Source organism: Diaphorobacter sp., from assembly GCF_050251835.1.
GTDB lineage: Bacteria > Pseudomonadota > Gammaproteobacteria > Burkholderiales > Burkholderiaceae_C > JBFXIE01.
The window spans coordinates 1-56035 of sequence record NZ_JBFWLZ010000015.1 but is presented as its reverse complement, the minus strand read 5'-3'; the positions used below and the strand labels follow the sequence as shown (position 1 = coordinate 56035).

The 56035-nt window shown below is 66.3% G+C and carries 51 protein-coding genes, 1 tRNA gene and 1 pseudogene (1 of these 53 cut by a window edge); 19 read left to right on the top strand and 34 right to left on the bottom strand.

Annotated elements, in window-relative coordinates; genetic code table 11:
• From AB7E35_RS07445 to AB7E35_RS07400, 10 genes are all read right to left on the bottom strand, one after another.
• Nucleotides 1-842: the 5' portion of an NAD(P)-dependent oxidoreductase gene (locus AB7E35_RS07445; protein ID WP_428163316.1), read on the bottom strand. Its footprint begins 28 nt before the window's first position; only the first 842 of its 870 coding nucleotides appear in the window; it begins with the start codon at nt 840-842; its stop codon lies beyond the left edge, outside the window.
• A complete protein-coding gene (locus AB7E35_RS07440; protein ID WP_428163317.1) occupies nt 839-2278 on the bottom strand; it encodes an NAD-dependent succinate-semialdehyde dehydrogenase in 1440 nt (479 codons plus the stop codon). The genes AB7E35_RS07445 and AB7E35_RS07440 overlap by 4 nt, the downstream gene beginning before the upstream one ends.
• A gap of 5 nt (nt 2279-2283) precedes the next feature.
• On the bottom strand, nt 2284-3273 hold the full coding sequence (locus AB7E35_RS07435) for a Bug family tripartite tricarboxylate transporter substrate binding protein (RefSeq protein WP_428167334.1): 990 nt from the start codon (nt 3271-3273) through the stop codon (nt 2284-2286).
• 32 nt (nt 3274-3305) lie between these two features.
• Entirely contained in the window at nt 3306-4091 is a 786-nt protein-coding gene (locus AB7E35_RS07430; protein WP_428167333.1) for an N-acyl homoserine lactonase family protein, read from the bottom strand.
• A 10-nt stretch (nt 4092-4101) separates the two neighbouring features.
• Complete coding sequence (locus tag AB7E35_RS07425) at nt 4102-5328, bottom strand: ABC transporter substrate-binding protein (protein ID WP_428167332.1); 1227 nt, start codon at nt 5326-5328, stop codon at nt 4102-4104.
• Nucleotides 5329-5384: 56 nt separating this feature from the next.
• A complete protein-coding gene (locus AB7E35_RS07420; RefSeq protein ID WP_428163321.1) occupies nt 5385-6275 on the bottom strand; it encodes an NAD(P)-dependent oxidoreductase in 891 nt (296 codons plus the stop codon).
• 8 nt (nt 6276-6283) lie between these two features.
• Nucleotides 6284-7132 (bottom strand): alpha/beta fold hydrolase, encoded by an 849-nt coding sequence (locus AB7E35_RS07415; protein ID WP_428163322.1) that lies wholly within the window; start codon nt 7130-7132, stop codon nt 6284-6286.
• Entirely contained in the window at nt 7122-7493 is a 372-nt protein-coding gene (locus AB7E35_RS07410) for a hypothetical protein (RefSeq protein WP_428167331.1), read from the bottom strand. The genes AB7E35_RS07415 and AB7E35_RS07410 overlap by 11 nt, the downstream gene beginning before the upstream one ends.
• Before the next feature lie 82 nt (nt 7494-7575).
• Entirely contained in the window at nt 7576-8673 is a 1098-nt protein-coding gene (locus tag AB7E35_RS07405; RefSeq protein ID WP_428167330.1) for an AbrB family transcriptional regulator, read from the bottom strand.
• A 6-nt stretch (nt 8674-8679) separates the two neighbouring features.
• A complete protein-coding gene (locus AB7E35_RS07400; RefSeq protein ID WP_428163325.1) occupies nt 8680-10011 on the bottom strand; it encodes an MmgE/PrpD family protein in 1332 nt (443 codons plus the stop codon).
• Nucleotides 10012-10189: 178 nt separating this feature from the next.
• Here AB7E35_RS07400 and AB7E35_RS07395 point away from each other — a divergent pair, with 178 nt between their 5' ends.
• From AB7E35_RS07395 to AB7E35_RS07385, 3 genes are read left to right on the top strand one after another with little or no spacing between them, the layout of a single operon-like run.
• Nucleotides 10190-11344, top strand: a complete 1155-nt coding sequence (locus tag AB7E35_RS07395) for an acyl-CoA dehydrogenase family protein (protein ID WP_428163326.1) — start codon at nt 10190-10192, stop codon at nt 11342-11344.
• Between the two features lie 24 nt (nt 11345-11368).
• On the top strand, nt 11369-12343 hold the full coding sequence (locus tag AB7E35_RS07390) for a Bug family tripartite tricarboxylate transporter substrate binding protein (RefSeq protein WP_428167329.1): 975 nt from the start codon (nt 11369-11371) through the stop codon (nt 12341-12343).
• Nucleotides 12340-14415: an acetate--CoA ligase family protein gene (locus AB7E35_RS07385; protein ID WP_428163328.1), complete on the top strand. Its 2076-nt coding sequence runs from the start codon at nt 12340-12342 to the stop codon at nt 14413-14415. The genes AB7E35_RS07390 and AB7E35_RS07385 overlap by 4 nt, the downstream gene beginning before the upstream one ends.
• Nucleotides 14416-14493: 78 nt before the next feature.
• Here the strand turns inward: AB7E35_RS07385 and AB7E35_RS07380 are convergent.
• From AB7E35_RS07380 to rpsB, 17 genes and pseudogenes are all read right to left on the bottom strand, one after another.
• Nucleotides 14494-14670: pseudogene (locus AB7E35_RS07380) on the bottom strand (DDE-type integrase/transposase/recombinase); the annotation flags it as partial.
• A gap of 94 nt (nt 14671-14764) precedes the next feature.
• Nucleotides 14765-15538: a TrmH family RNA methyltransferase gene (locus AB7E35_RS07375; RefSeq protein ID WP_428163329.1), complete on the bottom strand. Its 774-nt coding sequence runs from the start codon at nt 15536-15538 to the stop codon at nt 14765-14767.
• Between the two features lie 30 nt (nt 15539-15568).
• Complete coding sequence (gene rnhB, locus AB7E35_RS07370; RefSeq protein WP_428163330.1) at nt 15569-16204, bottom strand: ribonuclease HII; 636 nt, start codon at nt 16202-16204, stop codon at nt 15569-15571.
• On the bottom strand, nt 16179-17336 hold the full coding sequence (gene lpxB / locus AB7E35_RS07365) for a lipid-A-disaccharide synthase (RefSeq protein WP_428163331.1): 1158 nt from the start codon (nt 17334-17336) through the stop codon (nt 16179-16181). The genes rnhB and lpxB overlap by 26 nt, the downstream gene beginning before the upstream one ends.
• Before the next feature lie 15 nt (nt 17337-17351).
• Nucleotides 17352-18140, bottom strand: a complete 789-nt coding sequence (lpxA, locus tag AB7E35_RS07360; protein ID WP_428163332.1) for an acyl-ACP--UDP-N-acetylglucosamine O-acyltransferase — start codon at nt 18138-18140, stop codon at nt 17352-17354.
• Between the two features lie 26 nt (nt 18141-18166).
• A complete protein-coding gene (gene fabZ / locus AB7E35_RS07355) occupies nt 18167-18607 on the bottom strand; it encodes a 3-hydroxyacyl-ACP dehydratase FabZ (protein ID WP_428163333.1) in 441 nt (146 codons plus the stop codon).
• 13 nt (nt 18608-18620) lie between these two features.
• A complete protein-coding gene (gene lpxD, locus AB7E35_RS07350; RefSeq protein WP_428163334.1) occupies nt 18621-19604 on the bottom strand; it encodes a UDP-3-O-(3-hydroxymyristoyl)glucosamine N-acyltransferase in 984 nt (327 codons plus the stop codon).
• A gap of 25 nt (nt 19605-19629) precedes the next feature.
• Nucleotides 19630-20151 (bottom strand): OmpH family outer membrane protein, encoded by a 522-nt coding sequence (locus AB7E35_RS07345; protein WP_428163335.1) that lies wholly within the window; start codon nt 20149-20151, stop codon nt 19630-19632.
• Nucleotides 20151-22448 carry an outer membrane protein assembly factor BamA gene (gene bamA / locus AB7E35_RS07340; protein WP_428163336.1) on the bottom strand — a complete coding sequence of 766 codons (2298 nt, stop codon included), beginning with the start codon at nt 22446-22448 and terminating at the stop codon, nt 20151-20153. The genes AB7E35_RS07345 and bamA overlap by 1 nt, the downstream gene beginning before the upstream one ends.
• Nucleotides 22449-22493: 45 nt before the next feature.
• A complete protein-coding gene (rseP, locus tag AB7E35_RS07335; RefSeq protein ID WP_428167328.1) occupies nt 22494-23858 on the bottom strand; it encodes an RIP metalloprotease RseP in 1365 nt (454 codons plus the stop codon).
• A 120-nt stretch (nt 23859-23978) separates the two neighbouring features.
• Complete coding sequence (gene ispC, locus AB7E35_RS07330) at nt 23979-25157, bottom strand: 1-deoxy-D-xylulose-5-phosphate reductoisomerase (protein ID WP_428167327.1); 1179 nt, start codon at nt 25155-25157, stop codon at nt 23979-23981.
• Nucleotides 25154-26008: a phosphatidate cytidylyltransferase gene (locus AB7E35_RS07325; protein WP_428163339.1), complete on the bottom strand. Its 855-nt coding sequence runs from the start codon at nt 26006-26008 to the stop codon at nt 25154-25156. Before AB7E35_RS07325 ends, ispC begins: the two co-directional genes overlap by 4 nt.
• A 34-nt stretch (nt 26009-26042) precedes the next feature.
• The gene (gene uppS / locus AB7E35_RS07320) at nt 26043-26777 is read right to left on the bottom strand and encodes a polyprenyl diphosphate synthase (protein WP_428163340.1); all 735 of its coding nucleotides are present in this window, start codon (nt 26775-26777) and stop codon (nt 26043-26045) included.
• A gap of 27 nt (nt 26778-26804) precedes the next feature.
• A complete protein-coding gene (gene frr, locus AB7E35_RS07315; protein ID WP_428163341.1) occupies nt 26805-27365 on the bottom strand; it encodes a ribosome recycling factor in 561 nt (186 codons plus the stop codon).
• 57 nt (nt 27366-27422) lie between these two features.
• Nucleotides 27423-28145, bottom strand: a complete 723-nt coding sequence (pyrH, locus tag AB7E35_RS07310; RefSeq protein WP_047351149.1) for a UMP kinase — start codon at nt 28143-28145, stop codon at nt 27423-27425.
• Between the two features lie 58 nt (nt 28146-28203).
• Entirely contained in the window at nt 28204-29130 is a 927-nt protein-coding gene (gene tsf / locus AB7E35_RS07305; protein WP_047351148.1) for a translation elongation factor Ts, read from the bottom strand.
• Nucleotides 29131-29235: 105 nt separating this feature from the next.
• Nucleotides 29236-29988, bottom strand: a complete 753-nt coding sequence (gene rpsB, locus AB7E35_RS07300; RefSeq protein ID WP_047351147.1) for a 30S ribosomal protein S2 — start codon at nt 29986-29988, stop codon at nt 29236-29238.
• 249 nt (nt 29989-30237) lie between these two features.
• Here rpsB and AB7E35_RS07295 point away from each other — a divergent pair, with 249 nt between their 5' ends.
• The 4 genes from AB7E35_RS07295 to AB7E35_RS07280 all read left to right on the top strand — a co-directional run bounded on the left by AB7E35_RS07295 (nt 30238) and on the right by AB7E35_RS07280 (nt 34864).
• Entirely contained in the window at nt 30238-31581 is a 1344-nt protein-coding gene (locus tag AB7E35_RS07295) for an amidase (RefSeq protein WP_428167338.1), read from the top strand.
• Between the two features lie 52 nt (nt 31582-31633).
• Complete coding sequence (locus AB7E35_RS07290; RefSeq protein ID WP_428167326.1) at nt 31634-32890, top strand: FAD-dependent oxidoreductase; 1257 nt, start codon at nt 31634-31636, stop codon at nt 32888-32890.
• Between the two features lie 30 nt (nt 32891-32920).
• Nucleotides 32921-34501, top strand: coding sequence for an NAD(P)H-hydrate dehydratase (locus tag AB7E35_RS07285; protein WP_428167325.1), 1581 nt, complete (start codon nt 32921-32923; stop codon nt 34499-34501).
• 189 nt (nt 34502-34690) lie between these two features.
• The gene (locus AB7E35_RS07280; RefSeq protein ID WP_199856255.1) at nt 34691-34864 is read left to right on the top strand and encodes a hypothetical protein; all 174 of its coding nucleotides are present in this window, start codon (nt 34691-34693) and stop codon (nt 34862-34864) included.
• A 73-nt stretch (nt 34865-34937) separates the two neighbouring features.
• Here the strand turns inward: AB7E35_RS07280 and AB7E35_RS07275 are convergent, their stop codons facing one another.
• The 4 genes from AB7E35_RS07275 to AB7E35_RS07260 form a co-directional block, all read right to left on the bottom strand.
• A complete protein-coding gene (locus tag AB7E35_RS07275; protein ID WP_369799296.1) occupies nt 34938-35519 on the bottom strand; it encodes a hypothetical protein in 582 nt (193 codons plus the stop codon).
• Nucleotides 35520-35653: 134 nt separating this feature from the next.
• Nucleotides 35654-36655, bottom strand: a complete 1002-nt coding sequence (locus AB7E35_RS07270; RefSeq protein WP_428163344.1) for an MlaD family protein — start codon at nt 36653-36655, stop codon at nt 35654-35656.
• A gap of 64 nt (nt 36656-36719) precedes the next feature.
• Complete coding sequence (locus AB7E35_RS07265; RefSeq protein ID WP_428167324.1) at nt 36720-37529, bottom strand: MlaE family ABC transporter permease; 810 nt, start codon at nt 37527-37529, stop codon at nt 36720-36722.
• Between the two features lie 109 nt (nt 37530-37638).
• On the bottom strand, nt 37639-38097 hold the full coding sequence (locus AB7E35_RS07260; RefSeq protein WP_428163346.1) for a MerR family transcriptional regulator: 459 nt from the start codon (nt 38095-38097) through the stop codon (nt 37639-37641).
• Between the two features lie 40 nt (nt 38098-38137).
• Between AB7E35_RS07260 and AB7E35_RS07255 the strand changes: the two genes are divergently transcribed.
• The 8 genes from AB7E35_RS07255 (at nt 38138) to AB7E35_RS07220 (ending at nt 45358) form a co-directional block, all read left to right on the top strand.
• On the top strand, nt 38138-40135 hold the full coding sequence (locus AB7E35_RS07255) for a heavy metal translocating P-type ATPase (protein ID WP_428167323.1): 1998 nt from the start codon (nt 38138-38140) through the stop codon (nt 40133-40135).
• A gap of 44 nt (nt 40136-40179) precedes the next feature.
• Nucleotides 40180-40587 (top strand): hypothetical protein, encoded by a 408-nt coding sequence (locus tag AB7E35_RS07250; protein WP_428163348.1) that lies wholly within the window; start codon nt 40180-40182, stop codon nt 40585-40587.
• A gap of 101 nt (nt 40588-40688) precedes the next feature.
• The gene (locus AB7E35_RS07245) at nt 40689-41045 is read left to right on the top strand and encodes a hypothetical protein (protein WP_428167322.1); all 357 of its coding nucleotides are present in this window, start codon (nt 40689-40691) and stop codon (nt 41043-41045) included.
• Nucleotides 41042-42475 carry a TolC family protein gene (locus tag AB7E35_RS07240; protein WP_428167321.1) on the top strand — a complete coding sequence of 478 codons (1434 nt, stop codon included), beginning with the start codon at nt 41042-41044 and terminating at the stop codon, nt 42473-42475. Before AB7E35_RS07245 ends, AB7E35_RS07240 begins: the two co-directional genes overlap by 4 nt.
• Nucleotide 42476: 1 nt before the next feature.
• Nucleotides 42477-43865: a multicopper oxidase family protein gene (locus AB7E35_RS07235; RefSeq protein WP_428167320.1), complete on the top strand. Its 1389-nt coding sequence runs from the start codon at nt 42477-42479 to the stop codon at nt 43863-43865.
• A gap of 18 nt (nt 43866-43883) precedes the next feature.
• Entirely contained in the window at nt 43884-44369 is a 486-nt protein-coding gene (locus AB7E35_RS07230; protein WP_428164076.1) for a cupredoxin domain-containing protein, read from the top strand.
• An 82-nt stretch (nt 44370-44451) separates the two neighbouring features.
• The gene (locus AB7E35_RS07225) at nt 44452-44949 is read left to right on the top strand and encodes a DUF411 domain-containing protein (RefSeq protein ID WP_428164077.1); all 498 of its coding nucleotides are present in this window, start codon (nt 44452-44454) and stop codon (nt 44947-44949) included.
• 22 nt (nt 44950-44971) lie between these two features.
• A complete protein-coding gene (locus tag AB7E35_RS07220; RefSeq protein WP_428164078.1) occupies nt 44972-45358 on the top strand; it encodes a copper-binding protein in 387 nt (128 codons plus the stop codon).
• Nucleotides 45359-45464: 106 nt separating this feature from the next.
• On the opposite strand, the gene AB7E35_RS07215 is transcribed toward AB7E35_RS07220, so the two are convergent.
• Nucleotides 45465-46307: a MetQ/NlpA family ABC transporter substrate-binding protein gene (locus AB7E35_RS07215; protein ID WP_428164079.1), complete on the bottom strand. Its 843-nt coding sequence runs from the start codon at nt 46305-46307 to the stop codon at nt 45465-45467.
• A gap of 280 nt (nt 46308-46587) precedes the next feature.
• Here AB7E35_RS07215 and AB7E35_RS07210 point away from each other — a divergent pair, with 280 nt between their 5' ends.
• Entirely contained in the window at nt 46588-47607 is a 1020-nt protein-coding gene (locus AB7E35_RS07210) for a P1 family peptidase (protein ID WP_428164080.1), read from the top strand.
• A 64-nt stretch (nt 47608-47671) separates the two neighbouring features.
• Here the strand turns inward: AB7E35_RS07210 and AB7E35_RS07205 are convergent, their stop codons facing one another.
• Both AB7E35_RS07205 and ettA read right to left on the bottom strand, forming a co-directional pair.
• Complete coding sequence (locus AB7E35_RS07205) at nt 47672-49894, bottom strand: DUF1631 family protein (protein ID WP_428164081.1); 2223 nt, start codon at nt 49892-49894, stop codon at nt 47672-47674.
• A 57-nt stretch (nt 49895-49951) separates the two neighbouring features.
• Complete coding sequence (ettA, locus tag AB7E35_RS07200) at nt 49952-51613, bottom strand: energy-dependent translational throttle protein EttA (protein ID WP_428164082.1); 1662 nt, start codon at nt 51611-51613, stop codon at nt 49952-49954.
• A gap of 257 nt (nt 51614-51870) precedes the next feature.
• Between ettA and AB7E35_RS07195 the strand changes: the two genes are divergently transcribed.
• The 3 genes from AB7E35_RS07195 (at nt 51871) to AB7E35_RS07185 (ending at nt 55913) form a co-directional block, all read left to right on the top strand.
• Nucleotides 51871-53583, top strand: a complete 1713-nt coding sequence (locus AB7E35_RS07195) for a DEAD/DEAH box helicase (protein ID WP_428164083.1) — start codon at nt 51871-51873, stop codon at nt 53581-53583.
• A gap of 203 nt (nt 53584-53786) precedes the next feature.
• Nucleotides 53787-55619, top strand: a complete 1833-nt coding sequence (locus tag AB7E35_RS07190; RefSeq protein WP_428164096.1) for a M14 family zinc carboxypeptidase — start codon at nt 53787-53789, stop codon at nt 55617-55619.
• A 217-nt stretch (nt 55620-55836) separates the two neighbouring features.
• Nucleotides 55837-55913, top strand: a tRNA-Arg gene (locus AB7E35_RS07185).
• Nucleotides 55914-56035 lie beyond the last annotated feature (122 nt).

Below are 56035 nucleotides of genomic sequence, written 5' to 3'. Positions count from 1 at the left end.
GGGTAGTAGTTCATCGCATAGCCGCGGGTGCATGCCGCATCCAGCAGCGCTGCCGTGGCCTGGGCCACGGCCGGTGTGATGCCCGAGGCCTGCGCCAGGCTGAGCGCGAGCCGCAGGTCTTTGAGCGCGTAGGCGGTGGGAAAGAGTTTTTCGGGAAACTCGTTTGTGGCCAGCTTCTCGCCCGTGAGCCGTAGCGCGAACGAATCGGCGGAACCCTGTCGCAACACGCTGGCGAGCAACGCCTTGTCCACGCCAGCGGCCTCGGCAATCGCCATGGCTTCGGCCAGTGCGTTGACGGTGGACAGCAACACCATGTTGTTCATGATCTTGACCACTTGCCCGGCGCCAACGTCGCCGCAGAGCACCACGTCTGATCCCATGCAGCGCAGCCATGGCGCCACGGCCTCGAACAAGTCAGCCGGCCCGCCTACGGTAATGAGCAGCGTGCCGTTGTTCGCGGCCTCGCGGCTGCGGGCCACAGGGGCATCGAGAAAACGTACGCCATGCGCGGCCAGCCGCTCGGCCAGCGCGCGGATGCGCTGCACGTCGCTGGTGCTCATGTCCACCACGGTCTTGACTGTGCCTCCGGGAACGATGAGCGGCTCAGCGCCGAAGCACACGTCTTCCACCTGATCGATCGAAGGCAGCGAAAGGAACACCGTGTGCGCTGTCTGACGCAGCCTCGGCACGCTTGACGCCACCGCGCCCAGCGCTGTCAGGCGCGCCACGTTTTCGGCCTGAACGTCGGCTACGTGCACCGGCAACCCGCATTTGTGCAGCAGGTTGCGACACATGCCCTCGCCCATCACGCCCACACCGACGAAACCGAGCACCGGGCTCATGCCGACACCCCCAGGCGCACGCACTTGACGCGCAGGAATTCCTGCAGACCCTCAATGCCGCCTTCCGAGCCCAGGCCGCTGTCCTTGTGGCCACCGAAAGGCGTTTCGGGCAGTGAAGCCTGCCACTCATTGATGCAGACCACGCCGCTGTCGATTTCGCTGGCCAGGCGGTGGGCACGCCCCAGGTGGTTGGTGAAGGCATAGGACGCCAGGCCGAAAGGCAGGCGGTTGGCCTCGACGATGGCCTCTTCCAGCTCCACGAACGGGCTGATCAGCGCCACCGGGCCAAAGGGCTCGACGTTGGCGGCATCGCAATCGACCGAAGGTTGCACGATCACTGTGGGCCGATAGAAGAAGCCTTCAGTGCCGATGCGCTCGCCGCCCGTAGCGATGGTCAGGCCGCGGCTGCGCGCATCCTGAACCAGCTGATCGATGGCCTGCATGCGGCGCTGGTTCTTCAGCGGCCCCATGTGCGTGGCCGCATCAAACGGGTCACCCACCTTCAATGCTTCGGCAGCCTGCACGAAGTGCGAGCAAAAGGTGTCAAACACGCCCGCCTGCACCAGAAAGCGCGTGGGCGAGGTGCAGACCTGGCCCGCGTTGCGGTACTTGGTCGCCACGGCCATGCGGGCCACGCGGGCTACGTCGGCCGCATCAAGGTCATCGCAGACGATCACCGGCGCGTGGCCGCCCAGCTCCAGCGTGGCACGCTTCATGGTGCGCGCGGCCTGGGCACCAATCTGCTTGCCCACCGAGGTGGCGCCCGTGAAGGTGACCATGGCCACCTGCGGCGAGGAGCAGAGCTGGTCGGCAATGGCGCCGGGATCGCCAAACACCATGTTGACCACGCCGTCGGGCACGCCCGCGTCCTGCACCGCGTGGGCGATGTGCAACGCCACGCCGGCCGTTTCCTCCGAGGGTTTGATGACGATGGTGCATCCCGCCGCCAGCGCGCCGCTGATCTTGCGCGCAGGCGTGATGGCCGGCGCGTTCCAGCCCGCGAATGCGGCCACTACGCCGACGGGCTCCAGCACCACGGTCTGCGTGACGCCCCCGGTGCGGGCAGGAATGGTGCGGCCGTAGAGGCGCCGCGCCTCTTCGGCCGCCCATTCGAACATTTCGGCGGCGGTGACCACCTCCTTCTGCGCCTCGCCCAAGGGCTTGCCCAGTTCGAGCGCAATTTGCGTGCCGATAGCGTCGCCACGTTCGCGCATCAGGGCGGCCACCCGGCGCAGCATCGTCGATCGTTCCAGGGCAGAGGTCTTGCGCCAGGTTCGCAGCGCTTCACCTGCCGCATCGATGGCAGCCTGCACATCTGCTTGCGTTGCATGTGCGTAATCGCCTAGCGGATGGCCGGTGCTGGGGTTGATGACGATGAAATGCTGGGCGCAAGAGCCCTGGCGAAACTCGCCAGCGATCCATTGGGAGTACGACATGTTCATTAGTCCACCTTGATGTTGGCCGACTGGATCACTGCGGCCCAGCGCTCCGTCTGTGCCTTGATGTGGTCAGTGAACTGCTGGGGCGTTCCGGTGAGCGGGTATTGCTCCATGGCAGCCAGGCGGGCCACCACGTCCGGGCGGTTCATGATTTGATTCACGGCCGCGTTGAGCCTGGCCACGATGGGTTGGGGGATGCCTTTGGGTCCCATTAGCCCGTTCCACGGCTCGGCGGCGTAACCTTTGAAGCGCTGCTCGCCCAGCGTGGGCAGGCCTTCGCCGCCGCGCCCAGGCACGGCGCTGGCGGAGGCTAGCAGCCGCATCTTGCCTGCCTTGGCCTGCGGCAGTGCCACGGCACCCGCGAGGAAGGCGAAGTCCAGCCGACCCGCCACCAGGTCGGTGACTGCAGCTGAATCACCCTTGTAGGGGATGTGCACTGCATTGATCTTTGCCTCGTGCTTGAACCACTCGCCCGCGAGATGGTTGACCGCTCCGTTACCGGCAGAGCCGTAGCTCAATTGCGACGCAGGGTTGCGGCCTTGCTTGAGCAACTCGTCGAGCGAGGTGATGTTCGACGAGACGGGCGCTACCAGGAAGTAAGGGTAGCTGGCGACCAGGCCGATGGCCGTGAAGTCTCGAAGCGGGTCGTAGCCAGTCTTTTGCAGCGTGGGGATGATGGACAGTGTGCTGCTGCTGCCAAACATCAGCGTGTAGCCGTCGGGCGCAGCCTGCTTGACCTGCATGGCCGCCACGCCGCCAGAGGCTCCAGCCTTGTTGTCCACCACAAAGCTTTGCTTGAACTGGGTAGCAAGGTTGTCGGCCAATATGCGCGCCACCACGTCGGTGGGGCCGCCTGCGCTGAAGCCTACGACGATGGTGACAGGCCGAGTGGGCCAGTCGCTGCCAGCCGTCTGGGCGAAGGTCGCACTGCCGAGGGCCAGGGCCGCGCAGCCAAGAAGGAAGGAGCGCTTGCGTTGGTGGGGTGTATTCATGTCAATGTGTCTCCATAGAAAGAAAGAAGGTGTCAGGCGATACGCCAGGCGTAGACGCCTGGCACGCCTACGCTCGCGAAACGGGCGCAGACCGCGGGGTCGTGGCCGGGGACGATGAGGTCTTCGCCATCCGCCAGCTCGCGGATGCGTGCGTAGCCCGTCAGCATGTCGTCCAGGCTGAAGATGGCGGGGAATGGGTTCTGCAGCGCCAGGTTTTCGTAGTAGTGCGCCGCATCGGAGGCGAGAACCACCCAGCCACGCGCGGTGCGCACGCGCACCACCTGCAGGCCGTCGGTATGGCCGCCCACGCGGTGCAATTCAATGCCGTCACGTAGCAGGTGGAAGCCATCGACAAGCCTCACGTTGCCCTGGTACAGACGCTTGATGAGCACGGCCACGTCGTCGGTCGAGAAGAAGTGGTTCTGCTTTGGGTCGCACATGCAGTCGCCCGTGGCGTAGCGCACCTCGCGGTCCTGCACCCAGACAGTGGCGGCTGGGAATTCGCCAACATTGCCCGCGTGGTCATAGTGCAGGTGCGTGAGTACCACGTCGCCAATGGCATCGGGCGCGTAGCCCAGGCGGCGCAGTGACTCCAGCGGCGAGACCAGGTAGCGCCGCCCGCGCGCCAGCGCCGAGGCAGCGCTGAACCCGGTGTCCACCAGCACTGCGCCGCCGGGTCCAGTGATCAGCCAGACAAAGAAGTCCAGCGCCATGGGCGCCTCGGGGTCACCGGGGGCTGGGCGCAGAAAGTTGCTGCCCCGCGCCCGATCCACCGTGGCGTATTTCACCGCGAGGATCTGGTAACAGGCTTGGCTCATGGCGCGGTCATCACGGCTTGAGCAGAGAGCATTTGCTTTCGGCTGCGGAATGGAAAGCCTGCACGCCAGGAACCGTCTCCAGCACGGTGTAGTAGTCCCACGCGGCTTTCGACTCCTGCGGCGTCTTCACGCGCACGAGGTACATGTCGTGGATCATCTTGCCGTCGGCGCGAACCTTGCCGTTCTTGGCAAAGGCGTCCTGGATGGGCATGCTTTTGATCGCTTTCATCACGTCGGCAACGTTGTCGGACTTGGCCTTCTCCACCGCTTTCAGGTAGTTCAGCGTGGCGGAGTACTGCCCCGCCTGAAGTGCTGTAGGCATGCGTTTGGTGCGTTCGAAGAACTTGCGCGCAAACGCGCGCGAGGCGTCGTCCAGATCCCAATAGAACGACTCGGCAAACAGCATGCCGCCCGCGTCCTTCAAGCCCACGCCGTGCACGTCCATGATGCTCATGAGCATGGCCACGGTCTTCTGTCCGCCACTGGCCAGGCCAAACTCCTTGCCCTGCTTGATGGCGTTTTGCAGGTCGAGTCCTGCCGTGGCGATGGCCACCGCATTAGCTTTGCTGCCTTGCGCCTTGACGATGTAAGACGCGAAGTCATTACCTGGGAACGGGTAGCGCGACGAGCCCACAAATTTCCCGCCGGCCGCTTCAATGAATTGCTTGCCGTCGTTCTCCAGCGAGTGTCCAAAGGCGTAGTCCGCTGTGAGGTAGTACCAGGACTTGGCGCCTGCCTTCACCAAAGACTGAGTGCCCACTTTGGCCAGGGAGTAGGTGTCGTACACCCAGTGCAGGTTGTTGGGCGTGCAATCCTCGTTGGAGATGCGCACCGCACCGGCGCCGGTGACGATGGACATGCGCCCCTTGTCCTGCGCAAGCTTCATCGCTGCCAGTGCGACGGCGCTGTTGCCCAGTTCGGTCACGGCGTCCACCTGGTCGCGGTCGAACCATTCGCGCACGCGGGCAGATCCCACGTCGGCCTTGTTCTGGTGGTCGGCAGTAACCAACTGAATCGGATGGCCGAGCACCTTGCCGCCAAACTCCGCGATGGCAATTTCGGTGGCGACGATGGATCCTTTTCCAACGTTGTCCATAAAGGGGCCGTTGAGGTCGGTCAGCACGCCGATCTTGACAATGCCGTCCGAGATGCTTGCGCTCTTGTCCTGCGCGGGTGCGAACGCTGCGGTGGTGAGCAGCGCGGTGGCGAGAGCCACCTTGGTGTAAGTGGATTGCATGCTTGTCTCCTGTTGATTTATTGATTGGTTGAGGGTGTTGGTGGAACAGCGGGGCGTTACATCCGCAGCGGCGGCAGACCGTTGGATTCGGCCCAGAAATCCGTCATGCAAGAGGTGTCCTGCCCATCTTTGCCAGCATGGCGGGCAAGCTGGAACATGCTGCGCGCCAGGTTGCCCATGGGCAACGAAATGCCGGCAGACTGCGCTGCCTGGCAGGCCAGCGTGAGGTCCTTGAAGCCCAGGGCGATGTCGAAACCCGGCGTCAGGTCGCCGCGCAGTACCTTCACGGGCCACTTTTCCTTGAGTTGGCCGTTCGACGCCGTGGTGCCCGTGAGCACCTCAAAAGTCTTGCGCGTATCCAGTCCCAGCGCGTTGGCCAGCACCAGGGCCTCGGAGTTGAGCTGGCAGTAGCACAGCACCATCAGGTTGTTGATGAGCTTCATGCGCGTGCCGCTGCCTGGATTGCCGCAGTGCAGCACGGTGGTTCCCATTTGCAGCAGCAGTGGCTCCAGCGTGAGGCGGTCGTCCTCGGCGGCACCCAGCATGAAAAGTGATTCGCCGCGATCGGCATGTGCGGCCAGGCGGCCTACGGGGGCGTCAGCGAAATGCACGCTGCGCTCGCGCGATGCGCGGGCCAGTTCATCCACTGTGTCCGTGTCGATGGTGCTCAGTTCCACCAGAAAGCTGCCGCTGCGCAGACCGTCCAGCACGCCGCCCTCACCCAGGATCACGGCGCGCGATTGCTTGGGGCCGGGCAGCATGGTGAACACCACGTCTGCGCCGGCGGCCAGTTCCCTGACGTTGGCCGCGCGCGAGGCACCTTGCGCCACAAGCGCGTCCACAGGGGCGCTCTGAAGGTCGTGCACCGTGAGATGAACGCCCTTGCGCAACAGGTGAGAGGCCAAGGCAAAGCCCATTCGGCCAAGGCCGATGAATCCGACTTTCATGATGTTCCTTAGGAGGTTTGAATACGTTGCAACACAGGAAGCAGGTGGCGCAGGAATTCCTGCGGCGCCTCGCTCATCGGGAAGTGCCCCAGACCCGGCATGATCTGAAGCTGTGCACCGGGAATCAGGCGCGCCAGTTCCTCACTGTCTTCGGGCGTGCACGAGTAGTCGTATTCGCCTGTGAGCAGGTAGAGCGGGCAGCGCGCGGTGTCGATCCGCTGCACGCGTCCACGCAGGTCACCCTCGCCCGTGTAGAAGTGCAGGTCGCCTTTGAACACGCCAGGGCCGCTTTGCATGTAGTGCCATAGCGTCTCCCAGCGGTCGCGCAGCGGCGCACCCGGCCCGATCAGACCAGAGACGATGCCGGCGCAGACCTCACCGCCGTGCACGTCGGGCCGGTGCAGCCAGTTCAGGTCGTAGTAAGGATGGACATGCGCGCCAGATTGCAGACCTATCAGTGCCTTGAAACGCTCCGGCTGCTGCAACGCCAGGTGCAGCACCACCCGCCCGCCGATCGAGCAGCCCATGGCAATGGGTCGATCGATCTGCATCGCATCCATGAACGCCAGAATGGTCTGAACATAGAGCGTACTGGTCAGCTGGTATTCATGTGTCTGCCAGCCCTCGGGTGGAGAGGATTTTCCGTGCCAGGGCAAATCGAAGCAGATCACCTGGTGGCTTGCCGTCAGTTCAGGCGAGTTGAGCAGCGCGCGGTACTGGCGTGTGTCGCTGCCGGCCGTGTGCAGGCACAACAGGGGTTGCCCGCGGCCAGCCGTCTCGTAATACACGCGGCACATGCGGCCCGCGATCTCGAAGTTCACGTAGCCGCCGGTCACGGCCTCTTTTTCAACGCGCATGGAGTTGCCCTCCGAGCCGCTGGATCAGCTCCTTGAAGTACAGCAGATTGCTCATGAAGATGGTGGGGTCACCCTCGACCCGCAGGGTCTTGAACTTGACCATGGCCATCAGGTCGTGAAAGCGCGGTTGCGGCTTATCCGCCCAGAAGCGCTGCCAGGCGTCTTCACCAGCGACCAGCGCAAAAGTCCAGCAGGGCATGACGTGGGGGCCGCGCTGAACGTGCGTCACATGCCCATCGCGAAGGGTGACGAGGTATTCCTCCTCGCCTTTCTTGATCATGAAGGTCACGTTGACCCAGCGGCCGCGGTAAGTCAGCCAGTCGTCAGCACGGCCTTGGGTGTAGCCATCAGTGGTTTGCATGAATATTTGTCTCCTGGGGGGAATGTTCCATACCGCCGTCTGAGTCACAACCGACAATTTGTTGTGGAGGAATGAGCTTTGGTCATGGCTGCCGCGAGTGCGCGCCATCGCGACGGTGAATCCCCCATAGGTGGTATGCCGGTCGCACCAGAATCAGCACCGCGACCAGGCGCGTCACCTGCAGGGCAGTGACGACGGGTACGCCCAGCTGCAGCGCCTTGGCGGTGATGGACATCTCCGTCATACCGCCAGGTGCCGTGCCCAAAATGGCAGTGGCCGGATGCAGCCCTGTGACCCATGCCAGAAACGCGGCAAAAGCAGCGCAGGCAGCGATCAAGCCCAAGGTGCCAAGCGCAACGTGCGCAAGCCAGCGTGGTGCGGTGTGCAGAAATTGTGGACTGAAGCGCACCCCCAGGCTGACGCCGATGACCAGCTGGGCAGTGTTGGACAGCAGCGTAGGCACGGTCGCAGGGGCCGTTTCGCTGGCGGCCAGTCCGATAGCCACCAGCAACGAACCGAGGAACCAGGGGTTGGGCAGGCGAAGCAGCTTCAGGGTCAGGCCGCCTGCCACCGTGAACAGCGCCAGCCATGCTCCGCCAGCCACCGTGAAGGACATCGCGCTGGCCTGTGGGGCAACATCCACCGCCTCCAGGCTCCACCAGGACTTCGCCAGCAGCATGCCAAACGGCATGACCAGCACCACGATCAACATGCGCAGGCTGTGTGAGGCGGCCACGAGGTCGGTACGCGCGCCCTCCTTCTCGGCGAGCAGCGTCATCTCGGATGCCGCGCCGATGGCGCCCGCGAAGTAGGCCGAGGGTCGCAGCGACTCATCGGGCACGCCGCGCAACCGGCCTGCGCAGGAGCGGTACAGCCAGTCTGCATACACCATGCCAAGCGCCAGCGACCAGGCAACCGCCGCCAGCACCGCCCACCACAGATTGACCAGCTGGGTCACGATGGCGGGCGTGAAATACAAGCCCAGCGACGCTCCCATCACCCATTGACCACCGTTGCGCAACCGCAGGCTGCTGCAGGTCGGCAGGCCAGCCAGCGTGGCCAGCGCCGTCGCGAGCAGCGGGCCGAGCATCCATGGCACAGGCATGTGCATGCGGCGGCAAATTTCGGCGGCCGCCCACGCCAGCAGCAGTGTGAGAAGTTTGGCTTTGGCGCTGTGCATCGGCCGTCACAGGTCCAGCAGGTTCACGCGCGCGTCCAGCGCCCAAAGACCGTCCAGCAAGCTGCGCGCGCGCACGTCGCCCACCACCGGCGCGGCCAGTTCCATGAACTTGCCGGAAAGTTCTTCGTCCGTCAGCGGTTGCTCAGGGTCGCCTTTGCGCGTAGGTTGCAGGTATTCGCCCTGCCGACCGTCCGTGGCAATCAAGCGCAGGCGCGCGGCCCGTTGGCCTGGAAAACGGGCGTCCAGTGCCGGATCGACGCTGAGCCGGATGCGCGTCATCAGGGCGCGGATGTCCGCATTGGCCAGCCGCTCGGGCGTGAAGGCCGACAGGCGCACGCTGCCGTGGATCAGGGCCGTTGCCACCACAAAAGGGATGGAGAAACGTGCCTCGGCAGCGGTGCGGGGATTGAAGTTGCCCGCCACTGCCAGCGCCGGGCCGTAGGTGGCCACCTCGATGGCATCCAGCTCTTGCCAGCGCACGCCCATGCGCGTTTGCAACGCTAGCGCACCGTCGATGGGTGCAAAGGTATGGCCGCAGCAGGCGTGGTTTTTGAAAGTCATGCGGGTGATGTGGAAGTCCTGCCCCAGCGTGGCGGTGGCCAGTTTCCAGTCGGGCCCGTCGCCCATGGCGCGGCCCATGCCGGCGTCGCCGTCGAGCACATCCAGCGAGCCGGTCACGCCGCGCTCGGCGGCCAGGGCGGCCAGCACCCCTGCTTCGGCGGCATGGCCCGCGTGCAGCGGCTTGGACATGGAATCCATGCGAAACGCCTGCTGTAACCCCGCTGCAAAGGTGGCGCCCGTGCACAGCGCGTGCGCGTGGCGCTCGGCGTCCAGCCCCAGCAGCGTGGCGGCGGCCGATGCCGCGCCAAAGGTGCCCACCGTGCCCGTGTTGTGCCAGTAGCGGTAGTGCGTGCGCCCCAGCGCGGCGCCGATGCGCGTCGAGACTTCGTAGCCCGCCACCACAGCGCGGATCAATTGCAGCCCGGTGGCCTGGCGCGCCTGGGCCAGCGCCAGCGCAGCGGCAATCGTGGGTGCGCCGGGGTGGTAGATGGCCTCGCGGTAAATGTCGTCCACCTCTACGGTGTGGGCGGCGGTGCCGTTGATGAGCGCCGCCGTGCGCACGGTGGCAGCGCGGCCCAGGGCCAGCCGGGCGTCGCCCCGATCCAGGTCTTCGGCCAGCGCCTGCTCCAGCAATGTGGGGGGCGACTCAATAGCGCCGGGCAGCAGCGCCGCATACCAATCCACGATGGTGCGCTTGGCATGGTGGATGACTTCTGGCGCGAGGGGGGACTGGTTCAGGGACGAGGCGAATTCGGCAAAGCGTTGGGCAGCGGTCATGGGGTGCAGCAAAGGTGTTGGCATGGGGGCGATGGTCGTGCCTGTCAGCGCGGTTGTGAACTTCGCAGAAGTGGTGGTGGTATGAGTATTTGTAGGGGCTCCTGACAAAACACGAAGTTCTCAAAACCGGGGAGCGTCGGCACCATGCAGACCACTTTCATCCCATACAGGAACGCACATGGATTTCAAACTCAGCGAAGAGCACCAGGCATTTGCCGATTCGGTGGCCCGTTTTGCCCAGGACAAGCTCAAGGACGGCGCACTGGCGCGCGCGCACTCACCCCATTACCCCTGGGAAACGGCTGCACTGCTGGCCGAACAGGGTCTTTTGGGCATTGCCTTTCCCGAGGCTGATGGCGGCCAGGGTGGCACATTGATGCACGCGGTGCTGGCCATCGAGCAGATTGCGCTGGCCTGCCCCAAGAGCGCAGACATCGTGCAGGCGGGCAACTTTGGCCCCATCCGCACCTTTGTCGAGTACGCCACGCCCGAGCAAAAGCAGCGCTTTCTGCCCGACCTGCTGGCGGGCCGCAAATTGATCTCGCTGGGGATGAGCGAGCCCGATGCGGGCTCTGCCGTCACGGAGTTGAAAACCAGCGCCCGCCAAGACGGTGACCACTACGTCATCAACGGCAGCAAGGTGTTCTCCACCCACAGCCCGGAGGCGGAGCTGTTCCTGATCTACGTGCGCTTTGGCCCTGGCGTGGGCGGCATCGGATCGGTGCTGGTCGAGCGCGGCACCCCCGGGTTCCAGGTGGGCACGCCTTCCAACTTCATGAACGGCGAGCAATGGTCCCAACTCTATTTCGATGAGTGCCGCATCCCGGCCGCCAATGTGCTGCTGGGTCCTGGCGGCTTCAAGAAGCAAATTTCCGGCTTCAACGTGGAGCGCCTGGGCAACTCCTCGCGCGCATTGGCTCTGGGCCGCTATGCCTTCAACGCGGCGCGTGAGCATGCCCTGACGCGCAAGCAGTTCGGGCGCGAGCTGTGCGAGTTCCAGGGCCTGCAGTGGAAGTTTGCCGACATGGCCATGAAGCTGGAACAGGCGCAATTGATGCTGTACCGCGCGGCCATGGAGGGCGAGCATGGCCTGCCCAGCGCCCAAAGCACGGCCATGGCCAAGCTGGCTTGCAACATGGCCGGCTGGGAGGTATCCAACGACGCGCTGCAGGTGATGGGCGGCATGGGCTTCAGCCAGGAGTCGCTGGTGGAGTACTGCGTGCGCCGCACGCGCGGCTGGATGATCGCCGGGGGCTCTATCGAAATCCTGAAGAACCGCATCGCCGAAGGCGTGTTTGGCCGCACGTTCTCGCAGCGTCCCAGCAAAGACTGAAAACTACAAATCAAGGAGACAAATATGAATCGTCGCAACTTTTCGGTGGCCGCCTGCGCTGCGCTGACTATGGGTATGGCCAGTGGCGCCATGGCCGATGCCGCCTACCCTTCTAAGCCGGTACGTGTCATCGTGGGCTATTCCGCGGGTGGGCCTACCGATCTGGTTGCGCGCATGATCGCAGCGCATCTACAGACACGGCTAGGTCAGCCGTTTGTTGTGGACAACCGCCCCGGCGCAGGCTCAAACATCGCATCCGAAGCTGTGGCCGCTGCCCCTGCCGACGGCTACACCTTGCTGGTGGCGGCGGCACCGCTCACGATGAACAGCTATGTCTATAAGAAGCTGAAGTTCGATGCCGTCAAGAGCTTTACGCCGATTTCCAAGCTGTCCTCCTCGCCCGGCGTGCTGGCAGTGCGACCCGATCTCAATGTGGGCAATGTCCAGGATCTCATCGCGCTGGCAAAAAAGGAGCCCGGAAAGCTCACTTACGGCACCACCGGCCTGGGTGGGTCGCAACACATGGCGACTGAATTGCTCCAACGCCTGGCGGGCGTGCAGCTCACGCACATTCCCTACAAAGGGGCCAGCAATGTGATGACGGATTTGATTGCCGGGCATGTGGATCTGGCTTTTGTGTCCGCCAGCGGTGCCATGCCGCACCTGCAGGCGGGCAAGGTCAAGTCCCTGGCGGTGGCTGGACCGCTGCGTCTGTCGGGACTGCCCGACGTGCCCACCTTCACGCAGGCCGGCTTTCCGGCCATGGTCTCAGATTCCTGGAACGGCCTGCTGGCCCCAGCGGGCACGCCCCCCGCCATCATCAAGAAACTACATGCAGCGGCCGTGGAGGCCCTGCAGACTCCTGAAATCAAGGTCAAGCTTGAGTCCCTGGGCGCTGTCATGATCGGCAACAGCCCGGAGGAGTTTCGCAACGACATCCAGCGCGAGGTTGCGCAGTGGGGCGAGCAGTTCAAAACCATCAAGATCGACGCGCAATGACACTACACAAAGATTCCACAGCAGCACTGGCACAGGCGCTGCTCCATCCGGCCAGCATCGCCCTTTATGGCGCGTCTGACGACGTCAGCAAAATGGGAGGCAGGCCTGTGCAGTTCCTGAAGCGTTCGGGCTTCTCCGGTCGCATCTATCCCATCAATCCCAAGCGTTCGGAAATCCAGGGCCTCAAGGCTTGGCCCAGCCTGCAAAGCCTGCCCGAGGTGCCTGACCAGGTTTTTGTACTCACGCCCACAGATACCGTGATTCCTGCTGTGCGCGAATGCGCGGCCCTCGGCGTGAAGGTGGTCACCATCTTGGCAAGCGGCTTTTCCGAATCCGGCACTGAGGGCGTGCAGCGTGAGGAAGAACTGCGCCAGATCGCCCGCGAGACGGGCATTCGCATCCTCGGCCCGAGCAGCCTGGGCGTGGTCAACCCGCGCACAGGCCTGGTGCTCACGGCCAACGCAGCCTTTGCCGAACCGGATATCCCACCCGGCAAGGTGTTCGTCGCATCGCACAGCGGCAGCATGATCGGTGCGCTGGTGTCACGCGGTAAAGCGCGGGGCGTGGGGTTTGCCGGTCTGGTGTCGGTAGGCAGCGAGGTGGACTTGAACGTAGGCGACATCTGCGCCGCCACGCTGGACGACCCGGCCATCGAGGGCTACCTGCTGTTTCTGGAGAGCCTGCGCCACGGCCCAGAATTGCGCGCCTTCGCGCGCGCTGCGCACCTGGCGGGCAAGCCAGTAATCGCCTACAAGCTCGGGCGCAGCGCTGCTGCTGCCGAGATGGCCACCACCCACACTGGCGCCATTGCGGGCGAAGACGACATCGCCGACGCCTTCTTCAAAGACCTGGGTATTGCCCGCGTGGGGGTGCTGGACGCGCTGCTGGAAACCTTCCCGCTGGCGCGGCGAATTCCGCTGGAGAGCGCACCCAAGCGCGTGGGCGTGGTCACCACCACCGGCGGCGGTGCAGCCATGGCAGTGGATCAGCTGGGCATCCGGGGCGTGGTGGTGGAGCCGCCCTCAGCCGCGACACTCAAGCGCCTGGAGCAGGCTGGCCTGCCCTGCACACCGGGCCGCGTGCTCGATATGACGCTGGCGGGCACCAAGTACGAAACCATGAAGGGCACGCTGGACATTTTGCTCACCGCGCCTGAATTTGATCTGGTGCTGGCCGTGGTGGGCTCGTCGGCGCGCTTTCAGCCGCAGCTGGCGGTCAAGCCCATCGTGGAATGCGCCGGGCAGCCCAAGCCGCTGGCCGCCATGCTGGTACCCGACGCACCCGAGGCGCTGGCCGCGCTCACCGCAGCGGGCGTACCGTGCTTTCGCTCGCCCGAGGCCTGTGGCGACGCTATTGCCGCCGTGCTGGCGCGTCGCCAGCCGGGCCAAGAGCCGCAGTTGCCCGCCCCAGGTGCAGCGCGCACCCTGAGCGAGGCCGACGCCTACGGCATCCTCGACGCCCTGGGCGTGCCGCACGCGCCCGCCGTGCTGCGCCGCTTTGGCAGCGAAGCCGCACCGCTGCCCTTTGCCTACCCCGTGGTGGCCAAGGTGTGCTCGGCGGACATCCCGCACAAAACCGAGGTCGGCGGCGTGCTGCTGAACATTGCCAGCGATGCGGAGCTGGCCGCTGCCATGGCCACGCTGCGGCGCAACCTGGACGAGAAAGCCCCACAAGCTGCCTGCGACGAAGTGCTGGTGCAGCCCATGCAAAAAGGCTTGGGTGAGGTGCTGGTGGGCTACCGCGTGGACGCGGACGCTGGCCCCATCATCATGCTGGCCGCAGGCGGCATCTGGGCCGAGGTGGCCAAAGACCGCAGCATCCGCCTGGCGCCGGTGACGGTGGAAACGGCGCGCGAGATGATCGCCGAGGTCAATGCCCTGAAACCGCTGACCGGCCTGCGTGGCAAGGCGCGGGGCGATCTGGAATCTCTGGCGCATACCGTGAGCGCGCTGTCGCAACTGGCCTTGAAACCGGAAATGCGTGTTGCGGAAGCTGAAGTCAATCCGCTCCTGATACTGCCCGAGGGGCAAGGGGTGACTGCCGTGGATGCGTTGGTATTTCAGCATGTTTGAAAGCTGCTAGCTGCACGTGGGTGCAATTGCACTCACGTCCAGGGACAGCGGTCGCTGGAAACCTTCCTCCTGCTGGAGCATGCTGCTGACCAGGTTGTGCTCGCGCAGCAATGTCTGCCGCTCATGGCCTGTGAACTGACTCCCCTGATCGGAATGCGCCGTGAGGGCCCGCTTGGGCTGGCGACGCCACTAGGCCATCAACCGCGCATCAAAAGTGAGGCCGGTGTCGATCCGGCTCCCCATCGACCAGCCCACTGACGCGATGACAGACGGTAGTTTTACCGCGCAAACAAGGTTGCGTGATTGGCCCCTTGCCCGATGACACGCATCGCAGTGCTCACCACCCCGACTACCCACGCCCCGCTGCGCTGGCATGCAGACAGATGGCGGCGGCTGCGCCAACATTGAGGGACTCTTCCCCGCCGGGCTGGGCGATACGGATATGGCGACTGGCGCGTTGCTGCAGTGCAGCCGATACGCCCTGCCCTTCGTGCCCCATGATCCAGCCGCAGGGCCAGGGCAGCGCTGCGCGGTGCAGGTAGTCGCCCTCGTGCGAACTGGTGGCAAGCAAGGGTATGCGAAGACCGTCGATGTCCTGCACGTCCAGGCCCTCCACCAGCCGCAGCGCAAAATGCGCACCCATGCCGGCGCGCAGCACCTTGGGCGCCCACAGGGCTGCCGTGCCCTTGACAGCAGCGATCTGCGTGAAGCCGAAGGCCGAGGCGCTGCGCAAAATGGAGCCCACGTTGCCCGCATCCTGCAAGCGGTCAAGCACCACGGTGGGAGCGTGCAGGTCCAACCCGCATGCGGCCGGCATATCCAACACGAAGCCCATGTGCGCGGGCGACTCCAGGGCGCTGATGTCGGCCCAGAGCGTGTCAGCGATTACTACGTTTTTTGTAGCTGCCTGCGCATATTCCGCGGGCGCTACAGGCCAAAAAGACTCAGAAAAAACAGCAATGGCGGGGCTTTGGCCCCGCGCAAGAGCCGCGCTGCACAGGTGGTCGCCCTCCAGCCAGACGCGGGCCTGCTTGCGGTAGGCCGTGCTGTCTTGCGCCAGGCGGCGCAGGTCTTTGAGCAGCGCGTTGTCGCGCGAATGGATGACAGTCGGGGGGGTACGCATGAAGGCGAAAAAAACAGGGACAGGCGCAGTTCAGGGCTGGGCGTGAGGCTGCATCAACAGAGCCCGCGCCACCGGTGAAAAGCTGCGCCGATGCTGCGGGCAGGCGCCGTGGGCCTGTAGCGCAGCCAGATGTTCAGCCGTGGGATAGCCCTTGTGACCAGCAAAACCGTACATCGGATATTGGGTGTGCAGCTCGACGCACATGTGGTCGCGCGTGACTTTGGCAAGGATGGAGGCCGCCGCGATGGACGCCACGCGCCCGTCACCCTTGACGATGGCTTCTGCGGGCATGTCGAGTTGCGGCAGGCGGTTGCCGTCCACCAGTGCCAGCGTCGGCCTGAGGCGCAGGCCCTGCACGGCACGTCGCATGGCCAGCATAGTGGCCTGCAGGATGTTGAGCCGGTCAATCTCTTCCACGCTGGCCTGGGCGATGCTGCAGCACAGGGCCTTGGCGCGGATTTGGTCGTACAGCGCCTCGCGCCGCGCGGCGGTGAGTGTCTTGGAGTCCGCCAGACCGGCAATCGGCTGCAGGTCGTCCAGGATGACCGCTGCCGCAACCACCGGGCCGGCCAACGGGCCGCGGCCGGCTTCGTCCACCCCGGCCACCAGGCCTGTGGCATGCCAGTTGAAGGCTTTTTGTTCAGGCAAGGATTTTCTGGATGGCATCTGCGGCAAGGCGTGGAGTGTCGCGCAGCAACTGCTGGTGCAGGGCCGTGAAGCGCTGCTCGAGCTGCGCGATGCGCTCGGGATTGCGGGTGCGTGCATCCAGCCATTGCGTGACGGCTTCAGCCAATGCCTGCGGACTGGCGGCGTCCTGCAGCAGTTCGGGCACGACGAAGTCTCCGCACAGGATGTTGGGCAGGCCCACCCAGGGCTGCAGCTGCTTGCGACGCATCAGGCGCCAGCTGATGGGGTGCATGTGGTAAGCGATGACCATGGGGCGCTTGAAAAGCGCCGCCTCCAGTGTCGCGGTGCCGCTGGCAATCAGCGTGACGTCACAGGCGGCCAGCACCTGGTGCGACTGGCCGGTGACGATGGTCAGCGACTGCAGCACGCCGCATTCGCGTGCAATCTGCTCGATGCGCGAACGCAGCGCGGGCACGGCGGGCACTACTATTTTTATAGCTGGTCGCGCTTGTTTTATAAGGGCTGCAGCCTTAAAAAAGGGCTGTGCTATGTAGGCCACTTCGGCCGATCGGCTGCCCGGCAGGATGGCCAGCACCTCATCGTGCGCCGCCAGGCCCAGCTGCGCGCGCGCAGCCAGGCGGTCGGGCTGCATGGGGATGACGCCCGCCAGCGGGTGGCCCACGTAGGTGGCAGCGATGCCGTGGCGCGCCAGCAATTCGGGCTCGAAGGGAAAGATGCACAGTACATGGTCGGCGCTGGCGCGTATTTTTTCGACGCGGTTGGCGCGCCACGCCCAGATGGACGGGCAGACGAAATGCACCGTCTTGACACCGGCGGCGCGCAGGTCCGCCTCCAGCCCCAGGTTGAAATCGGGCGCATCGACGCCGATGAACACGTCAGGCTTGTCCGCCAGCAGCCTGGCGCGCAACTGCCTGCGTATCTTCAGGATGCCCAGCAGGCGCCGCACCAGTTCGGTGCTGTAGCCATGCACCGCCAGGCGCTCGCTGGGCCACCAGGCATCAAAGCCGCGCTCTTGCATGCGTGGGCCGCCAATGCCCGCGCTGGTCACGTCAGGCCACTGCGCCTGCAGACCATCCAGCAGCAAGCCTGCCAGCAAGTCGCCGGACGTCTCGCCGGCCACCATCGCAACGCGCGGGGAATGCACATTCATGGCGCCGAGCGACCCTCAGCGCGCAATGCCGCGCTGCGACGCCACGATGAAGTCGCGCAGCAATGCAATGTCGCCTTCGGCCTCGGGGTGCGAATGCGGCACTTCGTCCATGGCCGACAGCGCAGCTTCCAGCGTCAGACCCTGGCGATACAGAAGGCGGTGGGCCTGCTTGATGCCGGCGATGCGCTGCGCAGAAAAGCCGCGCCGGCGCAGTCCTTCAAGATTGAGCCCGCGCACGGTCAGAGGGTTGCCGTCCACCATCATGAACGGCGGCACGTCCTGCGCGATGCGGCTGGCAAAGCCCGCCATGACATGCGCGCCAATGCGGCAAAACTGGTGCACACCCGTCAAGCCGCCGATGATGGCCTGGTCGCCCACGTGCACATGCCCCGCCAGCGTGGCGTTGTTGGCCAGGATGGTCTGGTTGCCCACCACGCAGTCGTGCGCAATGTGCACATAGGCCATGATCCAGTTGTCGTCGCCAATACGGGTCACGGCACTGTCTTGCACCGTGCCGGTGTTGAAGGTGCAGAACTCGCGAATGGTGTTGCGATGCCCGATCTCCAGTCGCGTGGGCTCGCCCGCGTACTTCTTGTCTTGCGGTGCGGCGCCCAGGGAGCTGAACTGAAAAATGCGGTTGTCTTCACCGATGCGCGTATGCCCCTCGATCACGCAGTGCGCGCCCACCGAGGTGCGCGCGCCTATGCTGACATGGGGGCCGATGATCGCGTACGGGCCAATGACGACGGATGGGCCGAGCTGCGCCGCAGGATCGACGATTGCGGTGGTATGAATGGTGGTCACTGAACCGCCCCAGGGTGGTGCCGACGTCAGACCACTGAACGCATGGTGCACATGATCTCGGCTTCGCAGGCAACGCTGTCGCCTACGCGAGCCACGGCCTTGAACTTGTAGATGCCGCCCTTGATGCGGTCGAGCGCGACATCCAAAATGAGCTGGTCGCCAGGCTCCACAGGGCGCTTGAATCGCGCGCCATCAATGCCGACAAAATAAAACACCTTGTCGTCGCCAGGCGCCTCGCCCATCATGTCGAAAGACAGCAAGCCTGCCGCCTGGGCCAGCGCTTCGAGGATCAGCACCCCCGGCATCACCGGACGCGCCGGAAAATGCCCCGTAAAGAACGGCTCGTTGATGGTGACGTTCTTGATCGCCTGGATGTGCTTGCCGCGTTCAAGCTCGATGACCCGATCTACCAGCAAAAACGGATAGCGGTGGGGCAGGAGTTTGAGAATTTGGTGGATATCCATCATTTTTTGTAGCGGTCTAGCCGTCTTTTCGTGTTTGCTCGAGTGCCTTGATGCGCTCACGCAGCCGGTAAAGCTGCTTGAGCGTGGCAGCGTTTTTTTCCCAACTGGCATTTTCATCCATGGGAAAAACACCGGTGTACTGCCCCGGCCGTGAAATGGAATGCGTCACCACCGTGTTGGTGGAGATATGCACATTGTCTGCCAGCTGCAGGTGCCCGATGATGGACGCAGCGCCGGCAATGGTGCAATGCGCCCCGATGCGGGTGCTGCCCGCCACCGCAGCGCACCCGGCCATTGCCGTGTGCCGGCCAATGTGCACGTTATGCGCAATCTGGATCAGGTTGTCGAGCTTGACGCCGTCCTCGATCACCGTGTCTTGCAGCGCACCGCGGTCAATGCAGGTGTTGGCGCCAATCTCCACGTCGTTGCCGACAAGCACAGCGCCGAGCTGCTCAATCTTGACCCACTCGCCCTGCTGCTGCCGCGCAAAGCCAAAGCCATCGGCCCCGATCACCACCCCCGGGTGCAACAGACAGCGCTCGCCAATCGTGCAGCGCTCCCCCACCGTGACGCGCGACTTGAGCACCGTGTGCGCTCCAATCACGGCACCCCGTTCGACCACACACAGCGGGCCCACCGAAGCTGTCGGGTGCACCTGCGCCTGCGGATCGACAACGGCACTGGGGTGGATGCCCGCCGCCGGCCCCTGTCCATGCGCACGCACCCACAATTGAGTGACGCGGGCAAAGTACACGTAAGGATCATCGGTAACGATGCAGGCACCGCGGGCCAGCGCCGCAGCCCGCATGCCGGGCGCCACAATGACACAGGCCGCCTGGGAGGCGGCCAGCTGGGACTGGTAGCGCGGATTGTTCAGAAAGGCAAGATCACCGCTACCGGCTGACTCCAGCGGTGCGATGCGGAAAATCTCGCTATTTCTGTCTGCCCCTTCAAGGCTGCCCCCAAGTGCATCGACGATCTGCCCAAGTCGCAAGCTCACGCGCTACCTATCCTGTAGAAACGCTTTACTTGCCGCCGTTGGCAGCGTTCATCGCCTTGATCACCTTGTCGGTGATGTCGTGCTTGGGATTGATATAGACGGCCTCCTGCAGGATCACGTCGTACTTCTCGGCCTCGGCCACCTGCTTGACCACGCGGTTGGCGCGCTCGAGCACCTGACCCAGCTCTTCGTTCTTGCGCGCACTGAGGTCTTCCTGGAACTCGCGGCGCTTGCGTTGGAAATCGCGATCCTGATCGACCAGCTGACGCTGACGTGCGGCACGCTGGCTTTCGGCCATGGTAGGGGCTTCGCGTTCGAACTTCTCTGTGGCATTTTTCAGGGAATTACCCATGTCCACGAGTTCCTTTTCGCGCCTGGAAAACTCTTGCTCCAGCTTCGCCTGCGCCGCCTTGGCGGTGCCAGCTTCGCGGAAGATGCGGTCGGTATTCACGAAGCCGGCCTTGAATTCCTGCGCCTGTACAGGCAAGGCAGTCACCAGCGAGCCCAGTAGAACAACCAGGGGGATATGGCGGGAGAGGGATTTCATTAGAAAGACGTTCCGATCTGGAATTGGATTTTTTGGATTCTATCGCCGGCGAACTTGCGCACCGGCTGGGCAAAGGCAATACGCAGCGGGCCCAGCGGGGAGATCCAGCTGAGGCCAAGACCAGCCGAGGCACGCATGTCGCCAAACTCCCAGCTTTCATCCTCGCCGTACACATTGCCTGCGTCCACAAAGACAAACCATCGCAGCGTGCGGTCGTTACCGGCACCTGGAATCGGCGCGATGAGCTCGGCATTCAGCGTGACTTTCTTGGGCCCGCCCAGCGATGCACCAGTCACATCCCTGGGCCCCAGCGTGCCCTGGTCAAAGCCACGCACCGAGCCCAGGCCGCCGGAATAAAAGTTCTTGAACACCGGGAAGGGGCGGCCCCCCATGCCCTTGCCGTAGCCCAGTTCGCCATTGAAGGCGATGGTGTACTGCTTGTTCAGCGGAATGTACTGCTGATACTGGTAGTTGGCCCGCACGTAGCGCGCGTCGCCCGCCACGGACCATTCCGAATTGAGGCGCTGATAGCGGCCCGAATTGGGCGCCAGCGCGCTGTCGCGGTCGTCGCGCGACCAGCCAATCGTCAGGGGCACAGACGAGCTGGTTTCGCCAAAATTACGCGCATAGGCCAGGTAAGCGGCCGGGATATTGGTGCCGGACTTGATGCGGGTCTGCTCCAGACCGCCGCCGAAGAACACCGTATCCGTCTCGCTGAAAGGCACGCCGAAACGCAGGCTGGTGCCCGCGGTGACCAGTTCGTAGTTGCCGCCCTGCTCTTCGTAGGGCTTGGCCGTGCGGTAGTACAGGTCAAAGGTGCGCGATATGCCGTCGCGCGTGAAATAAGGGTCGGTGGTGGAGAACACCAGCGTGCGGCGGTACTTGCTGGTGTTCACGTCCACACCCAGGTAGTTGCCGGAGCCGAAGACGTTTTCCTGCTTGATGCCAAACGACACCGACACCTTTTCGGCGCTGGAGAAACCCGCCCCCAATTGCAGCGAGCCTGTGGGCTTTTCGGTCACGTTCACCACCAGATCCACCTGATCGGGCGCACCGGGCACTTCCTGCGTCTCCACGTTCACATCGGTGAAATAGCCCAGACGATCCACGCGATCACGCGACAGCTTGATCTTGTCACCGTCGTACCAGGAGGACTCGTACTGGCGAAACTCCCGGCGGATGACTTCGTCGCGCGTGCGGTTGTTGCCGCTCACGTTGATGCGGCGCACATAGGCACGGCGCGAGGGCTCGGCCCGCAGCACCAGGGCCACACGGTTGTTTTGGCGGTCAACCTCGGGCACGGCCTCGACACGAGCGAAGGCGAAGCCGAAGTTGCCAAAGTGGTCGGTGAAGGCCTTGGTGGTCTCGGCGACACGGTCGGCGTTGTAGGGCTCACCGGGGCGGATGGTGATCAGCGACTTGAACTCATCGTCACGATCGAGGTAGTTGCCCTCCAGCTTCACGCCGGAAACCACATAACTCTGCCCCTCGTTCACGTTGACGGTGATCGAAATATCCTGCTTGTCGGGTGAGATCGCCACCTGCGTGGACTCGATGCGAAATTCCAGGAAGCCGCGCGCCAGGTAGTAAGAACGCAGGGTTTCCAGATCGGCGTTGAGCTTGGCGCGCGAATACCTGTCGGACTTGGTGTACCAGCTCAGCCAGCCGCCCGTATCCTGGTCGAACAACCCCTTCAAGGTAGATTCGCTGAAGGCCTTGTTGCCAACGATGCGGATGTCCTTGATCTTGGCGGGCTCGCCCTCGGTGACGGTGAAGGTCAGGTTGACGCGGTTGCGTTCAATGGGCGTAACGGTGGTGACCACCTCGGCGCCATACAAGCTGCGATTGATGTACTGGCGCTTGAGCTCTTGTTCGGCACGGTCAGCCAGCGCCTTGTCGAAAGGACGCCCCTCGGCCAGGCCCACGTCGCGCATGGCTTTCTTGAGGGTGTCGCCGTCAAACTCCCTGGTGCCCGCGAAGTCCACGTCGGCAATGGTGGGCCGCTCTTCCACCACGACCACCAGCACGTTGCCCGATGCCTCCAGGCGCACATCCTTGAACAGACCCAGAGCAAACAGCGCGCGGATGGCAGCGGCGCCCTTCTCGTCGTTGTACTCGTCGCCCACACGCAGTGGTATCGATGCGAAGATGGTGCCGGGCTCCACGCGCTGCAGGCCTTCAACGCGGATGTCTTGCACTTTGAACGGCGCCAGCGCCCATGCGGCGTTGCTGGCAAAGACCATGGCCACGATGGCCGTTGCTGTGCGCACGCCCAGGCGATTGATATGTTTTCTCATGGATGAAGCTGGAGCCGCCATCGCAGCGCAAAGGCGGCAAAAAGATTAGCCAAAAAGCCGGGTGAGGTCATTAAACAGAGCGATGGACATCATGAAAAGGAGCACCGCGACGCCTGTGCGCTGCAGCCTCTCCATCCAGGCCTCGGATACACCACGCCCGGTCACGGCCTCCCAAAGATAATACATCAGGTGTCCGCCATCCAGGACGGGCAGCGGCAGCAGGTTCAGCACACCCAGACTGACACTGATGAGCGCCATGAAAGCCAGGTATTGGGTCAGTCCCATGCTAGCCGAGCGGCCCGCGTAGTCTGCAATCGTCAAGGGCCCGCTGAGGTTTTTGAGCGACGCCTCGCCAATCAGCATGCGCCCCATCATGCGCAGCGTGAGCACCGACACCTCCCAGGTGCGCTCCACGCCCTTCCACAGTCCTTCGACGGGGCCATAGTTCACATGGATCATGTCCGGCAGCGCACCTACGTAAGCACCAATGCGTCCCACGGAGCCGGAGGCATCCCGCACCACGTCAGGCCTGACGGCGACGTCAATCAAACTTCCGGCACGCTCCACGCGCCAGACCTGCTCAAGTGGCTCATGCCCCCGCACGGACGCGCGGATGAGCTCCCGCAGCCGGGATCCATCCACCACATCGACCCCCCCCACGCGCAGCACTTCATCACCCTCGCGCAGACCCGCGCGCTCGGCGGCGCTGCCGGGCATCACCTCTCCCAGGACAGGGCGGGTCCAGGGACCAGCGATGCCGATCTTGCGAAACAGCTGTGCGTCAGCTTCGCGCACGTCCATCTGATCCAGGCGCAGCAGCACCTCGCGCGGCGAAGATCCTCGCTCGGGCTGCAGCAACAGACGCACGTTCAGCGCGTCCAGCGCGCCGCGCGTGAGCACCCAGCGCAGGTCCTCAAAGGAGCGCACGGGCTCGCTGGCCTGATCGCCCACCACGGCCTCCACCACCAATTCCCCGCCCTTCAGGCCCGCCTGTTCGGCAATGGAGCCAGCCACCGGACTGGCCAAGTACGCCTTAGGCTCCTGAACGCCGATCCAGTTGACGGCGGCATACAGCAGCACCGCCAGCAGCAAATTGGCCAGCGGCCCGGCGGCGACGATGGCCGCACGCGAGCGCAGCGGCTGGGTGTTGAAGGCCAGGTGGCGCTCTTCAGGGGCCACAGGCGCCTCGCGCTCGTCGAGCATGCGCACATAGCCACCCAGGGGGAAGGCGCCAATCACGAACTCGGTGGGCGAGCCCTTGGGCTGCCAGCGCAGCAGCGGCTGGCCAAACCCCACTGAAAAGCGCAGCACCTTGACGCCGCAGGCCACAGCCACGCGGTAGTGGCCGTACTCATGCACTGCGATCAGCACACCCAGCGCAACAATGAAGGCAACAACGGTCAGCAGCATGCTTGGGGGTTCCTAAAAACAACAAGGCGCTTGGCGCCTGCCGGTCAGTGCCTGGAGCATAAAAGCGGTTCGCACGCTTTGCATGACAGGCGCGACAAGCTCACTTTTTTGCAGCGCATATCAATTGACAAAACCGTGCATCAGCTGCGTGGCGACCGCACGCGTGCGGGCATCCAGCTCCAGCAAAGCGCCGAGCGAGTCCGGGTTGGAGGGCTCCACGGCCGCCAAAGTTGCACAGTTGAGCGCATGGATCTGGTCAAAGCGTATGCGCTGGCCGAGAAAGGCCTCCACGGCCACCTCATTGGCCGCATTGAGCACAGCCGTGGTGCCCGGCGCCGCCCGCAGCGCCTGCCACGACAGGTGCAGCCCCGGAAAGCGCGCGGCATCGGCCTCTTCGAAGGTCAGCGCGGCCAGCTGCGCGAAGTCCAGGGGCGCGGCGCCGCTTTCCACCCGCTCCGGCCAAGCCAGACCACAGGCAATGGGCACGCGCATGTCAGGCGTGCCCAGTTGCGCGATGATGGACGCATCCACAAACTGCACCATCGAATGGATGATCTGCTGCGGGTGGATGACCACCTTGATCTGGTCAGGCGCCAGATCGAACAGCCAACGCGCCTCGATCACCTCCAACGCCTTGTTCATCATGGTGGCCGAGTCGATCGAGATCTTGCGGCCCATCGAAAAGTTGGGATGGGCGCAGGCCTGCTCGGGCGTCACGTCGCGCAGCGTGGCGGGGTCGCGCATACGAAACGGCCCGCCCGAGGCGGTCAGCAGCACATGCTGCACGCGCCGCGCCCAGGTGGCGGGGTCTTCGGGCAGACTCTGGAAGATGGCGGAATGCTCGCTGTCGATGGGCAGCAGCGTGGCGCCACCTTCACGCACGGCGGACATGAACACCTCGCCACCCACCACCAGCGCCTCTTTGTTAGCCAGCAGCAGACGCTTGCCCGCGCGTGCGGCCGCCAGACACGGTGCCAAGCCGGCAGCTCCCACGATGGCGGCCATCACGGCATCCACCTGTTCGTGCGACGCTATCACATCAAGAGCATCTGGCGCTTTTAGCACCTGGGTTGGAAGGCTGTTTTGCTTGATTTTTTCGGCTAGCAGTTCCGCGTGCGGCGCGCTGGCCATCACCGCGTAGTGCGGGCGAAACTGCGCGCACTGGGCCAGCATCAGATCCACCTGCGTGGCGGCGCTCAGGGCGAAGACCTCATAGCGGTCGGGGTGGCGGGCCACCACGTCGAGCGTGTTGGTGCCGATGGAGCCGGTGGAGCCCAGAATCGTGAGACGTTGTTTCATGCAGTTGCAAAGTGAGAGAGCATCATGGCCAGCGGCAGTGTGGGTAGCAACGCGTCGATGCGGTCGAGCACGCCGCCGTGGCCGGGTAGCAGGCCGCTGCTATCCTTGACGCCCGCGCTGCGCTTGACCAGCGACTCGACCAGATCACCCACCACACTCATGGTGGCCATAAACACCGCGCCGACGATGAGCAACCCCCACCCTTGCTGCGCCAGGCGGGTGTAGAAACTGGGCACATCGGCCTGCCAGATGGCGTCGCCCGCCACCCATGCAAGCGCCAGCACCAACACGCCCGCCATGCCGCCCCACACCCCCTCCCAGCTTTTGCCGGGACTGATGGACGGCGCCAGCTTGTTGCGGGTGAAGCGCAACCCGAAAGCCCGCCCCGCAAAGTAGGCAAAGATGTCTGCTGCCCAGACCAGGGTCAGCACGGACATCAGAAAGTTGATGCCCTGCACGCGCGCCTGCACCACGGCCAGCCACGCCAACCACAGCGCCAGCACGCCACCCACAACCCGCAGAGCGCGCGGCACGCGGGGCCATCCCTCCACGCCTGCGCGCAGCAGCCAGGCACCGCACAAGACCCAGGCTGCGCCACCAAACGTCCACAACCAGGGCAGCGGTTGCTGCAGCCAGCCGCCCGCCCAGCTGAGGCCGCACAGCAGCACGCACAGCGCACCCAGCGCCACGCTAACACCATCGCCCAATCCATTGAGCCGACCCCACTCCCATGCGCCAGCAGCCATGAGCACCAGCGCAATCGCTGCAAAGGGCACATATGAGGGATACCACAGCGCCGGCAGCAAGATGGCCAGCAGAACCAAGGCGGTGATGACACGTTGCTTGAGCATCAGGGCCCCTTTGTCAGTGTGGAAGGCGGCAGCATCAGATACGCAGACCGTCGGGATCCGCCGACTGCAGCTGCGCGGAGGTGCGACCAAAACGACGCTCGCGCGCGGCGTAGTCTGCAAAGGCCTGATCCAGCACGGACTCGTCGAAGTCGGGCCAGAGGCGGTCGCTGAAGTACAGCTCGGTGTAGGCGGCCTGCCATAGCAAAAAGTTGCTCAGACGCATCTCCCCGCCGGTGCGAATCAGCAGGTCAGGGTCGGGCACATGGGCCAGGCCCAGGGCGGCATTCAGGCTGGACTCGGTGATCGGCTCGCCCCGCGCGGCCAGCGCAGCGGCAGCCTGGGTGATGTCCCAACGCCCGCCGTAGTTGAAGCACACGTTGAGCACCAGCCGCTGATTGCCTGCCGTGGCCGCTTCGGCCTGCCGCAAACCGTCACGCACCTTGGCGGACAGGCCGGTCTGCTCGCCCACGAAGTGCAGTTGTACGCCGTCTTGTGCAAGCTGGGGCACCTCTCGCGTCAAGGCTTTGGCCAGCAGCTCCATAAGGCCGGAGACCTCATCGGCAGGGCGATTCCAGTTTTCGGAAGAAAACGCAAACACTGTCAGCACGCGCACGCCGCGCTCGACGCACGCACGCACACAGCGCCGCAACGACTCCACCCCCTGGCGATGCCCTGCCAGGCGTGGCAACAAGCGGCGTGTGGCCCAGCGGCCATTGCCATCCATGACGATGGCGACGTGGTGGGGAATGGCTCCCTGCGCAGTGGACATGAATCCTGGACCGACCTGCCAAACGGGTCAGATCGCCATGATTTCCTGTTCCTTGGCCGCAACCAGGGAGTCGATCTCTGCGATGTGCTTGTCGGTGGTCTTCTGGATGTCCGCTTCGGAGCGCTTTTGCTCATCCTCAGAGGCCAGCTTGTCCTTGACCAGCTTTTTGACGCCCTCATTGGCGTCGCGGCGCAGATTACGGATGGCTACCTTGGCGCCCTCGCCTTCGGTGCGCGCCAGCTTGGTCATCTCCTTGCGGCGCTCTTCGCTCATGGGCGGCATGGGCACACGGATCAAGTCGCCCATGGAGGCAGGATTCAGGCCCAGTTCGCTCTCGCGGATGGCCTTCTCGATCTTGGCGCCCATGTTCTTTTCCCAGGGCTGCACACTGATGGTGCGCGCGTCCAGCAGCGCCACGTTGGCCACCTGCGACAGCGGCACCATGGAGCCGTAATACTCGACGTGGATGGTGTCGAGCAACTGCGGGTTGGCGCGGCCGGTGCGGATCTTGGCCAGGTTGTTCTTGAAGGCGGCGATGGACTGATCCATCTTGGCTTCGGTGTTCTTCTTGATGTCGGCTATCGTCATGTGAGGTTCCTCTGCAAGCAGGCAATCAGTGCGTGAATGCCGTACACGGCAAAGCTTTCAAGCGTACACCAATGTGCCTTCGTCCTCGCCCATCACCACGCGCTTGAGCGCACCCGGCTTGAGAATGGAGAACACGCGGATCGGCAGCTTCTGATCGCGGCACAGGGCAAACGCCGTCGCATCCAAGATGCCCAGGTTGCGCACCATGGCCTCGTCGAACGTGAGCTTGGCGTAACGCGTGGCGGTCGGGTCTTTCATGGGGTCGGCGGTATAGACACCATCCACCTTGGTCGCTTTGAGCACCAGCTCGGCGCCGATCTCGGCGCCGCGCAGTGCCGCCGCCGTGTCCGTCGTGAAGAACGGGTTGCCCGTTCCGGCGGCGAACACCACCACCTTGCCCTCTTCGAGGTATTGCAGTGCCTTGGGCCGCACGTAAGGCTCCACCACCTGCTCGATGCCGATGGCGGACATCACGCGCGCCGTCAGCCCTTGCTTGTTCATGGCGTCGGCCAGGGCCAGCGCATTCATGACGGTGGCCAGCATGCCCATGTAATCGGCCGTAGCGCGATCCATGCCCACGGATCCGCCCGCCACACCGCGGAAGATGTTGCCCCCACCAATCACCACGGCCACCTGGACGCCCAGAAGCGTGACCTCTGCGATCTCCTCGACCATGCGCACGATGGTGGCGCGATTGATACCAAATGCATCATCGCCCATGAGCGCCTCACCAGACAACTTGAGCAGGATGCGCTTGTGGGCTGGTGCGGCGGGGGTCATGGGCAATTCTCCGTAAGGCTGGGCAGGATGGGGCGGACGAGGCGAAGGGCGGACGCTATCAGGCGGCAGACTTGGCGGCTGCGACCTGTGCGGCCACTTCGGCGGCGAAGTCGTCCACCTTCTTCTCGATGCCTTCGCCCACCACGTACAGGGTAAAGCCCTTCACATTGGTGTTCGCAGCCTTGAGCATCTGGGCCACGGTCTGCTTGCCGTCAGCAGCCTTCACAAAGACCTGGTCGGCCAGCGAGACTTCCTTGAGGTACTTTTGCACCGCGCCGTCGATGCGCTTGGCGGTGATTTCCGCGCTCTGCGCGGGCTTGCCGGCAGCCACCAGCTCTTTGTTGGCTTCTTCGGCCTTGCCCTCGGCCACAGCACGCTCCTTGGCGATCAGCTCGGCAGGCACGTCGGCGCTGGTCAGGGACACGGGCTTCATGGCAGCGACGTGCATGGCCACATCCTTGGCAGCCGCTGCGTCACCGTCGAACTCGACGACCACGCCGATGCGCGAGCCGTGCAGGTATGCAGCCAGGTTGGAGCCGTCAAAGCGCTTGAAACGGCGGAACGACATGTTCTCGCCGATCTTGCCGATCAAGCCCTTGCGCACGTCTTCCAGCGTGGGACCGAAACCATCCTGTTCGTAAGCCAGTTGGCCCAGGGCTTGCAAGTCCGCGGGGTTGTGCTCGGCGATCAGCTTGGCGGCGGCATTGGCCATGGCGATGAAGCTGTCGTTCTTGGACACGAAGTCGGTCTCGCTGTTCACCTCGATCAGCGCACCCACGGTGCCGTTGATGAAGGACGCCACCACGCCTTCGGCCGTCACGCGGGAAGCGGCCTTGCCAGCCTTGGTACCCAGCTTGACGCGCAGCAGTTCTTCGGCCTTGGCCATGTCGCCCTCGGCTTCGGTCAGTGCTTTCTTGCACTCCATCATGGGGGCGTCGGTCTTGGCGCGCAGTTCGGCGACCATGCTTGCGGTAATTGCAGCCATCGTGTTTCTCCAGTTCTCGGGTTCAGTTCTTGCAGGATCAAAAGCTAAAAAAAAGGGGGCTCACCAGGGGCCCCGCTTTTTTGCGACGCATCGCGCAGCCCGTTATTAGGCGGCGTTTTCGTCCACTTCCACGAATTCGTCGGAGCCTTCGCCGGCAACAGCCTTCACAACGTCGTTCACGGCGTTGGCGCGGCCTTCCAGGATGGCGTCGGCAATGCCGCGAGCATACAGAGCCACGGCCTTGGCGGAGTCGTCATTGCCAGGAATCACGTAGTCGATGCCTTCGGGCGAGTGGTTGGAATCCACCACGCCGATCAGCGGAATGCCCAGCTTCTTGGCCTCAGCCACTGCAATCTTGTGGTAGCCCACGTCGATCACGAAGATGGCGTCAGGCAGGGCCGTCATGTCCTGGATGCCGCCGATATCCTTTTCCAGCTTTTCCAGCTCGCGGGCAAACATGAGCTGCTCTTTCTTGCTCATGCTTTCGAGGCCGGCTTCCTGCTGGGCCTTCATGTCCTTCAGGCGCTTGATGGATGTCTTGACGGTCTTGAAGTTGGTCAGCATGCCGCCCAGCCAACGCTGGTCCACGAAGGGCACGCCAGCGCGCTGCGCCTGCTCGGACACCAGCTCGCGGGCCTGGCGCTTGGTGCCGACCATCAGAATGGTGCCGCGATTGGCCGCCAGCTGCTTGGCGAACTTCTGCGCCTCCTGGAACATCGGCAGCGATTTTTCCAGGTTGATGATGTGAATCTTGTTGCGATGGCCAAAGATGTAGGGGGCCATCTTGGGGTTCCAGAAGCGTGTCTGGTGACCAAAGTGGACACCGGCTTCCAGCATTTCGCGCATGGTGACGGACATGAAGTTTCTCCGAAGGTTGGGTCTAAAATCCAGCGCCAATAATCACGATCCGCCAGAGCCAGCAAGTGCGCGCCGGCAATATGCCTGGCATTTGAATCACTGCTGTTCAACTGTGTTGTGCGGGCCGCAACACCTTGTGGGGGCTGGTTTGCGATTAGCCTCACCGATTACTGCGCGCCGCGCCTGCGTTGATTACGCATCCACAGCGGCCCAGATACCAGCAAAGCCGAAAGAGTTTAGCACATGCCCATGCATCCCGACCTTATATCTGTCCGCAGCCAGATCACTGGCGAGCGTGTCAGTGCGCTTGACGTACTGGAGCGCTGCATCGCCGCGGCCGAGTCCCCCGTCTGCGCCCATGTTTTTCGCCAGACCTGCTACCCCGCAGCCCGCGCAGCGGCCACCGCCGCGGGCGTGGAGCAACGGCCGCTGGCCGGACTTGCCGTATCGGTCAAGGATCTGTTTGACGTCCAGGGCATGACGACTGCCGCGGGCTCCGCCGTGCTGGCGGACGCACCACCCGCGCAGGCTGACAGCCCGGCCGTGGCGCGCCTGCGCCGCGCAGGGGCGGCGATCATCGGGCGCACCCATATGGTCGAGTTCGCCTTCTCGGGCGTGGGCGTGAACCCCCATTTCGGCACGCCAGCAGCCTACGACACACGCCACGGCGCCCTGCCCGGCCCGGCGCGCGTGTGCGGCGGTTCCTCGTCGGGCGCGGGGGTGTCGGTGGCCACGGGCGCGGCCTTCATCGGGCTGGGCTCGGACACCGGTGGCTCCATCCGCATACCGGCCGCGCTCAATGGCATCGTGGGTTTCAAAAGCACCGCGTGCCTGGTGCCCACGACAGGCACGGTGCCGCTGTCCACCACGCTGGACACCGCCTGTGCGCTGACCCGCACGGTGCGCGACGCCATCGTGGCGCACGAAATCCTGGCCGCGCGGCGCATCACGCGCAGCCCTGCGCCGTTGTCTGCATGGCGGCTGGCCGTGCCCTCCACGCTGTTTCTTGACGGGTTGGATGACACCGTCGCTGCGGCATTCGAGCGCACGCTGACCCAGTTGCGCCGCGCGGGCGCGCACATCACCGAGATCGCCCTGCCCGAGACCGCGCAGCTGGCCGAGGTGAATGCCACAGGCGGTTTTTCCGCCGCCGAGAGCTACGCCTGGCACCGGACGCTGCTGCAGCGAAGCGGCAGCGGCTACGACCCGCGCGTCAAAAGCCGCATCGAGCGCGGCGCCAGCATGTCCGCCGCCGACTACATCGACCTGCTGCAGGCGCGCCGCGCATGGATTGAGCGCATGCGGGCGGCCACAGCGGGCTTTGACGCCCTGCTGTCGCCCACGGTGCCCATCGTGGCGCCCACCATCGCGTCGGTGGCGCCTGGCAACGAGCGCGATGCCGAATTTTTTCGCGTCAACGGTCTGCTGCTGCGCAACACCGGCGTGGTCAACATGCTGGACGGCTGCGGCCTGTCGCTGCCCTGCTACCAGGCGGGCGAGCTGCCGGTGGGCCTGATGGTGTGGCATGGCGCGCTGCGCGACGACGCGGTGCTCAACATCAGTCTGCTGATCGAGAAGGAACTACAAAAATAGTAGCTGCCAGCGCTTATCCTTTCTGGGTTAGACGCACTTTTCACTCAAACTCATGCAGATCGCAATCGTGGGCGCCGGCATTGTCGGCGCGGCCACAGCTTATGAACTGGCCGCCGACGGCCACCAAGTCACCGTTTTCGAGCAGCGCGCCGCTGCTGCTGAAGAAGCCAGCTTTGGCAGCGCGGGCATGCTGGCACCATCGCTTCTCGTGCCCTGGGCTGCGCCGGGCATCGGCGGGCCGCTGCGCCGCCAAATCCGAGGCACAAACGCCACGCCGCGCCTGACCAGCGGCGCAGGCATGACCGGCCTGGGTTGGCTCTGGCGCTGGTCGCGGGCCGGGCGCGGGCCGGATGCGCAGGCACGCCTTGGCGCGCTGCAGCGCCTGGGCAGCTACAGCCTGGAGCGCACGCGCGCGCTGGCGCAGCGGTTTGAAGCAGACCTGGAAACCAGCCGCGGCACCCTGGTGCTGCTGCGCCGGCCGCAGGATCTGCAGCGTGTGCAACCTGCGCTGCAGGTGCTGCGCGATGCGGGCGTCGCCCTGAGCGAAGTGGACGCCGCCACAGCCCGCCTGATCGAGCCCGGGCTGGCCGCCGACGTGCCGCTGGCCGGCGCCCTGCACGCGCCCGATGGCGAGGCCGGCAATTGCCGCCTGTTTGTGCACACGCTGCGCCAGGCTGCCCAGAACCAAGGGGCGCGGTTCCTGTTCAGCACACGGGTGCACTCGCTGTCCGCCCGCTCGGCGAGCCTGCTCATCGAGGGCGAAGACGCACCCCGGCACTTTGATGCCGTGGTGCTGTGCGCCGGTCTGGCCAGCGCAGCCCTGCTGCGCCCGGTGGGGCTGCGCCTGCCCATGGCGGGCGTGCACGGCTACACCGTCAGCGCGCCCGTGCGTGAAGACACCCATGCGCCGCAGGGCACCGTGATCGACCCGGTGCACCGCATCACCATCACCCGCCAGGGCCAGCGCGTGCGCGCGTCCGGCGGCGCCGAGATCGGCCGCGGCGCCAGTTCCCACCACGCGCACCATGCGCCCACGCTGCAGACGCTGTACCTGGCGCTGTCGGGGTGGTTTCCGGGCGGCGCGCTCACCTCGTCACCCCAGGTGCAGGTCTGGCGCGGCGCACGCCCCACGCTGCCCGACGGCGCGCCCGCCATCGGCGCCAGCGGCATTTCGGGGCTGTGGCTCAACGCCGGACACGGCGCCTGCGGCTGGGCCCAGGCCTGCGGCAGCGCGCGCGCCCTGGCCGACCTGATCGCCCAGCGCACACCCGCCATTGACCTGCAACCCTTTGCGCCGCAGCGCTTTTGACCCCGGCGGCCTGGCGCCACAATGCAGCGCATGCAGCGCATCGCACCTGACCAGCCTCACGCCCTGTTTGACACCGCGGCCACGCGTCGCATCGAATCCGCAGCCGCCGCGGCCCTGGCGCCACACACCCTGATGCAGCGCGCCGGGCAGGCCACCGCGCGCCTGGCGCTGGCGCTAGCCCCGCATGCGCGCACCATCTGGATCGCCTGCGGCAGCGGCAACAACGGCGGCGACGGGCTGGAGGCCGCCATGCTGCTGCACCGCAGCGGCCACCCGGTCGTGGTGACCTGGCTGGGCACGCCCGACACCGCACCCGCCGACGCCCGCCAGTCCTGGCAGCGCGCGCACGATGCCGGCGTGCCCTTTGCCGCCGAGCCACCGCCGCTGGGCCCGCAGGATCTGTGCGTGGACGCCCTGCTGGGCATCGGCCTGCGCGCTGCCGCACCCGCGTCAACGCACACCCCGCGCACGCCCGGCGCACGCCTGCTGCAATGGCTGACCCACATGCGCGCCAGCGCAGCGCCCACGCTGTGCGTGGACCTGCCCTCGGGACTGATCGCAGAGACCGGCCAATACGCCCCCGGGCTGGCGCCCGCCACGACGGCCACCCCGGCAGCCCCGCGCCACACGCTGGCGCTGCTCACGCTCAAACCGGGGCTGTTCACCGGCCACGGGCGCGATGCGGCGGGCAGCGTGTGGTTTGACGACCTGGGCGTGCCTGCGACAGCCGAATTACCCTGCGCCTGGCTGGCCGGGCCACCCGCCGTGGCTGCACGCGCGCATGCCAGCCACAAAGGCAGCTTTGGCGATGTGGCCATCGTCGGCGGTGAAGGGCTGGCCGCACGCGGCATGGGCATGACGGGCGCGGCGCTGCTGGCCGCCAGCGCGGCCCTGCACGGCGGCGCCGGGCGCGTGCTGGTGGCGCTGCTGGACGCAGGCACGCTCACATCCACGCCACACCGCCCCGAGCTGATGCTGCGCCGCTTTGACGCGCTGGCGCTGCAGCACACCACGGTGGTCTGCGGCTGCGGCGGCGGCGCAGCAGTGGCCGCCGTGCTGGCGCAAGTGCTGCAGCAGGCGCCGCGCCTGGTGCTGGATGCCGACGCGCTGAACGCCATCGCCGCCAACCCTGCACTGCAAGCGCTGCTGCGCGCACGCGGCGGACAGCCCGACCGCGCCACCGTGCTCACGCCGCACCCGCTGGAGGCCGCGCGGCTGCTGGACACCCCCACCGCCAGCGTGCAGGCCGACCGCCTGGCAGCCGCCCATGCGCTGGCTGACCGCTACGGCTGCGCGGTGCTGCTCAAGGGCTCGGGCAGCGTGATCGCCGCGCCGGGGCGCGCTGCCGTCATCAACCCCACGGGCAACGCACTGCTGGCCACGGGCGGCACGGGCGATGTGCTGGCCGGGCTGGTGGGCGCGCGGCTGGCTGCCGCCGCAACCCACCGCCCGGACGGCGCCAATGCCCCCGGCAGCGCCTTTGCAGCTGCGGACATGGCCTTTGACGCCGCCGCCCACGCCTGCTGGCAGCACGGCGAAGCGGCCGACCGCTGGCCGCAGGGCCACACGCTGACGGCCGGCGCCCTTGCCAGCCTTCTGCCACCAGGGTGATGCAGGGGTGGGCCCCCAGCCAGCAAGCCTGACTACTTGCTTGCAGAAGTAATTGTGTTTGCAGGCATCGACAAACGGCCTTTTTGTACGCCCGGTCTGACACACGGGGCTCAGCTTTGGCAGTTAAATGGGGCCTGGCTTTAGCGCCTTCACCTTACCGATTTTTTCACCATACCGGAGGTCACTGCCATGAAACGCCGCCTGCGCCCCGGATCACACGCATCCGCAGCTTTTGCGATCACCGTGCTGCTGGCCGTTGCGGCCAGCGTAACGACCCTGGTGCCGCACCAGACGGCCCAGGTGGCTGACTCGCTGGTGCACAGCCAACTGGATCAGCTGGTGCCGGCGGGCCTGTTTGACTGACACCAGCACCACGACTGCAACCGCGCCAGGTCCGCACCAGGGCCGGATGCAGCCGCAGCGCCGAGGGCGATGTTCACCGGCGATTTTCCGCAGGCGCCCCGGCGCTTTCCACCAGCGCAATGCGCCGGCGCAGCGCGGCCTCCAGGGGCGCATCGCCCGCCTGCGCGGCGCGCTCGGCGCGCAGCAGCAGCCAGGCCAGCAGCGGGCGGCGCCAGCCCTGGGCGGAGGCGGTGTCGGTGGCCAGCACCATCACCTCGGGCGTGGCGCGGCCGGCCTGGTATGCAGCGCCGGCAGCCACCAGACGGGCCAGCGGGTCGGCAATGGCTGCGATAGCCTGCACACTGGCAGTTGCGGCGCGCTGCGCATCGGGCAGCAGCGCGGCCTGCGCGGGCGTGGCGCGACCGGCCAGGTAGTCGGCATAGGCTTGTTCGGGCGCCGCCGCATCGGCGCGCAGCGGCTCGAACGCGGCGCAGGGCTGCAATTGCACGCTGGCCACCTGGGCGGCGCAGCGCATCAGCTCCAGGCGCGACAGCAGTTCGGGGCGGCCGGTGCGTGCCACCTCGGCGCGTGCGCGGGTCCATTCCTGTTCAGCCACGCGGGTGTTGCCGGATAGATAAGCCTCGGTCGCCCGCCCGGCCGCGCTGTGGGCGTTCATCTGCCAGTCGGGCACCGGCGGTTGGCTGGTGCAGGCGGGCAGCAGCGCGGCCAGCAGCAGGGCCTGCGCAATCGCTGCGCGGCAGCGAAAAGCCGGGATCAAGGCGGGGACGCGCCGCATGGCAGTGATGACGGTCATGGCAGTTTCAGCTCCGTGTCGCGGGCAAAGGGCCATTTGCGGTTGATCTCGTTGACCAGACTGTCCACCTTGCGCAGACTGCTCTCGACCTCGGCGCGCAGCGCGCCCAGGTCGGTGGTGGCCTCGCGGGCGTTGGCGCCCACGGCCTGGGCCTCGGCCAGCACGGCGTCCACCTTGGTCAAACTCTGGCGTGCGTCGGCCAGCAGGGCATTGAGCTGCACCACGGCGGCGCGCACCTCGGGCACCAGGCCGGCTTCGCCCGGCGCGCCAAAGACCTGCCTGTCCGCCTTGGCCGCCATGCCGTCGATGCGGGCGAGCAACTGGTTGGTGCGCTCCAGCGTGGTCAGTATCTTTTTGGCATCCGCCTCGTTGCCCATCAGCACGCCCAGGGCGCCGCCGGGCGCGTTGAGCCGCTCAGTCAGCGTGCGCACCTGGGCCAGGGCGCCGCCCAGGGCGGAGTCGGCGCCGGTCATGGCATTGAGGTTGTCCAGCAGCTGGCGCGCCGATGCCATGAGCTGCGGAATCTCCGCCGTGGCGTCGCCGCGCAGCACCGGGCGCTCGGCGCCGTCGGCCAGCGGCGGGTCGGTCAGGATGCCGCTGTAGGCCTTGATGGTGGTGCCACCCACCAGCCCGCGCACCAGGGTGAACACGCTGGACGTGCGCAGCCAGTGCGCGTCGCGCCGGGCCACGTCGATGAGGATGCGCACATTGCCGTCCCGCGCCAGCTCGATGCGGCGCACCCGGCCGATAGGAAAGCCCGAGAACGTCATGTCCATGCCCACTGCCACGCCCTCGGAGTCGTCTGCAGTGAGCACCAGGCGCTGCGTGGGCTCGAAGGCGCCGCGCGCATACAACAGGTACAGGCCGGCGCCCACGATCAGCAGCAGTGTGAACAGCAGCAGCGCCACGGCCTTGCGCTCCAGATGGGCCACGGGCGGCGGCAACTCGGCCAAGGGCGGCTGGGACGGCGGTGGGTTGGGACTTTGCGGGTCGGTCATTGCATGAGTGCCGGGAAAATCAATGGCGTGGGTAGTGTCGGCAAGGTCGGTGACGTCGGTAATGTCAGTAGTAATTGCCCATGAGCGAGATCACCTCGATGAGCAGCAGCACGGCGAACATGCGTGCCAGCCCGCCCAGCTCCGAGTCGGGCTGCTGGGCCTGGCGTGCGTCGCCGCTCTCGTAGAGCCCCGAAGCCATGGGAATCAGCGCCACGGCCAGGCTGAAGAACACGGTCTTGAGCACGAACACCAGCGTGATCTGCGGCGCGAACACCTGGCCAAACATGCGCGTGTACACCGGCAGCCCCGCCGTGTTGAGCCCGTACACGCCCAGGTAGGCCATGACCAGCGCCACCACGCACGACAGCGCCGCCAGCGTGATGCTGGCGTACACGCCGGCCACCACGCGCGGCAGCAGTTCCAGGCGCACCGGGTCGGCGCCGCGCTGGCGCAGAGCCTGAAGGTGGCCCGACTGGCGCATCAAGGCCAGCTGCGTGCCGTTAGGAATGGTGGCGCGCATGGCCACGAACAGGGCAGCCGTCAGCGGGATCAGCTCCAGCACCAGCACGCGGATCACCATCTCCAGCGCGTAGCGCGACAGGCCGTAGCTGAACGCCGTGACCACCACGATACGCGTGATGACCAGGCTGATGAGCGCCGCCAGCACCGTGAAGCCCAGCAGGATGGGGGCCGTGTCCAGATACATGTGACGCGCCAGCCGCCAGCGCATGCCGCGCCCGTAGCTGGACGGCGACAGCACCAGCACCATGACCACCGCACCCAGATAGATGATGCGCCACCAGGCCAGCGCCCAGCGGCGCGCGTAGGCCCACGGGCGCCGGAGCAAGATGGCGGGATGCAGGCTGGCAATCATGCGCGCATCATAGGCGAAGGTCACATTGGATAAGTAACAAATGGGCCTCTAGCGCCCGCGCAGCAAGCGCAACATGCTATTAACAGCATAGCAATCAGCCCCATGGGTTTCACACATGCCGGCGCGCTGCGGGGCCGGTGGGCGGCACGGGCTGGGCGTCGGCACGCGCATGCAGCGCCTCGATCACATGACACGGCCCGCTGGTGCCCCCGCAGCGGCTGCGCAGCTGCAGCAGCTCTTGCTCCAGCGCGCGCAGCTCGGCCATGCGTGTGCGCACATGGGCCAGGTGCGCGTCCAGCGTGGAGCAGGCGGCGTGGCCGTCGGCGGCGCTGTCGGCATCCAGTGCCAGCAGGCCGCGCACCTCTTGCAGCGACATGTCCATGGCGCGGCACAGCCGCACGAAGCGCAGGTGGTGCACCTCCTCGTCGCTATAGAGGCGGTAGCGGTTGTCCGCACGGGTCTGCGCGGGCAGCAGGCCTTCTTTCTCGTAGTAGCGGATATTGGCCGGCGGCACGCCCGAGAGCCGGGCGGCATCACCAATGCGGTGGCGGGGGCTTTGTCGCAACATGGCTTGACCTTCGAGTGGCTTCAAGGTTTCCAATCATGGCATGAGCCACAACCTCCAATCCCGTTCCTACTCCCCTTCCCAAGACCCGGTCACGGCGCCCCTGCCCGCCCCCATTGCCGCCAGCGCGTGCAGCGGCTGCGCCTGCAGCGCACCGGCGGGCGATGGCCCCGACCACGGCACGCTGCCCGGCTGGCCGCGCATCGCCGCGGCACTCGCCCTGGCCGCCAGCGCCGAGGTGGCGCACTGGCTGCAACAGGACTACGCAGGCATGGCTCTGGCCCTGGTGGCGATCGCGCTGTCGGGCCTGGGCGTGTACCGCGTGGGCCTGCAGGATCTGGCGCGCCTGCGCCTGGGCATCCATGCCCTGATGGCCGTGGCCGTCACCGGCGCCTTCCTCATCGGCCAGTGGCCGGAGGCGGCGATGGTCATGGCGCTGTACGTGGCCGCCGAGCGCATCGAGGACGGCGCCATGGATCGCGCGCGCCACGCCATTCGCAATCTGCTGCAACTGGCGCCCGCCACCGCTGACGTGCTGCAGCCCAATGGCACCAGCCAGCGCTTGCCCGTGAACGAGGTGCCGCTGGGTGCCACCGTGCGCATCGCCCCGGGCGCACACGTACCGCTGGACGGGACCATCGTCCAGGGCAGCAGCGCCGTGAACCAGGCCCCCATCACCGGCGAAAGCCAGCTGGCAGACAAGGCCCCGGGCGATCCGCTGTACGCCGGCAGCGTGAACCAGCAGGGCGAACTGCTGATGCAAGTCAGCACCCCGCCGGGCGACACGCTGCTGGCGCGCATCGTGCGCGCGGTGGAGCAGGCACAGGCCAGCAAGGCCCCCATCCAGCGCTTCGTGGACCGCTTTGCCGCCATCTACACGCCCGTCGTGTTCGCGCTGGCCGTGCTGCTGGCGTTGCTGGCGCCGCCGCTGATGAAATGGACCTGGGCGCAATCGATCTACCAGGCGCTGGCGCTGCTGGTCATCGCCTGCCCCTGCGCACTGGTCATCTCCACCCCGGTCACGGTGGTCAGCGCACTCACCGCAGCGGCGCGGCGCGGCATCCTCATCAAGGGCGGCAGCGCGCTGGAGGCCGCGCGCAGCCTGCGCGTGGTGGCTCTGGACAAGACCGGCACGCTGACCACCGGCAGCCCCGCGCTGGTGCAGTGGCAGACGGTGAGCGGCGCCGATGCCGACGCCGCGGCCGCCGTGGCCTGGCAACTGGCCAGCCGCTCCGAGCACCCCGTCTCACGCGCCATCGCAGCCGGCCTGCCTGCGGCCACCCACAATGGCGTGCAACACCTGCAAGCCCTCCCCGGCCGCGGCGTGCAGGCCGACATTGGCGGACAGCGCTGGCTGCTGGGCAACCTGCGCCTGATGCGCGAACAGGGCCTGGCCGACGCCGCGCTCGAGAACGCCCTGGCGCAGCATGAGCGCCAGGGCCGCACCGTCACCCTGCTGGCCGACACGCACGCCGTGCGCGCACTGTTCGCCATGGCCGACCCGTTGCGTGCCCAGGCGCGCCAGGCCATCGACCAGCTGCGCGCGCTGGGTCTGCATCCTGTCGTGCTGAGCGGCGACAACCCGGCCACTGCCCAGGCCATTGCGGCAGAGGCGGGTATCCGCGACACACAGGACGTGCTCGGTGGCCTGCTGCCGCAGGGCAAGCTGGATGCGCTGGCCGCGCTGCAGCGCACCCGCGGCCCCACCGCCATGGCGGGCGACGGCATCAACGACGCGCCCGCGCTGGCCCAGGCCGACGTGGGCTTTGCCATGGGCGGCGCGCACAGCACCGGCATGGCCATGGAAACGGCCGACGTGGTGCTGATGAACGACGACCTGCGCCGCATCCCCGACACCGTGCGCCTGGCGCACCGCGCCCACGCCGTGCTGTGGCAGAACATTGCGCTGGCGCTGGGCATCAAGGCCGCATTCTTCGTCCTGGCACTGCTGGGCATGGCCAGCCTGTGGCTGGCCGTGGCGGCCGACATGGGCGTGAGCCTGCTGGTAGTCGCCAACGGCCTGCGCCTGCGCCGCTGCTGAACGTACCAGGGAACTTTGAACCTCGCGCCGGTATCATTGCCTGCATGCGTCGCGCCGTTGCCATGATTGTTGGTCTGCTGCTGGTCCTTCGGGGCCTGCTGGGCGACGCCATGGCCATGGGCGTGGCCCCTGCAATGCCCACGCAGCCAATGGCTGTGATGTCGGCTTCGCATTCCCATCACGATGCAGCGGGCGCAGGTCAACACGGCGGCGTGCACCATGATCACTCCGCCACCACACAGCAGCCGTATTGCTGCGACGAGGATGGCCTTGCCCATGCAGAGCACCCGGCCGGCTGCCTGGTGGCCTGCGGCATCTGCCATTCGGCCTTCTCCGCGCCAGCGTGGATGACCACGCCCGCCGACGTGCAGAACGGCCCGGCCCAGCCGCACCACTGCACGCACTTTGCCAGCGCCACCGCTGCGCAGGCCATCAAACCCCCCATCTCCTGAGCACTGACGCCCGAAGTGCGTCCGCAACCAGCCGCACGGCCCCTGGCGGGCTGCGGCACGGCATTGCGGGCGCGGTTTTGTCATGTTGACGGGAGACACCCATGCGCTTTGCGCCCCCCCATCGCACCGCAGCCCTGGCCGCCCTGACGGCCCTGGCCAGTACCGCATCCCCCACCTGGGCGCAGGTTGAAAGCCAGCCTGCCCCACCCACACACGCCGTCGCAGCCGACTCGGCGCAAGCGCCGGGCCGCCCCCTGCGCCACCCGCTCCTGCCAGCCAGCGGCAGCGTGGCCGCAGACACCGAGGACTGGAAAAGCGCCAATGCCACAGTGGGCACGTTTGCCAACGGACACGCCGACATCGTGCGCTGGGAAGCCGCGCAGGCGCGCACCGCGCCGCCGGCCTCCACCCAGCCCGCCCCGGGCCACCACCACAACCACCACGGAGGCCGGCCATGAAACGCGCTTCCATCACCCTAGCCACGCTGTCCGCAGCGCTGCTGCTGGCGGGCTGCGCCAGCGTGGCGCCCGACGGACTGCGTGGCGACGTGCAAAGCCATGTGGCCTCCCGTCTGCCGCAAGGCGCGCAGCTGGCGGCGGCTGGAGCGCAGGAACGCGCCGATGCCCAGACCCGGGTGGCCGAATGGCTGCGCCAGCCCGTGGATGTGGACACGGCCGTGCGCGTGGCGCTGCTGAACAACCCGGCCCTGCAGGCCCGCCTGGCCGAACTGGCCGCGCAGGATGCGCAACGCGCCCAGGCGCTGACCCTGTTCAACCCCACGCTCACGCTGGGGCGCTTCACCAACGGGCATGAGCGCGAGATCGAGCGCCAGCTCAGCTTCGGCCTGGTCGATGTGATCACGCTGCCCTGGCGCACGCGCTGGCTGGGCTGGCAGATGGAGCAGGCCACGCTGGCCGCGGCGCAGGACGTGCTGCGCCTGGCGTCCGACACCCGCCGCGCCTGGCTGCGCGCCGTGGCCGCGCGGCAGGTGCTGGCGGCGCATGAACGCATGCACGAAGCCGCCGAAGCCGGGGGCGAGCTGGCGCGGCGCATGGCGCGGGTGGGCAACTTCAGCCGGCTGCAGCAGGCACGCGAAATCGCCGTCACGCAAGACGCAGCCGCCCAGCTGGCCCGCGCGCGGCTCAATGCCGCGCTGGAGCATGAGCAGCTGGCGCGCCTGATGGGCCTGTGGGGCACGCAGGCCGACTTTGCCCTGCCCGACGCCCTGCCCGCCCTGCCCGCGGCGGATGCACTGCGCAGCGGCAATGACGCCGAAGCCACGGCCCTGCGCGAGCGGCTGGACCTGCGCGCCCTGCGCCGCGACCTGGAAACCACCGCCGATCGCAGCGGCTGGGCCGGCGTGGGCGCGGTGCTGGGCGACATCGGCCTGAGCTACAGCCGCAACACCGCCACCGAGCGCGCCACAGGCCACCGCGAGACCACGCGCGGCTGGGAAATCGAACTGCCCCTGCCACTGTTCGACTGGGGCGGCGCCGCCACCGGCCGCGCGCGTGCCGAGGTGCAGCGCAGCGCCGCGCAACTGCAGGACGCGGCCATCCGCGCGCGCAGCGAGGCGCGCAGCCACTGGCTGCGCTACCGCACCGCCTGGGACCTGGCGCACCAGCAGCAGGCCGAGGTGCTGCCGCTCGCGCGCTTCATGCAGGACGAAGCCGTGCTGCGCTACAACGGCATGTTCATCAGCGTATGGGCGCTGCTGGCCGAGGCGCGCCGCGCCAATCAGGCCGTGGCCGCCGCCACCGAAGCGCAGCGCGACTTCTGGCTGGCCGAGACCGACCTGCAGCTGGCGCTGCTCGGCACTTCGCCGGGCGCAAGCGCCGCCCCTCAGCCTGCCCAGGCCACCTCCACCCCCTCTCCAGAAGGCCACTGACATGAAGCGTCGCCATTTCTTCTCTGGCGCGGCCACGGCCGTGGCCGCCGCCTCAGCAGCATCAGTAAGCCGCGTGGCCCTGGCCGCGCTGCCCGAAGCGCCCTCGCAATCCTCTGCCGACACCGCCGCGCCGCTGGCGCCGCCCAGCGGCCGCCCCTACCAGCCGGTGGTCACGCTCAACGGCTGGACCCTGCCCTGGCGCATGAACGCCGGCGTCAAGGAGTTCCACCTGGTGGCCGAGCCCGTGGTGCGCGAGGTGGCGCCCGGCTTCATGGTCAACATGTGGGGCTACAACGGCCAGAGCCCGGGCCCCACCATCGAAGTGGTGGAAGGCGACCGCGTGCGCATCTTCGTCACCAACCGCCTGCCCGAGCACACCAGCGTGCACTGGCACGGCCAGCGCCTGCCCTGCGGCATGGACGGCGTGGCAGGGCTCACGCAGCCGCACATCCCGGCGGGCAAGACCTTTGTCTATGAGTTCACGGCGCGTCGGCCAGGCACCTTCATGTACCACCCGCATGCCGACGAGATGGTGCAAATGGCCATGGGCATGATGGGCCTGTGGATCACCCACCCCAAGGCCCGCCATCCGCTGATCGCCGAGGTGCAGCGCGACTACGCCTTCCTGCTCGCGGCCTATGACGTGGAGCCGGGCAGCCTGACGCCCAAGGTCAACACCATGACCGACTTCAACATCTGGACCTTCAACAGCCGGGTGTTCCCCGCCATCGACCCGCTGGTGGCGCGGCTGGGCGACCGCGTGCGCATCCGCGTGGGCAACCTGACGATGACCAACCACCCCATCCACATCCACGGCCATGAATTCGAGGTGACCGGCACCGACGGCGGCCCCGTGCCCAAGAGCGCGCGCTGGCCCGAGGTGACCACCGACGTGGCCGTGGGCCAGATGCGGCAGCTGGAGTTCATCGCCGACGAGCCCGGCGACTGGGCGCTGCACTGCCACAAGAGCCACCACACCATGGGTGCCATGGGCCACGACGTGCCCACCATGATCGGCGTGGATCACCGCGGCCTGGTCGGCAAGATCCAGAAGATCATCCCCGACTACATGGTCATGGGCGAGCGCGGCATGGCCGACATGGGGGCGATGGAGATGCCCCTGCCCGACAACACCTTCCCCATGATGACCGGCACCGGCCCCTTCGGCCCGCTGGAGATGGGCGGCATGTTCACCACCCTCAAGGTGCGCCAGGGCCTGCCCGCAGGCGACTGGCGCGACCCGGGCTGGTACCAGCACCCGGCGGGCACCGTAGCGCGCGAGTGGGCCGGGGCGCCCGCCGATGCTTCTGCCCCGCGCCAGACGCCACCCGGCCAGGCCCCGGGTGCCCCCAGCGTGCGCAAGCCGGGCGCCAGCCACGAAAACCACTGACCCCCCTGAGGCACCACCATGAAGACTCTTAAATTCATAGCTTCCAGCGCTTTATTGATGGGGGCTACCGCCGGTTTTGCTCATCAAAACACCCCGCACAAGGGCTACGCCGCCATGCCCGCCCAGCAGCAGGAATGGGGCATTGCCGGCCAGGCCAAGGACGCGCGGCGCACCATCACGCTGCGCATGACGGACGACATGCGCTTCACGCCGTCGCACTTCACCGTCAAACAGGGCGAGACCGTGCGCCTGCGCGTGGAGAACAAGGGCCAGGTCATGCACGAGGTGGTGCTGGGCACGCCGGACACGCTGGAGCAGCACGCGCAGATGATGGTCAAGTTCCCCAACATGGAGCACGACGAGCCTCACATGGCCCATGTGGGCCCGGGCAAGCGCGGCGATCTGCTGTGGCACTTCAATCGCGCCGGCCAGTTCGACTTTGCCTGCCTGATCGCAGGCCACTACCAGGCCGGCATGCGCGGCACCATCACCGTCACGCCATGAGCCGCCGCGCCTGCACTTCCCCCACTTTCACCGCTTTCACCGCTTTCACCGCTTTCACCGCTTTCACCGAAGGAGAGACCCCATGAACCCGACCCCCACCCCGCTGCGCCGCCGCCAGCTGCTGTCCACCCTGGCTGCCGGCCTGGCCTGCGCCAGCCTGCCCGCATGGGCCAGCACCCAGGCCAAAACACCCATGGAAGTCTGGAAAGACCCCAACTGCGGCTGCTGCAAGGACTGGATTGCGCTGATGGAGCAAAGCGGCTTTGCCATCACCGTGCACGAGACGGGCAACGCCGCCGTGCGCGCCAAACTGGGCCTGCCCACGCGCCTGGGCTCGTGCCACACCGCCCTGGTCGGCGGCTATCTGGTGGAAGGCCATGTGCCGGCCGCCGACGTGCGCAAGCTGCTCAAGGACAAACCCAAGGCGCTGGGCATCACCGTGCCCGGCATGCCCGTGGGCAGCCCCGGCATGGACGGCCCCGAATACGGCGGCCGCAAAGACCCGTACGACGTGCTGCTGGTCACCAGGAATGTGCTGAACAGCGATGTTTCCACGCGCGTCTTCACCAGCTACCGTTGACAACCTCTGGAGAAAACACGCCATGCCATCACACCGTTTCAGCGCCGGCGCGCCGCGCTTCACCACCGCTTACCTGACCGCCGTGGCGCTGCTGGGCCTGCCAGCCGGCTGGGCCCAGGCCCAGGCCACGGACCACAGCGCCCATCACGCGGACACGCCCGCCGCAGCCGACGACAGCGCCGCACAGGAGCTGAGCGAGGGCGAGGTCACACGCCGGGACGCGCGCAGCGGCAAGATCACGCTGCGCCACGGCGAGCTCAAAAACCTTGCCATGCCGCCCATGACCATGGTCTTCACGCTGCGCACGCCTGCGCAGGCAGACACGCTCAAGCCCGGCGACAAAGTGCGCTTTCGCGCAGAGCAGGTGAATGGAGCCTTCGTCATCACCCACATCGAACGCGCGCCCTGAAACCCGCGCCCTCACCCACGCCACCGCTGCTGGCCACGGCGGCGATGGGCCTGGGCGCCGCTGCAGGGATGGGCAGAGGTGGGCAGGTGCGGCGCGCCCGCCTGCCTTACTGCAAGAAGGCCGGCTTGGAGTAGCCGGCAAACTTGGTGTCCACCACGGCCTTGAACTCCTGCGAGCGGAAGGCCGCCTCCAGATCCCTGGCCCACTGCGTGTTCCTGTCTTTGGTCTTGACGGCGGCCACGTTCAGGTAGTGCTCGGGCGTCTTTTCCAGCAGCACCGCGTCCTGCAGCTTCAGGCCGGAAGAAATCGCGAAGTTGCCGTTGATGATGGCGAACTGCGTGTCGTCCAGCGCGCGGGGCAGATGGGCGGCGTCCAGCGGCACCAGCCTGATCTTGCGGGGGTTGGCAGCCAGATCCAGCTCGGACACACGCAAAGGGCTCACCCCTTCTTTCAGCTTGACCAGTCCGGCCTGCTGCAGCAGCAAGATGCCGCGCGCCAGGTTGCTGGGGTCGTTGGGCAAGGCCACGCGGTCACCGTCTTTCAAGTCGGCCAGGGATTTGCGCTGCTTCGAATACACGCCCATCGGGGCGATGGGACCTTGCACCAGGGCCGTCAAATCCAGCTTGCGGTCGCCCTTGAACTGGTTGAAATACACCTCGTGCTGGAAAAAATTGGCATCCAGCGAACCGTCGGCCAGTGCCAGGTTGGGCTGCACATAGTCGTTGAACTCGACCAGCTTGACCTTGTAGCCCTTCTTTTGCAGCAGCGGCACGATGCCGGCCTGCAGCTGGTCGATGTTGGAGCCGGCGGTGCCGCCGATCACGATCTGCTTTTTGCCGGCGTCCTGGGCGGTGGCCGTTGCCGGCAGGCCGAAAGAGCTTGCGGCAATCGCTGCGATGGAGGTGGCCAAGGCCAGGACGGCGCGGCGGTTGTGGAAGCGAGCGGTCATTGAAAAATTTCTCCCGGCGCCCTGGGGCACCTGTATTGCGGGTTCATGTGAGTCGGTGACGAGTCGCCCGTGCCGCCCGCTGGCGCGCCGGGCCGATGTCACCCAAGGGTTGCGCGGTGCCTGCCTTTGGAGCACCCACGCGACCGAGTATCAAGAAAACTGCTCAGACAAACAACAAATATAAAAAAGAATGTTTATGCACTTTTCTTTATTTGAAACCACCCGACCGGCGCCTGCGGCACACCCAACGCTGCGCGCGCGCCCGGATAATGAACGCGCCATGCTCCCTGACTCACACACTCCCCAGCCCGGTGCCATCACCGATGTGGACGGCATCGAAGCCGGGCACTTCACCGACCCGCGCCGCCCGACCGGCTGCACCGTAGTCATTGCCCGCGATGGCGCCGTGGCTGGTGTGGACGTGCGCGGCGCCGCGCCCGGCACGCGCGAGACCGACCTGCTGGCGCCCGGCAACCTGATCGAACGCGTGCACGCAGTGGTGCTGGCCGGCGGCAGTGCCTGGGGGCTGGATGCGGCCAGCGGCGCGATGCGCTGGCTGGAAGAACAGGGCGTGGGTCTGGACGTGGGCGTGGGCCGCCTGCCGCTGGTGCCCGCTGCGGTGCTGTTTGACCTGCATGTCGGCAACACGATGGTGCGCCCCGACGCCGCCGCAGGCTACGCGGCGTGCGCTGCCGCCACGCGCCAACAGCCGGCCGAGGGCAATGTAGGCGCGGGCGCGGGGGCTGTCGTGGGCAAGATGTTCGGCATGCCGCACGCCATGAAGGGCGGCGTGGGCACGGCCGCGGTACGCGTGGCAGGCGTGACCGTGGGCGCGCTGATTGCCTGCAACGCAGTGGGCGACGTGGTGCACCCCGACACCGGCCTGCCGCTGGCCGGCGCCCGCACCGCCGACGGGCGGGCACTACGCAACACCCGCCAGGCGCTGCTGCGCGGCGAGCCGCCGCACCCGCTGCTGGCGGGCAGCAACACCACCATCGGCGTGATTGCCACCGACGCGCGGCTGTCCAAGGTGCAGGCCCAGCGCCTGGCCGTGGCCGGGCATGACGGGCTGGCGCGCAGCATCAACCCCGTGCACACCATGAGCGACGGCGACACGCTGTTCGCGCTGGCCACCGGCGCGCATGCCCGGCACCCCGGCATGATGGTGCTGTCCACCATGGCCGCCGAGGCCGTGGCCCGCGCCACCGTGCGCGCCGTCATGGCCGCGCAGACCCTGACCACCGCCGAGGGGCTGGTGCTGCCTGGCTGCCGCGACCTGGCCGAACGGCAACAAGTTTGATGGGGACGGATGCCACGCGGCCAGCGTACGGCGCCGCCGTTGCAGCTCAGGCGGCTGCGCCGTACTAGCGCAGCTTGCCAGACCGTGTACGACCGGTGCGGGCAGCACGGCCCGCCTCGGGCGGGTGCGAGATGAAGCGAAAAGAACCTTCAGCGATCAGCTTGTCGATCATGCGGCGCGTCATGGACTGTGTGCTGGCGTCTGCCGCAGTGAACAAAAACAGCGTGTGGTGCGGGCTGCACCAGGTCAGCTGGGTGCGTACGGCCTTCTGGTTGCTGACGATCTCCACCCACTGGCCTATGCGCAACTCGGGTTGCGGCGCAACCGGCGGGCACTGAGCCGCGGCAGTGTCCGCGGCGGCATCATCGGCCGCCGGCAGCATGAACTCTTGCGCATCCGCTTGAGGATCAGGCGCCTCGTCGGACGGGACTTCGGACACTGGCGCAAAAGTCGGCGAATCCTCCTGTACACCGGCCGCGGCAAAATCCTGCGCCTGTTGCTGAATCTGCTGCAGCCACAGCATCACTTGCGCTATGCCTTCGGGTGAATGACCAATGCTTTCAAGACCGCGCACCACCACCGGCAGCATGTCGGCCAGGGCCTGGCCCAGGCGCACCGGGTCGGATCGCAATTGATCCGGCTGGGCACAGCAAATCAGCAGCGGCACCACAGCCAGGTAACCACCGGGGTCCCCACCTTCGTCTTGCGGCTGGCTGCTTTGCGCCTGAATCACCACATCGACCCAAGGCCCGGTGATGAAAGCCATGAGCTCTGGCGACACTTTGTCCGCGTCCGGAAGGCGACGAAAGTCAGTTGCAATCTTCTGTGCAATCCGCTCGCGGTGCAGCGCTTGCTGGCGCTCACGCTGCATGCGGTCCTGCGCCATCCAGGCTTTTTGCAGGGCTCTGAGCACCTGGGCAAAAGGCTCGGCATCCTTGATCTCCTGAGAGGCCAGATGTCCAACCGCTTCATTCACCAGCCGCATGAAGCGACTAAAGGCCGGCCCGTCCTCGGTGGTGAAGACCAGACTGCGCGCGGTGAGCTCATCGAGCAGGCGGCGCGCAGGGTGCTGTTCGTCGGAGAAAAAGCCGGTGTCGTGCACCACCAGCTCTTTGAGGGCGGGCTCCAGGCGCTGCACGGCGCGCTGTACCGGGGGCAACAAACGGGAATCTTGCGCGATGTTTTCCATCATGCGGCTCACCACCCCCTGCGCGGCACGCGCGGGTGCTGCCGCCGAGACGGCAGCAGAGGCCGAGGCCCCGTTCCACCCCGGCGCCGGCACGGGCAACTGCCCGGACGTTTGCGCGGCGCCCGCCAAACGGCCGACGATGCGCTCCAGCTGGGCAATGTCCTGCATCGCCTCGGCCGCCTCGGCGGGCACATAGGTTCCGGCAGGCGCATCAAAAGCAAAGGGATCTCCCCCACCCGCAAGCATCTGCCGCAGGATGCCCACCGTCAGCAAGGCCTCTTGCGCCTCGGGCGCCAGCTCCATCGACCCCGATGGCCCCCCCCAGCCAGCGCCATAGCCCGATCCGTAGGCAACGGGCACGCCGTAGCCCGATGGTGGATAACCCACGCCCATGGGGCGACTGCCCAGATCCGCGCCGCCAGACATGAATCCGCGCGACCCCGCCGCCCCAGCCACTGCATAGCCCACCGGCTCCACACCATGCTCACGCAGGCTTTGCGCAGCGCGCTGGTAGGCCTGCACCAGTTGCGCCCCAAGCAGCTCGCGCATCTGGCTCATCCACAGCTGGCGCACCTCGCCGCTTACGCCGGTGTCTCCCACCACCTGCTGCAGGGCACGGATGTAGTTCTCGGGACGCAACGGGTTGCTCTCGGGCTGCACGCTGTGCAGGCCCTGGGCCGAACTGACCAGTGCGTCCAGCTCGGCCAGCGTGGCCTCCGTGGCGTGCGCCACCAGCTGCTGCGCGCGGGACAGCTCCACCTGCGCCAGCACATCGGAATCGTCCATCAGCGCCAGCTCGCCGATGTCCATGCCGCTGGACTGACCCGGCCGCGAGTTGGCTGCCGAGGGACCTTCGGCGCAGATCTCCAGAAAGGCCATGGGGTAGGCCTTGATCAGGGTGGACTCATGCTGGCGCAGCAGACGCAGCGCGTCGCCGATCAGGCTGCGTTTGTGGATGTCCCGCTCCGACGACTCCTGCGCGGCAAGCGCAGCGCTCGCTCCCGCCACCAGCGCCGCCATCAGGGCTTCGCTATCCCTGACGGCACTGACGACACATGCCCGAAAGACCGTTCGGGCGCGGGACGCGGGGAGAGACATGATGAAACAGACAAGTGACGGGCGATAGCCCGATCCAATGCTACTACCTGAAGATGTCTATTTGAGCGCCTTGTAGCGCATGCGCTTGGGTTTCGCGCCTTCTTCGCCCAATCGCTTTTTCTTGTCGGCTTCGTATTCCTGGTAATTGCCATCGAAGAACACCCACTGGCTGTCGCCTTCGGCGGCCAGGATGTGCGTGGCGATACGGTCCAGGAACCACCGGTCGTGGCTGATGACCAGCACCGTGCCGGCGTACTCCAGCAGGGCATCCTCCAGGGCGCGCAGGGTTTCCACGTCCAGGTCGTTGGAGGGTTCGTCCAGCAGCAAGACGTTGCCGCCCTGGATCAGCGTTTTGGCCAGGTGCAGGCGGCCGCGCTCACCGCCCGACAGGTTGCCCACCTTCTTTTGCTGGTCCTGTCCGTTGAAGTTGAAACGGCCCGCGTAGGCACGCGAAGCCATCTGGAACTTGCCAACGTTGAGGATGTCCAGGCCGCCCGAGATGTCTTCCCACACGGTCTTGTCGTCGGACAAGGCGTCGCGGGACTGATCCACATAGGCCATCTTCACGGTCTGGCCGATCACGACCTCGCCGCTGTCGGGCTGCTCCCTGCCGGCGATCAGCTTGAACAGCGTGGATTTACCGGCGCCGTTCGGGCCGATGATGCCGACGATGGCCCCCGCAGGGATGTTCATGGACAGGTTGTCGATCAGCACGCGGTCGCCAAACGACTTGGAGACGTTCTTGAACTCGATCACCTGGCTGCCCAGCCGGTCGGCCACAGGAATGAAAATTTCCTGGGTTTCGTTGCGCTTTTGGTATTCGTAGTCGCTCAGCTCTTCAAAGCGTGCAATGCGCGCCTTGGACTTGGCCTGGCGGCCCTTGGCGTTCTGGCGCACCCATTCCAGCTCTTTCTTCAGGGCCTTGGCACGGGCTTCCTCGCCCTTTTGCTCCGCCTCCAGGCGGTTTTGCTTTTGCAGCAGCCACTCTGAGTAATTGCCCTTGTATGGAATGCCATGACCGCGGTCCAGTTCCAGAATCCACTCGGCGGCGTTGTCCAGGAAGTAGCGGTCGTGGGTAATGGCAACCACGGTGCCGGAGAAGCGGTGCAGAAACTGCTCCAGCCAGTCCACGGACTCGGCGTCCAGGTGGTTGGTGGGCTCGTCCAGCAGCAGCATGTCGGGCTTGGACAGCAGCAGCTTGCACAGTGCCACGCGGCGCTTTTCACCGCCGGACAGCTTGCCGATCACCGCGTCCCACGGCGGCAGGCGCAGCGCGTCGGCGGCGATCTCCAGCTGGTGCTCGGAGTCGGTGCCGGCAGCGGCGATCTTCGCTTCCAGTTCGCCCTGCTCGGCGGCCAGCGCATCGAAGTCGGCGTCAGGCTCTGCATAGGCTGCATAGATTTCTTCAAGGCGGGCGCGCGCCGAGTTCACCTCGGCCATGGCCTCTTCGACAGCCTGGCGCACGGTGAATTCCGGGTTGATCTGCGGCTCCTGGGGCAAATAGCCGATGCTCAGGCCCGCCATCGGCAGGGCCTCGCCCTCGAACTCCTTGTCCACGCCCGCCATGATCTTGAGCAACGAAGACTTGCCCGAGCCATTCAGGCCAAGCACGCCAATCTTGGCTCCGGGAAAGAAGGACAGCGAGATGTCTTTCAAGATCTGCCGCTTGGGCGGCACGGTCTTGGTGACACGGTTCATCGAGAAAACGTATTGGGCCATGGATTTATCTGAAAACTAACCACACAAAGGCGCCGAAAAAATCATGCGCAAAAGGCGATTATCGGCGCATGCGACAATAGCGGCCGCTGCGGGCTCCAGTTGCCCACGGCATCAGCCTAGACCGGCTGGGGACGATGGAACCTCACTTCCAGGCTCCCGCTCTTGAAATCATCAGCCTACACAACTGGCTCGGCGACCCGTAAAGTCGCCCGCGACAGGCCGATACCCAGCGCCCCGGATGGGCGCACCCAACTTAAATGACATTTGAAGAACTGAAGCTGGCGCCGGCCCTTTTGCGTGCCGTGCAAGAACAGGGTTACGAAAACCCCACCCCGATCCAGGCCCAGGCCATACCTGCCGTGCTTGCAGGCCACGACCTGCTGGCCGGCGCGCAGACAGGCACCGGCAAGACGGCCGCCTTCACCCTGCCCATGCTGCATCGACTGGCTGAGGGCCAGGCACCCACGAGCAAGTTTGGCAACCGCGCAGTGCGCGCCCTGGTGCTCACCCCCACGCGCGAACTGGCAGCACAGGTCGAGGAATCCGTGCGCTCCTACGGCAAGCACCTGGACATCAAGTCCACCGTGATCTTCGGCGGCGTGGGCATGAACCCGCAGATCGACCGCATCAAGCGCGGCGTGGACGTGCTCGTGGCCACGCCCGGGCGCCTGCTCGATTTGCAGCAACAGGGCTTCATGGACCTTTCGCAGGTCGAAATTCTGGTGCTGGACGAGGCCGACCGCATGCTCGACATGGGCTTCATCCACGACGTGAAAAAGGTGCTGGCGCTGCTGCCCAAGGCCAAGCAAAGCCTGCTGTTCTCGGCCACGTTCAGCGACGAAATTCGCGATCTGGCCGGCAATCTGCTAAACAATCCGCAAAGCATCCAGGTGACGCCGCGCAACACCACGGTGCAGCGCATCAGCCAGGTGATCCACCCCGTGGGCCGCGGCAAGAAAAAGCAGGTGCTGCTGCACATCATTCAGCAGCACGACTGGAGCCAGGTGCTGGTGTTCACGCGCACCAAGTTCGGCGCCAACAACGTTGCCGACTACCTGACCAAGCACGGCGTAAGCGCCATGGCGCTGCACGGCAATAAGAGCCAAAGCGCGCGCACCCAGGCGCTCGATGGCTTCAAGACCGGCCAGATCCGGGCTCTGGTTGCTACAGATATTGCAGCGCGCGGCATCGATATCGATGACCTGCCGCATGTCGTGAACTACGAGATCCCCAACGTACCCGAAGACTACGTGCACCGCATCGGCCGCACGGGCCGCGCCGGCCGCATGGGCCAGGCCGTGAGCCTGGTGTGCATGGACGAAGAAGGCTTCATGATGGAGATCGAACGCTTCACCAAGCAGGAGATCCCCGTGCAGGTAATCGACGGCTTCGGCCCCGACGAGGGTGAGAAGGCCGAGCCCATCGCGATGGGGCGACAGACCATCTGGGGCGGCGCGGGCAAGCCGCCGAGCCGCGAGGTCATGCAGGCCGCAGCCAAAGCCGCGCGCTCCGAAATGATGGAGCGCATGCGCACCAACAAGGCAGCCCAGGGCTCGCCGCGCGGCGGGCGCCAGGGCGGCGGCCAAGGTGATGGCCAGCGCGCAAACAGCAACGGCCAGGGCGGCGAGGGCCGGGGCCCCAGGGCAGGCAACGGCGGCCGGCCAGCCGGCCGCGGCCCGCAGCAGCCCCGCAACGCGGGCGACGGACGCCGCGGCGGTGGCAGTGGCGGTGGCGCCAACAGCGGCAATCGCCGCTCTGACGATAGCCAGCCACGCAGTGAGCACGCCCATCTGGGCACACAGCTGCCCCACCTGAACCTGGGCCCACGCCACGGCGGCGGACGCACCAGCGAACCCGATCCCATGCGCACCAATGTGGACAGCATGACGGACCGCGGCCGCCGGGGCGGCTTTCGCAGCGGCGGCGGAGGTGGCGGGCGGGGCCCGCGCGGCGGCGGCTATGGCCGCTGACAAGCGCAGCGAACGCTGACCTGATGCACCAACCCGGCCATGCCGGGTTTTTTATGCCCGGATTGCCCCTTGAAAGCTGCGCCCAACAGGCGCCCCGCAACAATGGCCGCAGACCCAGGCTTGCAACCCACACTGCGCGCGTCACCCGCGCCGCGAGCGCGCCGGGTAACATGCATGCGCCCACGCAGTCGCTGATGTTCACCATGATGCAGTCCACCACTCCGCCCCTTCGCACCCCCTTGCAAGCTGCTGATGCCCCCCGGCGCACCAGCGCTTCGGCGCCTGTCAGGGCCGCGACTTTGCTGGCCGCGGCGCTGCTGGGTGCATGCGCCAGCACGCCCTTGCCGCCCTGGCCCGCCCAACCACCTGCCACCGCAACCCCGCAAGCCCCGCGCACGGTGCCCCCACCGCTGGGCACGGCGCAGCGCACCGATGTCCCCGCCGCACCGGTAGCGACGACACCGGTCACGCCCGATGGCGCGCAAGCCACGGCCCCATTGCCCTACAGCGCAGCCGTCGCGGCACGCTTTCCTGCGCCCTCCGTGCGCTACGAAACTCCCGGCCTGGCAGAGGGCCGCAGCGGCTTCACCACCCAGGCCGAGCTCACGCAATGGCTGCGCGACCTGGCGGCCACGCAGCGTGGCGCCACGCGCTTGCAAATGCTGGACCTGGGCCCGTCGCAGCGCGGCGCGCCCATCCATGCGCTGGTGCTCACGCGCGCCGCAGGCACCGACGTGGCTGCGCTCGATGCCAGCCGCCGCCCCACCGTCGTGCTGATCGGCCAGCAGCATGGCGACGAGCCCGCGGGCAGCGAAGCTTTGCTGGTCGTGGCCCGGGAGCTGGCGCAGGGCCTGCTGGAACCCATGCTCGATCGCATCAACGTCATCGTCGTGCCCCGCGCCAACCCGGACGGCGCAGAGGCTGGCGCACGCGCCACCGCCAACGGCATCGACCTGGATCGCGACCACCTGCTGCTGCAAACACCCGAGGCCCGTGCGCTGGCCAAGCTGGTGCGCAACTACCGCCCCATTGCCGTGATCGACCTGCAGGAATACCGGGTGGGAGGAGCGTTTCTAGAAAAATTCAACGCCCTGCAACGCCACGACGTACTGATGCAGCACGCAACCACGGCCAATCTGCCCGAGTTCATGTCCAGGGCCGCGCTGGAGTGGTACCACCAGCCCATGGCGAAGGCCCTGACCACCGAAGCCCTGACACACGACTGGCAATACACCGCATCCACGCGCCCCGGCGACTTGCGCATCTTCATGGGCGGCACGCAGCCGGAAACGGCGCGCAACGTCAACGGGCTGAAGAACGCCGTTAGCATGCTGGTGCAAAGCCGCGGCGCTGGCATGGAGCGCACCCACATACAGCGCCGCGTGCATGCGCAGGTCACCGCCGTCACCAGCGCATTGCGCAGCACGGTGGATCGCGCGGACAGCCTGGAGCAGGTACGGTCTTATGAAACGCGCGACATCGCCGCGCAGGCCTGCCGCGGCAACATCACGATCGAGGCCAGTCCCATGCCGACCCAGCGCGACCTGCTGATGCTGGACCCGCTGACCGGGGCCGACCGCGCCGTGAGCGTGCAGTGGTCGTCATCGCTGCAGTTGAACGCGTTGAGAAAACGCCCTCGCCCCTGCGGCTACTGGCTTGCCGCCAGTGCCGGTGACGCCGTGGAGCGGATGCAACTGCTGGGCATCCAGGTCATGCGCATCGCCGAGCCGGGCACGGCATTGGCCGACACCTATCAGGAAGCCAGCCGCGAAACCTCACAACGGCACCACGCCGACGGCACGCCTGCCGATGCGCGCTCCATCGTCCGTGCCCAGGTTACGCCCCGGCGCATCGCCATCGACGTGCCCAGCGGCAGCTATTACGTCCCGCTGAACCAGCCCCTGGCCAACCTGGCTGTGGCAGCACTGGAACCCGACACGCAAAACAGCTACTTCGCCAACCACATCATTGCCAACCTGGCAGATATGGCGCGCATCATGGCCCCGCCCTCACTGGTTTTTGAGGAAACCGACTGAGGCTCCCAGCAGCCTTGAACATTGTTTTTGCTATTGATAACGTAGCTACTAGCGCTCTATCTACAAGGGATAGAGGCATATTTTCCAGTATTCTTGCAGATACTGTGCCCCGGACATCGCACAACCGGGCAAGCACCCGCGGGTATCATCCGCCACCGCTGGCGGGCGCAAACCACGCCCCGCAAGCAGATTGCGCCAGCAACAGGCGCAGCGCCATCTGCCCGTAGCTCAACCGGATAGAGCAATTGCCTTCTAAGCAATAGGTCGGGGGTTCGAGTCCCTCCGGGCAGGCCAAAAAAGACTCTCCAACAGTCTCACACCCTCTCAAAACCCGCACGTTTCCTGGCGTTGCGGGTTTTTTGCTGTCTCAGGCAGCTTCACTGCGCACCATGACACACCAACAAAGCAGATACCAG

What these genes read in the sequence shown, in the direction of transcription:
- AB7E35_RS07390 (WP_428167329.1), top strand. Translation starts at nt 11,369, where the DNA reads ATGAATCGTCGCAACTTTTCGGTGGCCGCCTGCGCTGCGCTGACTATG.
- AB7E35_RS07270 (WP_428163344.1), bottom strand. Translation starts at nt 36,655, where the DNA reads ATGACCGACCCGCAAAGTCCCAACCCACCGCCGTCCCAGCCGCCCTTG.
- AB7E35_RS07225 (WP_428164077.1), top strand. Translation starts at nt 44,452, where the DNA reads ATGAACCCGACCCCCACCCCGCTGCGCCGCCGCCAGCTGCTGTCCACC.
- AB7E35_RS07285 (WP_428167325.1), top strand. Translation starts at nt 32,921, where the DNA reads ATGCAGCGCATCGCACCTGACCAGCCTCACGCCCTGTTTGACACCGCG.
- AB7E35_RS07245 (WP_428167322.1), top strand. Translation starts at nt 40,689, where the DNA reads ATGCGCTTTGCGCCCCCCCATCGCACCGCAGCCCTGGCCGCCCTGACG.
- AB7E35_RS07435 (WP_428167334.1), bottom strand. Translation starts at nt 3,273, where the DNA reads ATGAATACACCCCACCAACGCAAGCGCTCCTTCCTTCTTGGCTGCGCG.
- AB7E35_RS07325 (WP_428163339.1), bottom strand. Translation starts at nt 26,008, where the DNA reads ATGCTCAAGCAACGTGTCATCACCGCCTTGGTTCTGCTGGCCATCTTG.
- AB7E35_RS07190 (WP_428164096.1), top strand. Translation starts at nt 53,787, where the DNA reads ATGATGCAGTCCACCACTCCGCCCCTTCGCACCCCCTTGCAAGCTGCT.
- pyrH (WP_047351149.1), bottom strand. Translation starts at nt 28,145, where the DNA reads ATGACCCCCGCCGCACCAGCCCACAAGCGCATCCTGCTCAAGTTGTCT.
- AB7E35_RS07415 (WP_428163322.1), bottom strand. Translation starts at nt 7,132, where the DNA reads ATGCGCGTTGAAAAAGAGGCCGTGACCGGCGGCTACGTGAACTTCGAG.
- AB7E35_RS07205 (WP_428164081.1), bottom strand. Translation starts at nt 49,894, where the DNA reads ATGTCTCTCCCCGCGTCCCGCGCCCGAACGGTCTTTCGGGCATGTGTC.
- tsf (WP_047351148.1), bottom strand. Translation starts at nt 29,130, where the DNA reads ATGGCTGCAATTACCGCAAGCATGGTCGCCGAACTGCGCGCCAAGACC.
- AB7E35_RS07275 (WP_369799296.1), bottom strand. Translation starts at nt 35,519, where the DNA reads ATGAACGCCCACAGCGCGGCCGGGCGGGCGACCGAGGCTTATCTATCC.
- AB7E35_RS07345 (WP_428163335.1), bottom strand. Translation starts at nt 20,151, where the DNA reads ATGAAATCCCTCTCCCGCCATATCCCCCTGGTTGTTCTACTGGGCTCG.
- AB7E35_RS07440 (WP_428163317.1), bottom strand. Translation starts at nt 2,278, where the DNA reads ATGTCGTACTCCCAATGGATCGCTGGCGAGTTTCGCCAGGGCTCTTGC.
- AB7E35_RS07230 (WP_428164076.1), top strand. Translation starts at nt 43,884, where the DNA reads ATGAAGACTCTTAAATTCATAGCTTCCAGCGCTTTATTGATGGGGGCT.
- AB7E35_RS07420 (WP_428163321.1), bottom strand. Translation starts at nt 6,275, where the DNA reads ATGAAAGTCGGATTCATCGGCCTTGGCCGAATGGGCTTTGCCTTGGCC.
- AB7E35_RS07385 (WP_428163328.1), top strand. Translation starts at nt 12,340, where the DNA reads ATGACACTACACAAAGATTCCACAGCAGCACTGGCACAGGCGCTGCTC.
- AB7E35_RS07425 (WP_428167332.1), bottom strand. Translation starts at nt 5,328, where the DNA reads ATGCAATCCACTTACACCAAGGTGGCTCTCGCCACCGCGCTGCTCACC.
- ispC (WP_428167327.1), bottom strand. Translation starts at nt 25,157, where the DNA reads ATGAAACAACGTCTCACGATTCTGGGCTCCACCGGCTCCATCGGCACC.
- AB7E35_RS07265 (WP_428167324.1), bottom strand. Translation starts at nt 37,529, where the DNA reads ATGATTGCCAGCCTGCATCCCGCCATCTTGCTCCGGCGCCCGTGGGCC.
- frr (WP_428163341.1), bottom strand. Translation starts at nt 27,365, where the DNA reads ATGACGATAGCCGACATCAAGAAGAACACCGAAGCCAAGATGGATCAG.
- AB7E35_RS07255 (WP_428167323.1), top strand. Translation starts at nt 38,138, where the DNA reads ATGAGCCACAACCTCCAATCCCGTTCCTACTCCCCTTCCCAAGACCCG.
- ettA (WP_428164082.1), bottom strand. Translation starts at nt 51,613, where the DNA reads ATGGCCCAATACGTTTTCTCGATGAACCGTGTCACCAAGACCGTGCCG.
- AB7E35_RS07210 (WP_428164080.1), top strand. Translation starts at nt 46,588, where the DNA reads ATGCTCCCTGACTCACACACTCCCCAGCCCGGTGCCATCACCGATGTG.
- AB7E35_RS07260 (WP_428163346.1), bottom strand. Translation starts at nt 38,097, where the DNA reads ATGTTGCGACAAAGCCCCCGCCACCGCATTGGTGATGCCGCCCGGCTC.
- AB7E35_RS07280 (WP_199856255.1), top strand. Translation starts at nt 34,691, where the DNA reads ATGAAACGCCGCCTGCGCCCCGGATCACACGCATCCGCAGCTTTTGCG.
- uppS (WP_428163340.1), bottom strand. Translation starts at nt 26,777, where the DNA reads ATGTCCACTGCGCAGGGAGCCATTCCCCACCACGTCGCCATCGTCATG.
- rnhB (WP_428163330.1), bottom strand. Translation starts at nt 16,204, where the DNA reads ATGCCATCCAGAAAATCCTTGCCTGAACAAAAAGCCTTCAACTGGCAT.
- rpsB (WP_047351147.1), bottom strand. Translation starts at nt 29,988, where the DNA reads ATGTCCGTCACCATGCGCGAAATGCTGGAAGCCGGTGTCCACTTTGGT.
- rseP (WP_428167328.1), bottom strand. Translation starts at nt 23,858, where the DNA reads ATGCTGCTGACCGTTGTTGCCTTCATTGTTGCGCTGGGTGTGCTGATC.
- fabZ (WP_428163333.1), bottom strand. Translation starts at nt 18,607, where the DNA reads ATGATGGATATCCACCAAATTCTCAAACTCCTGCCCCACCGCTATCCG.
- AB7E35_RS07215 (WP_428164079.1), bottom strand. Translation starts at nt 46,307, where the DNA reads ATGACCGCTCGCTTCCACAACCGCCGCGCCGTCCTGGCCTTGGCCACC.
- bamA (WP_428163336.1), bottom strand. Translation starts at nt 22,448, where the DNA reads ATGAGAAAACATATCAATCGCCTGGGCGTGCGCACAGCAACGGCCATC.
- AB7E35_RS07235 (WP_428167320.1), top strand. Translation starts at nt 42,477, where the DNA reads ATGAAGCGTCGCCATTTCTTCTCTGGCGCGGCCACGGCCGTGGCCGCC.
- AB7E35_RS07410 (WP_428167331.1), bottom strand. Translation starts at nt 7,493, where the DNA reads ATGCAAACCACTGATGGCTACACCCAAGGCCGTGCTGACGACTGGCTG.
- lpxB (WP_428163331.1), bottom strand. Translation starts at nt 17,336, where the DNA reads ATGAATGTGCATTCCCCGCGCGTTGCGATGGTGGCCGGCGAGACGTCC.
- AB7E35_RS07400 (WP_428163325.1), bottom strand. Translation starts at nt 10,011, where the DNA reads ATGACCGCTGCCCAACGCTTTGCCGAATTCGCCTCGTCCCTGAACCAG.
- AB7E35_RS07220 (WP_428164078.1), top strand. Translation starts at nt 44,972, where the DNA reads ATGCCATCACACCGTTTCAGCGCCGGCGCGCCGCGCTTCACCACCGCT.
- AB7E35_RS07430 (WP_428167333.1), bottom strand. Translation starts at nt 4,091, where the DNA reads ATGAGCCAAGCCTGTTACCAGATCCTCGCGGTGAAATACGCCACGGTG.
- AB7E35_RS07240 (WP_428167321.1), top strand. Translation starts at nt 41,042, where the DNA reads ATGAAACGCGCTTCCATCACCCTAGCCACGCTGTCCGCAGCGCTGCTG.
- AB7E35_RS07405 (WP_428167330.1), bottom strand. Translation starts at nt 8,673, where the DNA reads ATGCACAGCGCCAAAGCCAAACTTCTCACACTGCTGCTGGCGTGGGCG.
- AB7E35_RS07195 (WP_428164083.1), top strand. Translation starts at nt 51,871, where the DNA reads ATGACATTTGAAGAACTGAAGCTGGCGCCGGCCCTTTTGCGTGCCGTG.
- AB7E35_RS07290 (WP_428167326.1), top strand. Translation starts at nt 31,634, where the DNA reads ATGCAGATCGCAATCGTGGGCGCCGGCATTGTCGGCGCGGCCACAGCT.
- AB7E35_RS07250 (WP_428163348.1), top strand. Translation starts at nt 40,180, where the DNA reads ATGCGTCGCGCCGTTGCCATGATTGTTGGTCTGCTGCTGGTCCTTCGG.
- AB7E35_RS07395 (WP_428163326.1), top strand. Translation starts at nt 10,190, where the DNA reads ATGGATTTCAAACTCAGCGAAGAGCACCAGGCATTTGCCGATTCGGTG.
- AB7E35_RS07375 (WP_428163329.1), bottom strand. Translation starts at nt 15,538, where the DNA reads ATGCGTACCCCCCCGACTGTCATCCATTCGCGCGACAACGCGCTGCTC.
- AB7E35_RS07295 (WP_428167338.1), top strand. Translation starts at nt 30,238, where the DNA reads ATGCATCCCGACCTTATATCTGTCCGCAGCCAGATCACTGGCGAGCGT.